45 protein-coding genes are annotated in these 57,671 nt (G+C 66.3%); 19 read left to right on the forward strand and 26 right to left on the reverse strand.

The window, feature by feature from the left end; all coding sequences use genetic code 11:
• Nucleotides 1-471: 471 nt before the first annotated feature.
• The gene (gene flbT, locus CO669_RS29320) at nt 472-912 is read left to right on the forward strand and encodes a flagellar biosynthesis repressor FlbT (RefSeq protein WP_097663427.1); all 441 of its coding nucleotides are present in this window, start codon (nt 472-474) and stop codon (nt 910-912) included.
• A gap of 100 nt (nt 913-1,012) precedes the next feature.
• On the opposite strand, the gene CO669_RS29325 is transcribed toward flbT, so the two are convergent.
• The 9 genes from CO669_RS29325 to CO669_RS29365 form a co-directional block, all read right to left on the reverse strand.
• Complete coding sequence (locus tag CO669_RS29325; RefSeq protein ID WP_097663428.1) at nt 1,013-2,512, reverse strand: pyridoxal phosphate-dependent decarboxylase family protein; 1,500 nt, start codon at nt 2,510-2,512, stop codon at nt 1,013-1,015.
• Nucleotides 2,509-3,762 carry an ATP-grasp domain-containing protein gene (locus CO669_RS29330; protein ID WP_097663429.1) on the reverse strand — a complete coding sequence of 418 codons (1,254 nt, stop codon included), beginning with the start codon at nt 3,760-3,762 and terminating at the stop codon, nt 2,509-2,511. The genes CO669_RS29325 and CO669_RS29330 overlap by 4 nt, the downstream gene beginning before the upstream one ends.
• Nucleotide 3,763: 1 nt before the next feature.
• On the reverse strand, nt 3,764-5,413 hold the full coding sequence (locus tag CO669_RS29335) for a hypothetical protein (protein WP_198964321.1): 1,650 nt from the start codon (nt 5,411-5,413) through the stop codon (nt 3,764-3,766).
• The gene (locus CO669_RS29340; protein ID WP_097663431.1) at nt 5,403-6,188 is read right to left on the reverse strand and encodes a hypothetical protein; all 786 of its coding nucleotides are present in this window, start codon (nt 6,186-6,188) and stop codon (nt 5,403-5,405) included. The genes CO669_RS29335 and CO669_RS29340 overlap by 11 nt, the downstream gene beginning before the upstream one ends.
• 71 nt (nt 6,189-6,259) lie before the next feature.
• Nucleotides 6,260-8,152, reverse strand: a complete 1,893-nt coding sequence (locus CO669_RS29345; RefSeq protein WP_097663432.1) for a flagellar protein — start codon at nt 8,150-8,152, stop codon at nt 6,260-6,262.
• 18 nt (nt 8,153-8,170) lie between these two features.
• Nucleotides 8,171-10,054, reverse strand: coding sequence for a flagellar hook-associated protein FlgK (gene flgK / locus CO669_RS29350; protein ID WP_097663433.1), 1,884 nt, complete (start codon nt 10,052-10,054; stop codon nt 8,171-8,173).
• A gap of 34 nt (nt 10,055-10,088) precedes the next feature.
• Nucleotides 10,089-12,365, reverse strand: a complete 2,277-nt coding sequence (locus CO669_RS29355; RefSeq protein WP_097663434.1) for a flagellar hook-basal body complex protein — start codon at nt 12,363-12,365, stop codon at nt 10,089-10,091.
• Nucleotides 12,366-12,633: 268 nt separating this feature from the next.
• On the reverse strand, nt 12,634-13,146 hold the full coding sequence (msrB, locus tag CO669_RS29360) for a peptide-methionine (R)-S-oxide reductase MsrB (RefSeq protein ID WP_097663435.1): 513 nt from the start codon (nt 13,144-13,146) through the stop codon (nt 12,634-12,636).
• A gap of 85 nt (nt 13,147-13,231) precedes the next feature.
• Nucleotides 13,232-14,701 (reverse strand): NAD(P)/FAD-dependent oxidoreductase, encoded by a 1,470-nt coding sequence (locus tag CO669_RS29365; RefSeq protein WP_097663436.1) that lies wholly within the window; start codon nt 14,699-14,701, stop codon nt 13,232-13,234.
• Nucleotides 14,702-14,926: 225 nt separating this feature from the next.
• Here CO669_RS29365 and CO669_RS29370 point away from each other — a divergent pair, with 225 nt between their 5' ends.
• The 3 genes from CO669_RS29370 (at nt 14,927) to CO669_RS36455 (ending at nt 16,426) form a co-directional block, all read left to right on the forward strand.
• Entirely contained in the window at nt 14,927-15,457 is a 531-nt protein-coding gene (locus tag CO669_RS29370; RefSeq protein WP_097663437.1) for a SixA phosphatase family protein, read from the forward strand.
• A gap of 87 nt (nt 15,458-15,544) precedes the next feature.
• Nucleotides 15,545-15,970, forward strand: a complete 426-nt coding sequence (locus CO669_RS29375) for a universal stress protein (protein WP_097663438.1) — start codon at nt 15,545-15,547, stop codon at nt 15,968-15,970.
• Nucleotides 15,971-16,063: 93 nt separating this feature from the next.
• Nucleotides 16,064-16,426, forward strand: coding sequence for a hypothetical protein (locus tag CO669_RS36455; RefSeq protein WP_245444563.1), 363 nt, complete (start codon nt 16,064-16,066; stop codon nt 16,424-16,426).
• A gap of 386 nt (nt 16,427-16,812) precedes the next feature.
• On the opposite strand, the gene CO669_RS29390 is transcribed toward CO669_RS36455, so the two are convergent.
• On the reverse strand, nt 16,813-17,049 hold the full coding sequence (locus tag CO669_RS29390; RefSeq protein WP_097663440.1) for a DUF1127 domain-containing protein: 237 nt from the start codon (nt 17,047-17,049) through the stop codon (nt 16,813-16,815).
• A 186-nt stretch (nt 17,050-17,235) separates the two neighbouring features.
• Here CO669_RS29390 and CO669_RS29395 point away from each other — a divergent pair, with 186 nt between their 5' ends.
• A complete protein-coding gene (locus CO669_RS29395) occupies nt 17,236-18,579 on the forward strand; it encodes an aminotransferase-like domain-containing protein (RefSeq protein WP_097663441.1) in 1,344 nt (447 codons plus the stop codon).
• A 10-nt stretch (nt 18,580-18,589) separates the two neighbouring features.
• Here CO669_RS29395 and CO669_RS29400 read toward each other — a convergent pair whose 3' ends face one another.
• Nucleotides 18,590-19,186, reverse strand: coding sequence for a YdcF family protein (locus CO669_RS29400; RefSeq protein ID WP_097663484.1), 597 nt, complete (start codon nt 19,184-19,186; stop codon nt 18,590-18,592).
• A gap of 64 nt (nt 19,187-19,250) precedes the next feature.
• Nucleotides 19,251-19,889 carry a hypothetical protein gene (locus CO669_RS29405; RefSeq protein WP_097663537.1) on the reverse strand — a complete coding sequence of 213 codons (639 nt, stop codon included), beginning with the start codon at nt 19,887-19,889 and terminating at the stop codon, nt 19,251-19,253.
• Nucleotides 19,890-19,903: 14 nt separating this feature from the next.
• Here CO669_RS29405 and CO669_RS29410 point away from each other — a divergent pair, with 14 nt between their 5' ends.
• A complete protein-coding gene (locus CO669_RS29410) occupies nt 19,904-20,338 on the forward strand; it encodes a hypothetical protein (RefSeq protein WP_097663596.1) in 435 nt (144 codons plus the stop codon).
• A 62-nt stretch (nt 20,339-20,400) separates the two neighbouring features.
• On the opposite strand, the gene CO669_RS29415 is transcribed toward CO669_RS29410, so the two are convergent.
• The 3 genes from CO669_RS29415 to CO669_RS29425 all read right to left on the reverse strand — a co-directional run bounded on the left by CO669_RS29415 (nt 20,401) and on the right by CO669_RS29425 (nt 24,967).
• Nucleotides 20,401-22,800: a bifunctional diguanylate cyclase/phosphodiesterase gene (locus CO669_RS29415; protein WP_097663611.1), complete on the reverse strand. Its 2,400-nt coding sequence runs from the start codon at nt 22,798-22,800 to the stop codon at nt 20,401-20,403.
• Nucleotides 22,801-22,913: 113 nt separating this feature from the next.
• A complete protein-coding gene (locus CO669_RS29420; protein ID WP_097664763.1) occupies nt 22,914-24,323 on the reverse strand; it encodes an MFS transporter in 1,410 nt (469 codons plus the stop codon).
• Between the two features lie 137 nt (nt 24,324-24,460).
• Complete coding sequence (locus tag CO669_RS29425; protein ID WP_097663649.1) at nt 24,461-24,967, reverse strand: YciE/YciF ferroxidase family protein; 507 nt, start codon at nt 24,965-24,967, stop codon at nt 24,461-24,463.
• 429 nt (nt 24,968-25,396) lie between these two features.
• Here CO669_RS29425 and CO669_RS29430 point away from each other — a divergent pair, with 429 nt between their 5' ends.
• The 8 genes from CO669_RS29430 to garD all read left to right on the forward strand — a co-directional run bounded on the left by CO669_RS29430 (nt 25,397) and on the right by garD (nt 36,918).
• Nucleotides 25,397-26,479: a lysylphosphatidylglycerol synthase transmembrane domain-containing protein gene (locus CO669_RS29430; RefSeq protein WP_097663685.1), complete on the forward strand. Its 1,083-nt coding sequence runs from the start codon at nt 25,397-25,399 to the stop codon at nt 26,477-26,479.
• 84 nt (nt 26,480-26,563) lie between these two features.
• Nucleotides 26,564-28,522, forward strand: a complete 1,959-nt coding sequence (locus tag CO669_RS29435; RefSeq protein WP_097663708.1) for an SGNH/GDSL hydrolase family protein — start codon at nt 26,564-26,566, stop codon at nt 28,520-28,522.
• A 439-nt stretch (nt 28,523-28,961) separates the two neighbouring features.
• Complete coding sequence (locus CO669_RS29440; RefSeq protein WP_198964322.1) at nt 28,962-30,314, forward strand: MFS transporter; 1,353 nt, start codon at nt 28,962-28,964, stop codon at nt 30,312-30,314.
• A gap of 123 nt (nt 30,315-30,437) precedes the next feature.
• Complete coding sequence (locus tag CO669_RS29445; RefSeq protein ID WP_097663818.1) at nt 30,438-31,343, forward strand: LysR family transcriptional regulator; 906 nt, start codon at nt 30,438-30,440, stop codon at nt 31,341-31,343.
• Nucleotides 31,344-31,475: 132 nt separating this feature from the next.
• Nucleotides 31,476-32,420 (forward strand): 5-dehydro-4-deoxyglucarate dehydratase, encoded by a 945-nt coding sequence (gene kdgD, locus CO669_RS29450; RefSeq protein ID WP_097663857.1) that lies wholly within the window; start codon nt 31,476-31,478, stop codon nt 32,418-32,420.
• A gap of 26 nt (nt 32,421-32,446) precedes the next feature.
• The gene (gene gudD, locus CO669_RS29455) at nt 32,447-33,790 is read left to right on the forward strand and encodes a glucarate dehydratase (RefSeq protein ID WP_097663909.1); all 1,344 of its coding nucleotides are present in this window, start codon (nt 32,447-32,449) and stop codon (nt 33,788-33,790) included.
• 22 nt (nt 33,791-33,812) lie between these two features.
• Nucleotides 33,813-35,261 (forward strand): aldehyde dehydrogenase family protein, encoded by a 1,449-nt coding sequence (locus CO669_RS29460; protein ID WP_097663949.1) that lies wholly within the window; start codon nt 33,813-33,815, stop codon nt 35,259-35,261.
• Between the two features lie 115 nt (nt 35,262-35,376).
• Nucleotides 35,377-36,918, forward strand: coding sequence for a galactarate dehydratase (gene garD / locus CO669_RS29465; RefSeq protein ID WP_097663963.1), 1,542 nt, complete (start codon nt 35,377-35,379; stop codon nt 36,916-36,918).
• 5 nt (nt 36,919-36,923) lie between these two features.
• Here garD and CO669_RS29470 read toward each other — a convergent pair whose 3' ends face one another.
• Together CO669_RS29470 and CO669_RS29475 are read right to left on the reverse strand one after the other, a co-directional pair.
• Nucleotides 36,924-37,664, reverse strand: coding sequence for a hypothetical protein (locus tag CO669_RS29470; protein WP_097664774.1), 741 nt, complete (start codon nt 37,662-37,664; stop codon nt 36,924-36,926).
• A 5-nt stretch (nt 37,665-37,669) separates the two neighbouring features.
• Nucleotides 37,670-38,572 (reverse strand): MipA/OmpV family protein, encoded by a 903-nt coding sequence (locus CO669_RS29475; RefSeq protein ID WP_198964323.1) that lies wholly within the window; start codon nt 38,570-38,572, stop codon nt 37,670-37,672.
• Nucleotides 38,573-38,913: 341 nt separating this feature from the next.
• Between CO669_RS29475 and CO669_RS29480 the strand changes: the two genes are divergently transcribed.
• The 3 genes from CO669_RS29480 to CO669_RS29490 all read left to right on the forward strand — a co-directional run bounded on the left by CO669_RS29480 (nt 38,914) and on the right by CO669_RS29490 (nt 41,421).
• Entirely contained in the window at nt 38,914-39,594 is a 681-nt protein-coding gene (locus CO669_RS29480) for a response regulator transcription factor (protein ID WP_097663982.1), read from the forward strand.
• A complete protein-coding gene (locus CO669_RS29485) occupies nt 39,591-40,955 on the forward strand; it encodes a sensor histidine kinase (RefSeq protein ID WP_097664013.1) in 1,365 nt (454 codons plus the stop codon). Before CO669_RS29480 ends, CO669_RS29485 begins: the two co-directional genes overlap by 4 nt.
• A 196-nt stretch (nt 40,956-41,151) precedes the next feature.
• Nucleotides 41,152-41,421, forward strand: coding sequence for a hypothetical protein (locus CO669_RS29490; protein ID WP_198964324.1), 270 nt, complete (start codon nt 41,152-41,154; stop codon nt 41,419-41,421).
• A 53-nt stretch (nt 41,422-41,474) separates the two neighbouring features.
• Here CO669_RS29490 and CO669_RS29495 read toward each other — a convergent pair whose 3' ends face one another.
• From CO669_RS29495 to CO669_RS29505, 3 genes are all read right to left on the reverse strand, one after another.
• Complete coding sequence (locus CO669_RS29495; protein ID WP_097664080.1) at nt 41,475-41,831, reverse strand: hypothetical protein; 357 nt, start codon at nt 41,829-41,831, stop codon at nt 41,475-41,477.
• Between the two features lie 254 nt (nt 41,832-42,085).
• On the reverse strand, nt 42,086-42,676 hold the full coding sequence (locus CO669_RS29500; RefSeq protein WP_097664150.1) for a DUF2147 domain-containing protein: 591 nt from the start codon (nt 42,674-42,676) through the stop codon (nt 42,086-42,088).
• A 106-nt stretch (nt 42,677-42,782) separates the two neighbouring features.
• On the reverse strand, nt 42,783-43,811 hold the full coding sequence (locus tag CO669_RS29505) for an NAD(P)/FAD-dependent oxidoreductase (protein ID WP_097664214.1): 1,029 nt from the start codon (nt 43,809-43,811) through the stop codon (nt 42,783-42,785).
• A gap of 182 nt (nt 43,812-43,993) precedes the next feature.
• Here CO669_RS29505 and CO669_RS29510 point away from each other — a divergent pair, with 182 nt between their 5' ends.
• Nucleotides 43,994-44,464, forward strand: a complete 471-nt coding sequence (locus CO669_RS29510) for an acyl-CoA thioesterase (protein WP_097664306.1) — start codon at nt 43,994-43,996, stop codon at nt 44,462-44,464.
• 27 nt (nt 44,465-44,491) lie between these two features.
• On the opposite strand, the gene CO669_RS29515 is transcribed toward CO669_RS29510, so the two are convergent.
• Nucleotides 44,492-44,812: a 2Fe-2S iron-sulfur cluster-binding protein gene (locus CO669_RS29515; protein WP_063203190.1), complete on the reverse strand. Its 321-nt coding sequence runs from the start codon at nt 44,810-44,812 to the stop codon at nt 44,492-44,494.
• Between the two features lie 164 nt (nt 44,813-44,976).
• Nucleotides 44,977-45,351 (reverse strand): Hpt domain-containing protein, encoded by a 375-nt coding sequence (locus CO669_RS29520; protein WP_097664783.1) that lies wholly within the window; start codon nt 45,349-45,351, stop codon nt 44,977-44,979.
• 397 nt (nt 45,352-45,748) lie between these two features.
• On the opposite strand from CO669_RS29520, the gene CO669_RS29525 reads away from it, so the two are divergent.
• The gene (locus CO669_RS29525; protein ID WP_097664332.1) at nt 45,749-51,460 is read left to right on the forward strand and encodes an apolipoprotein A-IV repeat region-like domain-containing protein; all 5,712 of its coding nucleotides are present in this window, start codon (nt 45,749-45,751) and stop codon (nt 51,458-51,460) included.
• 69 nt (nt 51,461-51,529) lie between these two features.
• Here CO669_RS29525 and CO669_RS29530 read toward each other — a convergent pair whose 3' ends face one another.
• The 4 genes from CO669_RS29530 to CO669_RS29545 form a co-directional block, all read right to left on the reverse strand.
• Complete coding sequence (locus tag CO669_RS29530) at nt 51,530-52,183, reverse strand: response regulator (RefSeq protein ID WP_097664350.1); 654 nt, start codon at nt 52,181-52,183, stop codon at nt 51,530-51,532.
• Nucleotides 52,180-55,725 carry a hybrid sensor histidine kinase/response regulator gene (locus tag CO669_RS29535; protein ID WP_198964325.1) on the reverse strand — a complete coding sequence of 1,182 codons (3,546 nt, stop codon included), beginning with the start codon at nt 55,723-55,725 and terminating at the stop codon, nt 52,180-52,182. The genes CO669_RS29530 and CO669_RS29535 overlap by 4 nt, the downstream gene beginning before the upstream one ends.
• Before the next feature lie 246 nt (nt 55,726-55,971).
• Nucleotides 55,972-57,465 carry a monocarboxylate uptake permease MctP gene (gene mctP, locus CO669_RS29540; protein ID WP_097664380.1) on the reverse strand — a complete coding sequence of 498 codons (1,494 nt, stop codon included), beginning with the start codon at nt 57,463-57,465 and terminating at the stop codon, nt 55,972-55,974.
• The gene (locus CO669_RS29545) at nt 57,455-57,631 is read right to left on the reverse strand and encodes a DUF3311 domain-containing protein (protein ID WP_097664409.1); all 177 of its coding nucleotides are present in this window, start codon (nt 57,629-57,631) and stop codon (nt 57,455-57,457) included. The genes mctP and CO669_RS29545 overlap by 11 nt, the downstream gene beginning before the upstream one ends.
• Nucleotides 57,632-57,671 lie beyond the last annotated feature (40 nt).

Below are 57,671 nucleotides of genomic sequence, written 5' to 3' on the forward strand. Positions count from 1 at the left end.
TGCGGTGAAGAAGTTGGTGGGATTGTCCAGGGCCGAGTTGACGCTCTTGCCGGTCGACAGACGGTTCTGCGTGGTGGCGAGAAGATCAGCGGTGGACTGGAGGGAGAGCAGGTTCTGACGAACCGATGCGGAGAGGACGATGCCTGACATAACTCTGTTACCTTTCTGGTAAACGACGCTACTGTTACACGTCTGCTTGGATCGAGATGGACCCAGCGACCGGCGGACCCTCGCGCCGAGACCTCTAACGAAACATGAAATGAAACCCGGGCTTTTGCCGCGTCACGCGTGATTCGGTCCCGGAAACCGCGCGTATCGCTGCGCCGCCGCACAAACGAACCCTTGAAATAGCTGGGCTTTTCAGCGCAAACGGCGCGAATTTACAACTCGTTAACTAGTTACGAGCGAGAATCACGTCCTGATAGGCCGCAACGAACGCTCGGTTACGAAAGCGTTGATGGAGAACAGGCAATGGCCCTCAAGGTCGAGCTCAGACCGCACGAACGTATCATCGTCGGCAACTGCGTGATTACCAACACGGACCAGCGCGCCCGCCTCCTGATCGACGGCGACAATGTTCCGATCCTGCGCGAACGCGACATCCTCACGCCGGAGACCGCCGACACGCCCGCCAAGCTCGTCTACCTGGCGGTCCAGCTGATGTACATCTCGCCGGATCCGCAGACCCAGCACGGCACCTACTTCAACCTGGTGCGCGACATCGTCACCGCGGTGCCGAGCGCCTGGCCGATCATCGAGGCCATCAACAACAACATCCTGAACGGCGATTTGTACCGGGCGCTGAAGGATGCCCGCAAGCTGATCGCCTATGAAGAGAAGCTGCGGAGCCAGTTCGAGGCCACCCATCCCAAGGCGGAAGCGGACAAGGACGACGTGAGCTCCGCCGCCTGATAGAGGTTCGCGTGCTGAAGTCACGCGAACGACCCAGCCGCAAATGACAACGGCCCCGGATCGTCTCCGGGGCCGTTGTCGTCTCGGGCATGCACCGGTGCTATTGCGCCGCGAGCGGCGGCGCCTCGACCTCGATTACACCGTCGCCGCAGCGCCGTCCGCCGAAGTCCAGCACCGCCGCGACCAGGGCATCGATGTCCGCCTCCTCGGTGCGGTGGTTGACGATCGCGGCGCGGATCGCGAACTTGCCGCTCAACGTCGTGCTCGACGGCGCCGCTATTCCGGACTCCTGGATGTCGGCGACGATCTCGCGGTTGACCGCGTCATCGGCCCGGTAGCGGAAGCAGACGATGTTGAGATTGACCGGCGCCAGCAATTCCAGCCGCGGCTCGGCCAGCACGCGCGTCTCCAGATATTTCGCCAGCGCGCAGCTTCGCGCGATCGTCGCCCCCAGCCGGTCGGTGCCGAACGTCTTCAGCGTGAACCACGTCTTCAGCGCGCGGAAGCCGCGCGACAGATCGGGGCCGAGATCGCAAGGCCATACCGTGCCCGCCGCAAGCCCCCTCGCCTCGCGGCTGAGATAAGCCGCGGGCTGCGCAAAAGCCTGCCGATGCTGCTCGCCGTCGCGCACCAGCAGGAAACCGGCATCGTAGGGTACCTGTCCCCATTTGTGGAAATCGAGCGCGATGGAATCGGCGAGCTCGATGCCGCCGAGCAGCGGCGCGAGCTCGGGCGAGAAGATCGCGAGCGCACCGAAGGCACCGTCGACGTGAAACCAGATGCCTTCCTCGCGGCACAGCTCCGCGATGGCCTTGAGATCGTCGATCGCACCGATGTCGACCGTGCCGGCAGAGGCGACCACGAGGAACGGCTTGAAGCCGACCTCGCGATCGACAGCGATCTGCGCGCGCAGCGCGGCAACGTCGATGCGATGGTCGGCATCGACGGCGATCTTGCGCAGCGCATCGGTGCCGAGCCCTGCGATGTCCATCGCCCTGGAGACGCAGCCATGCGCGGCCTGCGACGTGTAGGCCGTCAGCAGCGCGCCGTCATTGCCGATGCCGTACTGCCGCGCCAGTGTGCCGAGCGCAGCCGTGCGCGCCACCAGCACCGCCATCAGATTGGCCATCGACGTGCCCGTGACGAAGATGCCGCTCGCGCTGTCCGGGAACGCGAACAGACGCCGCATCCAGTCGACGATCTGGCGCTCGACCTCGATCGGCATGTGATCTCGTCCGCCGAGATTGGCGTTGAGGCCGGCCGCGAGCATTTCCGCGAGCATGCCGACCGCGGTGCCGCCGCCGTGCACCCAGCCCATGAAGCCGGGATGGACGTTGCCGGTCGCATACGGTGCGACGTGCTCGGCGAATTCGCGATAGACCTCGGCAAGCTCGCTCGCCGCGCGCGGAACGTCGGTCCTGAATGCCGCACGGACGTCGTCGGGAATCGGCTGCCAGACCGGGCGAGCCCGAACATCGGCGATGCCGTCGATCGCCTCGTCCAGCATGCGATGGGCGAGCGCGCGGAATGCGCTCCAATCCTGCGGATCGAGCGAGGTGTGCGCGACGGAGGCGTGCGCGTTGCGGATGATCTCGTTCATGCTGCACTCCCCTCGCCCGCGCCTGCATGCCGCGACAGCATCGCCGCGAACGCCGCAAAGATCTTGCGCATCTGCGGCGGCTTGTAGGGAAACACGACCGGCGAATCCATGTTGTGCACGACGGCGGTGTTGTCGGCCTCGAACACCAGGAGCTCACCGTCCTGGTTCTCGGCGCAGTCGACGATGAAATAGTCGAGGCCGACGCGCCTGCTCATCTCCTCGAGCGCGCTTCTGTGGCGCTCTGCAAAGGCGCGATCGAAGTCGAGCATGAAGGCGGCTTCCTCGGCCCGCTTCTCCTCGCTGAACGCCATATAGGCGTTGAGATACCAGATGTCCCAGCGGTCGGCGATCGCCATATGGCAGGCGTAAGGTTTGCCGTCGACCATCGCGAGACGGTACTTGCGGTAGAGCCCATCGGGATTCACATAGTCGACGAAGCGCGCGACGAAGAAATCCTGCTCGCCACGCTCCGCGAGATAGGCTGCGAGCGCTGCCTCGTCGTCGAGCTTGGCGAGTCCGACGCCGGCATGCGAGCCGCGCGGCCGCGCGATCATCGGAAAGCGCAACTCATCCGCGATGTCCTTGCAGGCGATCCGTCCTTTGGAGAGATCGGACAATTGCGCCCGCGTCGCGTGGATAGTGGCGGGAATGTCGAGCCCCGGCACGCCCGCGAGCAGCCGATGCAGCTTGTCGCGATCGAGATTGCCGATGCGGTCAGGACGATTGAGCAACGGCCGCGGCCAGCGCGGCGCAGTCTTCTCGATCAGGTTCAGCGCCTCGCGGCACTCCTCGGAATCGGAGGCCACCACGATGGCGACGTCATGCTCCGGCAAACTCTCCGGCAGACCGACGCCGCTGACCACGTAAAGTGTCAACAGCTCGACGTCGGAGCCTTCGAGCAGAAAATCGATCGGCGTGTTGCCGCCCATGTCGATGTCGGCTGCAAGCGCGAGCAGGCGCAAGCCAGGCTTGGGAGCTGTGCTCGGCGTGCGAAACAATTGATGGAAGGTGAGCACCTCCGACTGGATCGCGAGGCCCTGATCCTTGTCGCCCAGAAGCTGGGTGATCAACGACAGATCCAGCCCTTCGCCCGCGAGTGCCGTCCCCGCCGCGATCCGCGCCAGCAGCTGGTCGCGCAATGGATGCAGGTCGACACCTTCGAAGGCCTGGCGCGTCAGCTGCGCAAAGCCGATGCGATCGGCGCAGTTCGCCGCGGTCATGCCAAGCGGCGCGGAAACCGGATGCTGCATCTCACACCTCGAACGCGGAGTTTACAGGCACGGCCGCGACCGCGCCACGGTCGAGCAGCAGCTCGATCTTTACCAGGACATGAGCGATGCGGTCGAGCACGTGCTGCACGTTGCGCCGCGCCTCCGCCGCATCCGGCGACCAGGCCTCGGTCACGAGCCGCGCGCCGACGCAAAGGCGCAGCACGGCCTGCGGTGCCCCGTCCTGCCGCTCCAGACGGACCGGCTGGCCGATCAGGCAGCGTTGCGCGGCCACCTGCCGGTCCGCCGCGCTGCCGGCGATCGCCTCGTTCATGTCACGCGCCATCGCCCGGTGAACGGCGCAGGTCTCGGCCGTCGAAACCGGCTTGCCGTCGCGCAGCAGCATGAACGGAAAGATCGTGGTTTGTGCAAATTCCTCGTCATCCGCCCCGGCGGTCGTGGTCGCGGCCGGAACGGAGCGAAGCGACGGCGACAACGCGATCATGCTGTCGATGCCGGCGGCGAGTTCGGTGAGCACCTTGGCGCGGAACGCCCCGGGCACGGCGTAATAGCCGCCGATCTCGGCGAGCGCCGCCTCCCAGCGCAGCCATTGACCGAAGTTCGGCCGCCGGTCGAAGCGCGCGCGCAGCGCCGGCCAGGCCATCGGCCAATCGCAGCGACCCGCATAGTCGAGGATACCAGGCGCGATCCCCTCGATCCGGTCAAGCGATCGCGACAGGCCCTTCGGCACCAGCAGCGCACCGCTGAAGGCAGGCCCGCCGAAAAATTTGGAGCCTGTCATCAGCACCATGTAGCCGCGGTCAAGATACGAGCGCAGGCGGCGGCGGCCGAGCCGGGCCTGACAGGCGTCGACGACGATCTGGACCTTGCGCGGCCAGCGCCGCGCGATCTCATCGAGACAGGCTGCGCTCGGCGCGCGCCAGCCGAGCTTCGAGGAATCCATGATCTGAAGCAGCACCGGCGCGCCTTGCGCGATCGTGACCTCGACCGCATGCAGCACCGCGGCATCGGCGTCCGCGCGCATCGCAATGCCCGGCCCGATCTCGAGCAGCGGCAAGGCGAGGCTGGCGCCGGCGAGCCCCGCGACCGCGCCGTCCTTGCGGACCGCAGAGCCGCTCGCCGTGATGGAGCTGAAATGGTGCCCGCGAGCGGTATGGATCGTCCCGCTCCCGGTCTGGTCGGCGCCGATCACGATCGTCACCGGCGGCGCGCCGAGCACCGCGCGCGCCAGGAACAAGGCGTGGAGCTGGGAATCCGTGCCGGAGGGCGAGAACACGACATCGACGTGGGGCGGCAGCTGGAGATGCCCGCGCAGCTCGTGCCGCATATCCTCGCAGCGTGCGTCGAAGGCGACCTCGACCTCGTCGAACAGGCATTTGTGCATCAGCTCTTCGCGCGCCAGCGCGGCACGGTCATAGGCCGCTTGCGAGATCGTCGATGCGGTCGAGGAGGCGAAATTCCAGATCTCCGGCTCCGGCGAGGCCGCGCAGCCATAGCCATTGAGGCGGTCGCTCGGATCGATCGCCAACCGCGGATCTCCGCCGGAAACGAGCAGCGTGTCCAGTGGCGTGAAGAGATCGCGCAGGCGATAACGCGAGCCGCCGTCACTGGCGCGCTCCTCTCCTGACAGACGGGATGCGCCGGCGCTCATCCCGGAAGGCTCACGCCGCATCGGCCGCCGCCCCTTTGGGCGCCGGCGCAAATTGCGAGGCAATGTCGCCGTGGAAGACCGACGGCCCGACGTGATCGAGCGAGCTCTGGATGTCGGCCCAGATCTCGCCGCCGATGGCGGTCCAGCGCTTGCAGAAGGCGAAGTCCTCGGACAGATAGGTGCCGGTCGCCGGATCGATCATGCATTCGAACAGCGCGAACCGGTTCTGGCTCGCCGCAAGCGTGTCGTGCGAATGTTCGCGGAAGAATTGCAGGGACGCATAGTCCGGATGGCGGCACATCGCCTCCAGCACGTGGCGGCGGATCATCAGGAAGCCGGTGCCGGCATAGCGCACGCGGGTGAAGCCGTTGACGACGACGATGCGGTCGGGATCCTCGATCTCGAGCACGTAGTCGAGCGAGGCGGACGGCACGTCGGTGCGGCCCGACTGGATCGCCCGCGCGGCCTTCTCCCAGTTGACCCGCTTGATCGGATAGCAGCCGGCGACGACGTCCGCACCGCATTCGATCAGCCGGAACACCTGCTCCGGCTTGAAGCCTATGTCGGCGTCGATGAACAGGAAATGCGTCGCGTTGGGATCGTCCAGAAACATCGCGACCAGATTGGCCCGCGCGCGGGTGATCAGCGCGTCGCCGTCCCGCAGCAGCACCTTGAGCTCGAGATTGGACATGCCGTGCACGGCGCGCTGCAGCGCGAAGATCGAGCCGGCATAGATGCTCGATACCTGCCCGCCAAAGCATGGCGTTGCCACCACCAATTGCATCTTGTCCGACATCGGCAGCTCCGCCCCGCTCCAATCCTCACCAAGAGGTAAAGAGGCATGGTTAATGGCGTCTTAACGCGGCCTTACAGGAACTTGACGAGCGAGAGCTGCGCCAGGTTCGAGGTCACCTGATAGGACGCCTGCAGCGCGTTCTGGAGCGACAGGATCTCGCTCGCGACCTGGTCGGGCGAAGCCGATTCCGCCTGGTCGATGATGGTCTGGAGCTGCGCCTTGGCCTGGGTCTGGCGCGTGGAGGCGTCCTTCATCGTGTTCTGGGCCATCGCGATGTCGGTCTGGATGTCCTCGATGCGCTGCTGGCCGGGCTGCTGGGTCAGCGCCTGCGTCACCCGCAGGCTCAGCGCGGAGACCTGCCCGCCCGAATACTGCCCCGTCGGCGAGGTCGAGAAGGTGCCGAACACCGCGATCGCCTGCAGCTGCCGGCGGATGGCGTCCTCGTTGGCCTGGGCGCCATATTGCACGCTGACGGAATCGTCGACCCGCGCCATCGCGGTCGAGCGCGCCGAGCCGGGCCCGTCATTACCCAAGTACCATTTCACCGTGGTGGCCGAGCCGTTGACCAGTGTCGTCGCCGAGCTCGCGGGCGAGGAGCCGACCCGCAGCGGCGGCTGCGCGGCGGTGATGGGCGAGGAGCTGAAGCCGAGGGCGCCGAGCGCGGCCGTGGCGCCCGGGGTCGAGCCCGAAATGCTCAGGCTCGCCGCGTCGTCGGTGTTGATCGTGATCGAGCCGCCATGGACCGTCGATGGCTTCGACGTTCCCGTGATCGCGTCGATCTTGCTCAGCAGGGTCTGGATGCTGTCGGTGACGTTGAGCTGGTTGCCGGTCGCGCCCGAGGCAACGAAGCTGATGGTGGTGCCGTTGACGGTGATGGTGTCGCCGGCGGAGAAGCCGGGCGAGATCGAGTCCGAGGGCGCCGTGCCCGACAGCGCGGTGGTGCCGCTGATCGGTGCCGCCGGCGTCGCCTGGTTGTTTTTGGCAGCGCCGATCGCAGAGCTGGCGGTGTTGAAGAAATTGTCGCCGGCGACGACCGCGGATGCCGCCACCAGCGAGGTGTTGGCGAGCTTCGTGATGGCGGTGTTCAGCGCCGTGTTGAGGTTCGCCGCAGTGTTGTTCGGGTTGACGGGCGTGCTCGCATCGATCGCAAAGCTGCCGAGCGGCGTCGGCGTCGCCGTCGACGCGGTCAGATCGATCTGCTCGGTCGTGCCGTCCGGCAGGGTGAACTGGACGCTCAGCTTGTCGCCATTGTTCGGATTGACGCCGTTGAGATCGACCGAGAACGACACCGGCGAGCCGCTCGGGCCGGTGACGGTCGCGCCCGTCAGCGTCGAGGACACCGCCTTGATCTTGAGCCCGAACGGCGAGCCCGCGACGTCTTCCGAAACCTGGATCGAGCTCGGCGTCGGCTGCGTCTGCACCAGCCGGCCCTTGCCGTTGGCGCCGAGGTCGGCGGCCTGTCGCTCGGCCATCACGGTCTTGAATCCGGCCTGGGTGGTCGTGCCGTTGATGATGTCACCGGCATCCGCGACCGACTGTGTGTTGACCGCGGTGCCGGAGAACAGATAGCGGTTGCCCGTCTGGGTATTGAGCACGCCGACCATCGAGCCGAACTGGGCGGCAGCGGTGTTCTGCGCGATGGTCTGGCCGTTGACGTTGAGATCCTGCGCCGTGTTGGCGGAGCCCGTCTGCACCGTGCTGCGGATCTTGGTCAGCGACTGCAACGCGGTATTGGCGAGGTTGATGCTGACATTGACGTTGGTGATCGTGTCGGTATAGCCCGCGATATTGGAGAGCTGCGCGCGACCGGCGATGGCAAAGCCTTCGTTGGTGCCCATCCCGGAATAGTTCTGCGACAGCTTGCCGGTCGAAAGCTGCGTCGACAGATCGGTGAGCTGCTGATTGATGTTGCGGATCTGCGAGCCGAGAACCGACGAAGCGTAATTGATACTGCTGATCGACATGTTTCAGCCCCGTTACTTCTACACTTGAGCCTGGATCAACGTGTTCATCATGCTCTGCACCACCGACATGACGTGGGCGTTGGCGGCGTAGGCATTCTGCAGCTGGATCAGGTTCGACATCTCCGAGTCCAGATTGACCTTGGCGGTCGAGTCGAACTTGGACTGCAGCGTCGAGACCACGACGCTCTGCCCCTGCTGGAGCTGGGTGGCCTGGGTCGAGGCGTTGGCCTGCACGCTCAGGAACTGCTGCAGATAGTTCGAAACGCTGCCGGTGAAGGGCTGGTTGGCCGAGCCGAGGCCGCTCTGCGGTGAATAGGAGAACACCGCGCTGGTGAGCTGCGAGTAGAGATAGTCCGAGCGCGTGGTGTCACCCGCGGGCGTCACCGGCGAGGTGTTGTACACCGACATCCTGGTCGGGTCGGCGGCCAGCTGCGAGTTCACCTTGATGCGACCGGCAAAGCCGGTCAGCTGCGAGCCGGACGATGAGATCGCGCCGGTGTAGAGCGCCTGCCCGCCGTCGGTGAACACCGCCAGTTGCGGATTGCCCGAGGTCAGCGACGACATCGTCTTGCTCGTCGTGGCCGAATTCACCTTGGCGAGGCCGCTATTGTCGTCGGTGATCCGCAGCGTCGATGCGGTCGCCGGAGACGGCGCGGCCGAGAAGGACACGTGCGAGCCCGAGAGCGCGGTGTTGAGCACGGAGGCGATCGTGCTCGCACCGGCCGAGAAATTCACGCCGATCCGCATCGGGTTGGCGTTGGTTGCATTCTGCAGCGGCAGCGCCGCAGGATCGGTCACGTTGACGAGCGTGACCTGACGCTGCGTGTTGGTCGCGACATCCGTGTAGGTGAAGGTGGCGGTGTTGCCCGGCAAAGCACCGGCGAGGTCGACGTCGAAGCCTGCCGGCGGACCGGAGACGGTGCTGCCAGCCGCGGTCTTGTCGGAAAGCGCGCTCGACATCGTCGCGGCGAGCTGGTCGATCTGGTTCTGCGCCTGCACCAGCGTCTGGTCGCGCAGCTTCAGGTCGGCCGCGATCTGTCCCGACGAGACCACGTTGTTGGCGACGACGTCCACCTTCGAACCGTTCGGCAGCACGATGTTGAGCGCGCCGACGCCGGACTTGGCGGGATCGGTGTCGTAGAGCGACGTCGCCGAGAGTGCGCCGGCGGAAGCGAAGGTGAATTGCGAGGCGAGCCCGGCACCGACCAGCTGGATGCCTGTCGTGGTGTAGATGTTGGCCTGGTTCGAACCATCGGTGGTGACGCGGACGTCGACATATTTCGACAGCGCATTGATGGCCTGGTCGCGCTGGTCCATCAGTGTTGCGGCCGAGGGGTCGTTGGCCGACAGTCCCTGCAGCTTGGTGTTGATGGTGGCGACCTGCTGCATCGCAGCGTTGGCCGCCTGCGCCGAGGTGCCGAGATCCTGCTCGACATTGGAGCGCAGCGACTGGATGCCCTTGGTCGTGACGTTGAGCTGCGTGGCCAGCGCCTGCGCCGCACCGAGGGCAACGGTTTGCGCCGAGGACGCGCCGGAGCTGGTCGACAGCGCCTGCAGTGACGTGGTGAATTTGTTCAGCGCGTCTTCGAGCGTGCCGCTGTTGCCGGGCGTGCCATAGACATTCTGAAGCTGCTTCAGGATGTTGGCCATCTGGTCGGCGTAACCGCTGCCGCCGGTCTCGGTGCGCAGCTGGTTCTGCACGAAGGCGTCGAGCTCCCGGCTGACGCCGGTCGTCATCGCCGTCGAGCCGAAATCGCCGGTGGTGACCTCGATCTGGTTCGGGGTCTGGACGGTGTAACCCGGCGTCTGCGCATTCGCGACGTTCGAGGAGACGATCGACAGCGCGGCCTGGTTGGCACGCAGACCGCTCATCGCACTGGCGAGGGCTGAACTCAAACCCATGTTACTGGCCGCCTTTGGTTACGTTGCGCGCCGTTCAGCGCAACACGTTCAAGAGGTCCTGCACCATCGAATTCGCGGTCGTGATCACCTTGGTGTTGGCCGAATAGGCCTGCTGGGTCACGATCAGCTTGGTGAATTCGTCGGCGATGTCGGTGTTCGAGCCTTCCAGCGACGAGCCGCTGATGCTTCCCGATGCGCCGTCGATCGCAGGGCCCGACTGCTCGGTCGCGGCATAGGCGCCGCCGTCCATCGCCTTGAGGTAATTGGTGCCGTTGAAGTGCGACAGCGTCACCTGGGCAAGGTTGAGGTTCTGGCCATTGGAGAAGGTGCCGACCACGAGGCCGCTGTTGTTGACGGCGACGGAGCGGAGCTGACCGGCGGCGTAGCCGTTCTGCGTGATGGTGTTGATGGTCACCGCGCCGCTGGTGCTGGCATATTGCGTCAGCCCGCCCTGGGAGATGTTGAAAGCGAGCGAGCCGAGCGACTGGCCGCTGACGCTGACATTGTTGATGGTGATGCCCGAGGTGCTCGGCGAGGTCAGCGAGCCGTCGGCGGCGAAGGTGAAGGCCTGCCCGGTATTGACCCAGCCGACCGTCGTGCCGGTCGCGTTCGGATCGGTCTGGTAGAACAGGTTCCAGGTGTCGGAATGGCCCGTGCCCAGCGTAGCGCTGTCGGTCTTGGCCCAACGCAGCTGCAGGTTCACCGGCGTGCCCGCGGCGTTGTAGGCGGTCACCGCGCCGCCGCTGATCGATTCCTTGGTGAAGGTGGCGATGTCGTTGCCGATCACGCCGCCGGTGCCGGCCGTGCCGCCGCCGCCGCGGTTCTTGGAAATGGACGACGTGAAGCCGAGCGCGGCGAAGGCGGTGCTGTTGTTGCTCGTCACCGTCAGGGTCGGATTGGCGATACCGGTATTCAGCGTGATCACGCCGTTGCTGATCGACGAACCGCTCGCGCCGCTGAGCTGGTCGATCTGGGTGAGCAGGGTCGCGATGGAGTCGGTGACGTTGATCTGGTTCGGAGGGGTAGCGCCGGAGGCCACGAAGGTGATCGTATTCGCAGGTCCCGTGCCGTTGATTTGGATCGTGTTGCCGACCACGAAGGGCGTCGACAGGACTTCCGCCCCGCCGGGCTGCGCGGTGCCGCCGAGCTGTGTGCCACTCGTGATCGCAGGGGTGGACAGCACGTTGCCGCCGCGCGTCACGCTGCTGACGCCGAGCAAGCCTGCCGCTGTGCCGCCAATCGTGACGTCGGCCGTGGTGCTGGATGTGATCTGGATGTTACCGCTGGAGTTGATCGTCACGTTGGCGGCAGGAACGCCCGCTCCTGCAGCGATTTCGTTGAGGACGTCCTGCATCGTCGAGGTGGTCGGCGACTTCAGACCAATCGTGGTGACGACTGGGGGGCCTGCGGCCGTCGAAGTGTTCGAGACGGTGTTGTCGAAGTTGACGATCCGGCCGTTGACCGTCAATTGCTTGCCGGCGAGGTTGGTGAGCAGACTGGTGTTGAGATGCGTGCCCGAGCCGGAATCGAGTGACGTCGCGCCAGTTGCCACCGCCGAAGCGCTGTCCAGCAGCGCCACCGTGCCGGTCGCGGTCGTCGCCGTATAGGCCGAGCGCAGATTGCCGGTCGCCGCTGCACCGGAGACCGTCGCATTCGTATAGGGCGGCGGCGGCGTGCCGACGATCAGCGGGTTGGCAGCAAAATCGGACGGGTTGAGGCCGCCGGCCGCGAGCAGCGTGCCGCTCGCCGCGGTCGAGCTCGCCGCCGTGTTCGGCACGCTCGGCAGGTTCGCGGCATACTGGATCGAGGTTGTCGCCTGGGCCGGGATGAAGTTGTTCTGGAATTTGAGCACCGTCGACACGTTACCGGTCGGGTTGCCGGTCTTGGGATCGACCGTGGTGCCCATCAGGTAGTAGCCGGCGCCGTTGACCAAATTGCCGTTGGCATTGAGCTGGAAGTCGCCGCGCCTCGTGTAATAGGTGACGCCGCTGAACACCGGGACGTTGTCGACGACGCCGGTCGCCTTCTGGATCGAGAAGAAGCCGTCGCCGGTGATCGCCATGTTGGTGGCGACGGTCGAGCCCGAGATCGTGCCTTGCGTGGTGATGGTGGCCTTGGCGTTGGCCGTCACGCCGCCCGCGACCTGCTTGCTCGGAACCGAGGAGTCGGGAATGAGATCGACGAAGCTGGTGCCGATGCCCTTGTAACCGGTGGTGGATGAGTTCGCGATGTTGCCGGAAATGTTCTGCAGCGCGTAGGACTGCGCCTGCAGGCCACCCACCGAGGTGTTCATTGCATCGAAGATACCCATAACTTTGTCTCCAGATCCGATCTCGGCGGCCGGTCGACCATGGCCGCAGTCGGGTGAGACTGTCGCAAGGGCTATGCCAATGCGGGTATCCTCAGAAAATCAACGACTTAACGATAAAGCCCCGGTCCGATGACCGGGGCACAATTGCCGGGACCGGCAACTATTGCCGGGACACATCGTCGTTCCGGGGCGATGCGAAGCATCGAATCCGGAACCTCGAGATTCCGGGCTCGCCCTTCCGGCGCCCCGGAATGACGAGGGGTAAAACCTACGTCGCCGACGCTGCCGCCGGATGAAACACCAGCCCGAACCCGTCGATGCAGTAGCGCAATCCGGTCGGCTTCGGACCGTCGTCGAAGACGTGGCCGAGATGGCCGCCGCAGCGCCGGCAATGCACCTCGGTGCGCACCATGCCGTAAGCCCGGTCCTCGGTCTTGCCGACGTTACCCTCGATCGGCTGGTAGAAGCTCGGCCAGCCCGTGCCGCTCTCGAATTTGGTGTCGGAGGCAAACAGCGGCAGGTCGCAGCCGGCGCAGGCGAAGGTGCCCTTGCGATGCTCCTTCAGCAGCGGGCTGGAGCCGGGCCGCTCGGTGCCGTGGTTGCGCAGGATCTCATATTGCTGCGGCGTGAGCTGGGCGCGCCATTCAGCCTCCGTCTTCGTGATCTCGAACGTCTCCGCGGCTTTCTCGCCGGCCTCGGCGGGCGTTGCCCTCAGCCAGCGAAGGGCCCCAAGGCCGAACAGGCCGGCGGCGGTCGTCAACAGGATGCGGCGATCAAACATCTCATTCTCCGTGCGGGAGCTCCACGCCCTGAGATACGGGCTCTAACGGCCGACGTTACACGTCCAGGCGGAATTTTTCTTCAGTCTATCGCGCGCCATCGGCCTCCTGCGAGGCCGGTTCCGTGGTCCGTTCCTCCTCGTGAACGGCGGGTTTCGGCGGCGGGGCCGGCCGCGACCGGACGCCGGGCGGCGGGCGACGCGGGCCGGTGCCGGCGGCGCGGTTGGCCTCGGCGAGCCGGGCCTCGCGCTGGCGATCCTTGATCCGGGCCCGCTCGCGGTAGCGGGCGAGCGAGCCTGCGGCGGCGGAACTCGCCCTGCCCCAGATCCCGACCAGTTGGCCCGCCACCCGTCCGGTGGCGCCCCCCGCCCAGACCAGCTCGAACGGCGAGAACAGCTTCCAGCGCTCGTCGCCCCACAGGATGCTGCGGGCGATCATCTGCCCGGCCATCGCGGAGGTGTTCATGCCCTGGCGGCCGAACCCGCTCGCCACCCACAGGCCTTTGCGCAACTGGCCGATCTGCGGCATGCCGTGCACGGTCTGTCCGGTGGCGCCGCCGAACATGTCGGTGACCTCGACATGGCCGAGCTCGGGAAAGATCGTGCGGATCCGCCGCCTGACGGCGCCAGCAAAACGTTGCGGACGTGCCGCCCAGGTGGTCTCCGGGCTCTCCCACATCAGCCGGTCGCCCTCGACGATGCGGAAATGATCGACACCGTCGGAATCCATCACCGATCCCTTGAAGGCGATGATCTCGTGCACACGCTCGCCGAGCGGCGCGGTGATGCCGGCATAGCGCCAGACCGGCAGCAGCGTTTCCGACAGGCGCCGCAACGGCGCGCCGAGATGGATATTTCCCGCAAGGACAATATGCGTGGCGCGCAGCCGCGCCGAGGGCGTGACGATGCGCTTGCGGATGCCGGAATGATCGATGCTGACGACCGGCGTGTCCTCGAAGATGCGGGCGCCGGCGCGCCGCGCCAGCGCGGCGAGGCCATGCACATATTTGCGGCCGTCGACCTGGAACGCTTTGGGATAATACACGCCGTGGAAATAGCGATCGGTCCTGAGCACCTCGCGGACGCGATCGGCCTGCCAGCCCTCGACCTCGGTGTCGAAATCCTCGTTCAGCATCTGCAGCCGACTGATCAGCCGATCGCCGGCATCGACGTTGGAGACCTCCAGCACGCCGTCGGTTCTGGCGATCCCCGGCATGTTCTCGTCGGTGGCATTGGCCCGGACGAACTCGGCGCCCTCCTTCGACAGCGTCCACAATTCGCGTGCGTCCTCGAAGCCGATGCGCTCGATCAGATCGGCGAGCGGCAGCGCGAATCCCGGCATCACCGTGCCGAGCTGGTTGCCGGAGGCGTTCCAGCCGACATGACGGCCCTCGAGCACCGCGACGCTGGCCCCGAGCCGGGCCGCCTCCAGCGCGATGGTGAGCCCGGCCAGCCCCGCCCCGATGACGCAGATGTCGGCGTCAAGGTCGAACGACAGCCGCGTGCGGTCGCGAAAGCCGGCTTCTTCCTGGGACGCGCCTGTGAAAGTCTCGCTCATGTCGTTTTCTTAGAGCATGATCCGGAACAGTGTGCAGCGGTTTTCTACGGCGACACACCCGGAAATCGGGTTTGCGCCGGGATCATGCTCAAAAACAAAATTTAGAGCGCGATGAGGATTTGCCCTGGTCTGATTGCGCTTTAAAAAACCCGTGCGGGCGCTTGTCACCTTGTCCTCTCCCCGCGCCTGTAGATTATCCAAGCCGTATAACGATTCGAGAATGCCATGCGCCGTTTGATGTTGCTGCGTCACGCCAAGACCGAGACTGACGCGCCGAGCGGCCGTGACCAGGATCGCCGCCTCGACGACCGCGGCCACAAGGACGCCGCCCGCATGGGCGACTGGATTGCCGGCCATCCGCCCTTCCCCGATACCGTGCTGGTCTCGCACGCCGTCCGCGCCCGGCAGACCTGGGACACTGCCTGGCAGGCGATGAAGGACCGCGTCCCGGCGCCGCAGGTCGAGATCCTGCCGGAACTCTACGGCGCCGATCCCGCACAGATCCTGGATTCCATTCGCACTGCAACCGCCCCGGCCGATCCGAAGCAGCTGCTGCTGGTTGCCCATAATCCCGGCATGCACGAGGCCGCCCTCATGCTGATGGGCGGCGGCGATCCTGAAGGCGCCAAGGCGCTCGCCGACAATCTGCCCACTTCGGGGCTTGCGATCTTCGACTTTGACGTCAAGGATTGGGGTGACGTGGCCTACCGCCGCGGCAAGCTGGTGCTGTTCGTCAGTCCCAAGCTGCTTCGATAAGCTGCTTCGATCGGGATGAGACGTGCGAACCGCCGTCTCGACCGGTTGATCCAGTCCGATCAAGGGGCTGAAGATTTGGAGGCGCAGATGTTCAAGTCCATCCTCGTGCCCATCGACCTCGCCGACACCGATCTCGCCAAGCCGGCGATCGCGACCGCGGCCACGCTGTCGCAGACCTGGAACGGCCAGGTGCGGCTGCTCAACGTGCTGCCGATGACGCCGGTGATGCTGGCCGAATACGTGCCGGCCGATTTCGACGAGCAGCAGCGCCAGACCTCGGAAGAGGCGCTTGCCATCGTCGCGCGCGAGTCCGGCATCGAGCAAAGCCGCATCTCCAGCGTGGTGCGCCAGGGCGGCATCTATCACGAGATCCTGGAGGAGGCCGCGCACATGAAGGCCGACCTGATCGTGATGACCTCGCACCGCCCGGCGATGCGCACCTATTTCCTCGGCTCCAACGCCGGCCACGTCGTGCGCTACGCCAAGTGCTCGGTGCTGGTCGTCAGGCACTGAGGCCTACAGCGGGCCGGCAATCCGCAGCCCGGGAAAGCGAAGGGAGCCCCCGGGCTACAAGACCTTGCATTGTCGTCGGGCAAAACACCCAAGATGCCAGTCAATGCCGGCCGCCGAAAACATTCCGCTTTACCGAAATTCGGGAATGGCGTATCCCTTGCGGCATCCCGGCCCATCGAAGAGGGGCGTATCGCGATCGTCACGAACGCGGGCCGGGCGGCGGTGGACGTCAGTCACATCGGCGCGAAGGGTCTTGCAGGGCGGGTCACCGTGAGCAAAGCCATCGCGCACACGACCGGTGTGATCGGCGTACGGCAAAATCGTGTGGTCCTGGCGCCCGGGGTCTGTGCGCCAAGTCTTGCGGTGATGCGTGTCGTTCAACCGGACGCGCGCGTCAGCCATCCGAAAGGCGACGGGGGCAAGAGTGCAACGCTCCCCGGGGAGAGCACGACATAAGCCGTAAAGCCACTGCGCAGGGAAGGCCGGGATGTCCTGGCTACACCTGTATGCCGCTGTGCAGCTTCTTGTTACGCAGGATTCGCACAGTGGACCGCGGGTGCCAGCCGGCGCCCGGTCTTCCCTGCGCCCTCTCCATTCAAGAGGGCGAAGAGATCAAGCAAAACTCGGGCGCGATGCGCCGCGAGGATGATCAATCATGTGTTTGGTTGAACAAAGGTCTCTTGCCCCGGACGCGGCGCAGCGCCACTTCGGCGGTGCGCTGCAGAGCCGGGGCCCATGCCTCAGCGAGTCCCGTGGCCTGCTAGGTCGCGGCTCTGCGCAGCAACGCCAAGAGCGTTGCAGCGCGTCCGGGACACGGAAGGAACGAGCGCGGCAGAAGCGCCTTACAGATAGCGCGTCAGCTCGGCCTTGAACTGCCCGTAGACGGCGTCCTCGATCTGGCTGCGCGTGATCCCGATGTCACGCAGGGCGCGGTCGTCGAGCTCGTTCAGCGTCTTGACGGCGGTCCGGCGCTCGATGCGATCGAACAGCGCACAGGTGAGGTTGAAGAGCGATGCAAGAAAGCCGCTCGTGGAGGACGGGCGTAAACTCTGCCCGGCAGTTTGCGAAATGATGGTCACTTTTCTTCTCCGGCCTGATGGGCCGCGCGGCGAAGCAATTGCCGTCGGCGCAGGCGCACTCAGCGCTTGCACCCCATTTGCCGTCGGATTGCTCTCGCTTTCCTCGGCTCAATCGCGGACCTTGATGGAACTTAAATGCTCCAGTACACTTCTCGGAGCAAGTAAAACATTGCTCTCGGTGCAATAATGTCCAAGTTCGAGTACGTGAAGCTTGCCGATGCCATTGCCTCGGATATCTCTAACGGCACGTTAAGGCCCGGCGATCGGCTGCCGCCGCAGCGCAATTTTGCCTACGACCGTGGCATTGCAGTCTCGACTGCGAGCCGTGTTTATACGGAATTGCTTCGTCGCGGCCTCGTCGTCGGCGAAGTCGGACGCGGCACCTTCATCTCCGGCGACATCCGGCGCGAGGTCGAAGCGTTGAGCGAGCCGCGCGATGCGCGCATCGACTTCGAGGTCAATTACCCGTTGTTGCCGCAGCAATGGGCGATGATCGCCAAGAGCCTTGCGGGGCTCGAGCGCGTCGACGCGCTGGAATCCGCGCTGCGCGTCTCGACCAGCACCGGCACCAAAAGCGCGCGCAATGCCGCCGCCGCCTATCTCGCGCGCAAGGATTTCACGCCGCAGGCCGAGCAGATCGTGTTCACCGCCAACGGCAAGCAATCGCTCGCGGCGGCGCTCGCAGCACTGGTCCCGACCGGCGGCCGCTGCGGCGTCGAGGCGCTGACCTATCCTTACGTCAAGAGCATCGCGGCGCGGCTCGGCATCACGCTGGTCCCGATTCCGATGGACGAGTTCGGTGCGCGGCCCGATGCGATCCAGAAGGCGCATCGCGAGGCACATCTGTCGGCGCTGTATCTGCAGCCGATCATCCAGAACCCGCTCGGCGTCACCATGAACGCGACGCGGCGCGCCGACATCATGCGCGTCGCCGAGAAGCTCGACCTCACCATCATCGAGGACGCCGTCTACGGCTTCCTCGCCGACGACACGCCATTGGCCGCGCTCGGGCCGGACCGCTGCATCGTGATCGACAGCCTGTCCAAGAAGGTCGCGCCCGGCCTTGCGCTCGGCATCATGGTCGCGCCGCCGCGTTTGCGCGAAAGCGTGATGAGCGCGGTCCGCACCGGCGGCTGGATCGCTTCCGGCCACGCGCTCGCATCCGGCCAGCGGCTGATGGCCGACGGCACCGTCGCCGAACTGACGCGGCTCAAGCGCATCGACGCCGCGCGCCGCCAGCAGACCGCGGCACGGCTGCTCGCCGGCTACGAGATCGCCGCCGACACCCGCGCCTATCATCTGTGGTTGACGCTGCCGCCGCACTGGCGCTCGCAGACCTTCGTCGCCGCGGCGGCCCGGCGCGGCATCGCATTGACGCCGTCCTCCACCTTCGCGATCGCCCACGGCCATGCCCCGAACGCGGTGCGCCTCGCGATCGCCCCGCCCACCTTCGAGCAGCTCGATTCCGGCCTGCGCACCCTCGTGTCGCTGCTCGGCACCAAGGAAGAGGATTTCGACTCGACGGAGTAGCTCGCGCGGCTCACTCCGGCCATTCCGCGATGAAACCCCTCGCCTTGTAAGGCTCGATCTTGTCCCATTCGTGCAGCATGCGGCGGCGAAATTCGGCGTCCGTGTGCCACAGCGCGCGCGGCGTCGCGAAGCTGTCCACGGTGAGCAGCATCTTCGCAACCTCCGGCCAATGCCGGTGCAGCGTCATCGGATAGCGCCGCGCAGTCCAGGTGTTGCCGAGGCAGATCACGCTGCGGATGTTGGCAAGGCCGAGCGCGGCATCGATGATCGGCAGCGAGAACATCACGTTCTCGCCGGTGTTCATGGCGCGGTGCTCTTCGAGGACAAGTTCCGCCGGAATACCCGCGTCGACCATCGCGGCCTTGATCAGCGCGCACTCGGATTGCTCCGAGCCCGGCGTCACCCCGCCGCTGACAATCGCCCAGCGGAAATAGCCCCCGCGCCACAGGCGCGCCGCGGTCTCGGCGCGCAACATCTCGTCCTCCCTGGTGCCGAACACGAACAACAGATCGGCCGGCACCAGCGGCGTCTCGATCAGGTGCCTGCGATTGATCTCGGCGATCTCGTCCGCGGCAGGGAGGCGCGTGGTGGGAGGCTCGGGCGGCATGGCCGCACGATGCGACAGCTGCGCTGGCGCGCGAACTCACGTTTGATTGCGGCTGGTTGCAGAGCTACGGCAGCAGCGATTCCGGCAGATGCGCGAATGTGTAGGTGCGCGGCTGGTTGCGCCGCAGGAAGCCGCCGACCTGCCAGGCGAACAGCGCGGCAAATCCGAGGATGAACAGCACGCCGGCGAACTCGCCGATCGCGAGGGCGCGGATCAACAGGCCCGCCATCGCAACCGTCAGCACCGCGAGGAATGCCAACGCCGCCGCATAGGCGATGCGGCCAAGGCCGGCGGTGAGCACCGCGCGGCTGCCGGCCTTGGCCATCCGCACATGCAGTTCGACGATGAAGGCGCGAAAGCCGTTGTCCTGCGGCGCCATCAGCGCCGCGGTCTGCCAGCTCGTCGACAGGATCGAGATGCGGCGGCCGGAGGCGTGGGTGACATCGGCGCGAAAGCGGTGCTGCTGCATTGAGACCGGGCGGAACGACAGCCGGATCGCACTGATCTCGCCATAGGGCCACAGGCCCGAGCGGCCGGCGATGTGCCAGGACAGGCCCGCGTCCGTGAGGTCGAAACGATGCGCCGAGCCGATCAGCGACGCCTTGTAGGCGTAGCTCGCACCCGAGGCGCCTTGCGCGTCCGAAGCTTGCGTCGCCACAATCAATCCCCTCGGCGATCCGCTTGCGCGATCGCCCTCGCCCATCCTACAAGCGAGACATGGTTGAGACGACCTTTTTTCCGCGCCGCCTGATTCTCGGCGCCGCCATGATCTCCGGCGTGCTGCTGGCACTCGCGGTGCACATGCTGGGCGCGCGCTACGGGCTCGACCTCGGCGGGCTCTGGCGCTCCGACACCCACGAGTTCATCCCCGCAGGCGCGGCGGTCGCCTGGTGGCTGATCGCCACGGTCGGATTCTCCGGCGGCTATTTCACCGCGACGTTGATGCAGAGCGCCGCCGACGGCCAGATTCCGCAGCGGATGCGCCAGTTCCTGATCGCGGTCGGCGTGCTGCTGCTCGCGGGCGCAGGCCAGGCGGCCTCCGCGCCGAGCCCGATACCGACCGTCTCGGGCGTGCTGGCCGGGCTCGCCGCGCTGTGCCTCGGCGCGGTGATGGCATTTTGCGGCGCCCATTTCGCGCTGCGCCGCGGATAGAGCATGATCCGGAAGAGTGTGAAGCGGTTTTCCGGATAGATCATGGTCAAACAATAATCTCCTCACGCCGACGCCAGCAGGCGCGGGCGACCCAGCATGATCGTCACGTCGGAGGCGGGACGCGGCTTGCTGAACAGATAGCCCTGGGCCTGGTCGCAGCCCTCGCGCCTGAGCAGCTCGAGCTGGGCGTCGTTCTCGACGCCTTCCGCCGTGGTGACGATCCCGAGGCTGCGGCCAAGGCCGGTCACGGCACGGATGATCGCCATGGAATCGTCGCGCGTCGCCAGCTCCGACACGAAGCTGCGGTCGATCTTGATCTTGTCGAACGGAAAGCTGCGCAGATAGCTCAGCGAGGAATAGCCGGTGCCGAAATCGTCGAGCGAGATCCGCACCCCCATGCCGCGCAGCTCGTGCAGCGTCGCCAGCGTCGCCTCGCTGTTCTGCAGCAGCACCGATTCGGTGATCTCGAGCTCGAGGCGCCGCGCATCGAGTCCCGAGGCGGCCAATGCCTCGGTCACCGACGCGATCAGGTTCGGATTCTTGAACTGGACCGGCGACAGATTGACGGCGAGGTCGACGTCGTCAGGCCATGTGGCCGCGTCGGTACAGGCGGCGCGCAGCACGAATTCACCGAGCTGGACGATCAGTCCGGTCTCCTCGGCCAGCGGGATGAAGTCGACCGGGGAGATCAGGCCGCGCTGCGGATGATTCCAGCGCAGCAGCGCCTCGAAGGCGACGACGCGACCGCTGACGACGTCGCGGATCGGCTGGTAATACGCCTCGAACTCGCTGCGTTGCAGGGCTGCGCGCAGATCCATTTCCAGGAGGCGCCGCGCCTGCGCGCGGGCGTCCATGCCGGTTTCGAAGAAGCGATAGGTGCCGCGGCCGTCCGCCTTGGCGCGGTAGAGCGCAAGGTCGGCATTCTTCAGGAGTTCGTCCGGATGGCTGCCATCCTGCGGCGACAGCGAGATGCCGATCGAGACGCCGATCAGGATCTGATGACCGTCGATCTCGTAAGGCGCCGAGGTGACCTCGACCAGACGGCCGGCAAGGGATCGCGCAGCGGTCTCCTCGGACCGGCCGATCTGGACCACGGCAAACTCGTCGCCGCCAAGCCGGGCCACGGTGTCGCCGTCGCCGACCGTCTCCTTGAGCCTGCGGCCGACCTCCTTCAACAAGGCGTCGCCGATGGGATGGCCGAGCGAGTCGTTGATATCCTTGAAGTGATCGAGATCGAGACAGAGCACTGCGAGCTGATCGCCCGAGCCGGTCCGGCGCAGCCCCTGCTCGAGCTGCTCGTGGAACAGCACGCGGTTCGGCAGACCGGTCAGCGCGTCATGGCGCGCCATGTGCGAGATCTTGGCCTGCGCCTCCAGCCATTCGGTGATGTCCTCGAAGGTCGCGACCCAGCCGCCGCCCTGCATCGGCTGGTTGACCACCCGGATCGAGCGCCCGAACCGGCTGACGATGTCGGTCGTGGTGCGCCCCTCGCGCGCATCGGCGACGAGGCGGGCGAAGAACTCGTCCGCGTCGCCCTGCCACTGGCCCCTGGCCTGCTCGTCCCTGAGCACGTCGACCAACAGACGGCCGGTCAGCGCGACGTCGGTGCGGCGGAGCATCGCCGCGTAGCGCTCGTTGAAAAGAATGACCTTGCCGTCCGCGTCGAACATGCAGAGCCCCTGCGACATGTTCTCGAGCGCCGAGTCCAGCACCATTTGCTGGGCGCCGAGCTCGCTCCTGGCGCGGCGGTCGAGCAACGCGGCCACGAGCGCGATCGCGATGATCGCGACCGCAGCGCTGGCGGTGAGGAAGGACAGCGAGGCCGGCGGGATCGACAGGCCGCCGATCGCCAGCGTCGGATCCGGCGTCAGCAGCACCGCGCCCATGGCGGTGAAATGATGCGCGACGATGGCGACCGTCAGCAGGGCAGTCGCCGACAGCGCATGGAAGAGGTCGTCGCGTCGCGCGGCCACGAACAGTGCGAGCGCAGCGAAGAGAATTCCCGACAGCACCGAGATGGCGACCGTGCTTCCGATCCAGTCCACCCGCGCCGGTATCTCCAGCGCCGCCATGCCGGTGTAGTGCATCGCCGCGACACCGGCGCCGACGATGGCGCCGCCGAGGACGATCCACACCGTGCGCGAGGACGAGACGGCAATGCTCAGCCCCACGAAGGTCACGGAGATCGCGAAGACCAGCGACAGGATGGTCACCGGGATGTTGTAGGCGCCCGCGCCTCCCGGTCCGTAGGCGAGCATCGCGATGAAATGCGTCGCCCAGATGCCGCATCCGCTGACGGCGGCATCGAGGCCGAGCCAGACCAGACGCCCGAGGCCGCGCGTCGCGCGCGCCCGGTGGAACAGGCTGATCGCCGCCGCGCTGGCGAGCAGACAGACCGCGCCGCCAAGCGCGACGAGCCGTAAATCGTGCTCTTCGGTGAGACAGTAGAGAACTTGATGCATTGCGGGCCTCTGATGGACCCGCACTTGACCCGATCAATATGGACAGGTGGTAACCGGCTACGCGACTGTTGCTGCAATGGTGAACGGAAGATGTGCTCATTCCCTCAGATTGTTCATCCCCGCGACGACGCGCCGAGACCGATCACGATTGCCGCGAGCAGCAGGACCGACGCGGACACGATCAGCGACAGATGGAACCCGGTCATGAACGTCCCTTCCGCGGCCACGAGCGAGCCGAACAGCGCCACGCCGAGCACGCTGCCGGTCTGCCGCGTGGCGTTCAGGACGCCGGCTGCGATGCCGGAGCGCGCCTTGTCGACGCTGCCCAGCAGGGTCGAGGTCAGCGGCGGAACCAGCAGTCCCAATCCGCAGCTGATCGCGATCAGCTGCGCGCAGATCATCCAATAGCGCGTGTCTGGCGCGATCCACAGCAGGCCGAGACAGCCGAACGCCGAGATGCAGGCACCGGCCACGATGGTCGGGCACGGGCCGATGCGCTCGGCCAGGCGCGGCGCCAGCAGATTGACCGGCAACACTGCCCCCATCATCGGCACGAAAGCGAGCCCGGTCCACCACGCCGACAGTCCGTTGATCCGCTGGAAGTACAGGCTGAGCACGAAGATCAGGCCGTAGATCGCGATGTTGACGAGCAGGCCGACCAGCGAGGTCAATGCGAACAGCCGGTGGCCGAACAACGACAACGGCAGCATCGGTTGCGCCGCGCGCCGCTCGCGCCAGACAAAGAGCGCGCCAAGAACGCCGGCGCCGGCAAAGGCTGCGATCACGAAGGGATGGTCCCAGCCGAGCGCGCCGCCTTCGATGATCGCGCCGGCCAGCGCCCCCAGCGCGCCGATCGCGGCAAGCTGGCCGGGCAGATCGATCTCGCGCAAGCGCGCCCGCGTGGTCTCGCTGGCGTAGCGCCAGGTCAGCCACAGGCCGGCGAGCCCGATCGGCAGATTGACCAGGAAGATCGCGCGCCAGCCGACCAGCGTGATCAGCGCGCCGCCGACGAAGGGGCCGGCAGTGAGCGCAAGGCTCGCGCCGGCCGCCCAGACCGCGACAGCGCGGCCGCGCGCGCGGTCGTCCGGGTAGGCATGATTGAGCAGCGCGAGCGAGTTCGGCACCAGAATCGCCGCGGCCAGTCCCTGGACCAGCCGCGCGCCGATCAGCACGACCGCATTGGGCGACAGCGCGCAGGCGAGCGAAGCTGCGGTGAAGATGGCGAAGCCCGCCATGAAGACGCGCTTGGCGCCGATCCGGTCGCCGAGCGCACCGGCCGTGAGGATGAAGGCGGCAAAGGCGATGGTGTAGGCGCTGACCACCCATTGTAGCTCGGCAACGCCGCCGCCGAGCGTCTTGCCCATCGCATCGAGCGCGGTGTTGACGATGGTGACGTCGAGCTGCACAACGCCATAGCCGAGGCTCATCGCCGCGAGCGTGAGAGTGGTTGCAAGGCGCGAGCCGGCGCGCGGCGTGCCGGCCCTGCCGTCGAAGGTTTCATATTTGATGGTATTGGCTCGCATGCTGCGCCTCGATTGCAGCCCCATGCGACCTATACCCTCTCAGCTCGCCGTCATGCTTCGAGAATGATCGAATAATGATTTTGCGCGGAAAGCGCCGCGCGGGAGACCGCACGGCGCTTTCCTGGTTCAGTCTGAGCTTAGCTCGCCGCGCGCAAATTCACCTTGCTCTCGGCCAGCGCGGTGAGCTTTTTGTCGGTCGCCTTCTCCTCCTCCAGCGTCTTGGCGAGCACGGCGGCGCAGTCGCTGCGGCCGAGCTGCTTCGCCCAGGCGATCAGGCTGCCGTAGCGCACGATCTCGTAATGTTCGGCGGCCTGCGCCGCGTTGATCAGGGCGGCATCGAGCACAGCCTTGTCGGCGACCTCGCCCGCGGTCTCGTCGGCTTCCTCGATGATGCCGTCGATCGCGGGGCAGTCGACCGCCTTCACCGGGACGCCGTGCATCTTGAACACTTCCTCGAGCCGCGCGACGTGCTGCTTGGTTTCCTCGAGGTGCGTCAAAAAGCCCTGTTTCAGCTGCGGATCGGTGGCCTTGCTGGCCATTTTCGGCAGCGCCTTGGTGAGCTGCTGCTCGGCGTAATAGATGTCCTGAAGCTGATGCACGAACAGGTCGTTCATGGTTTTGATGTCTTTTGTGAAGAGTCCCATCGTTCCGATCCTCTATGGTTTCGGGAACACGCAGGCGCAGGCGTGCATGAAAAGCCGCTTATCCCTGCCATGTTCGATTGCTGATGGAGGCCTAACGAGCGCGCGGGACCGGCGTTCCAAAAATGCCGGCATCGCTTGCGCTGGAACAATGCCGGCGGTGCCAGGATCTGAAATGGTGCTGGCCGTATGGACGCGCGATCCGAGCCGGTATCTCGACTCATATGCTTAACGCGCCTCCGATGTGAACCGCGTATGACAGAGATGGCCGGTCCGACGCAGAACCTATTGTTGTCAAGGGCTGCACAAGCCGCTGTTTTTGCATTAAATGAGCTGGATCATGCCGAGCGATCGATGCCTGCCTTTGGCCATGATCGCACCCGACTGGCCAATGCCTGGCCCGGTCGGTCTTGCCCCCCGCCGGGAGGATGAATGCACGGACTGCTGCCCGCGCTGCAACGCGGCTTCAAGAGATGGATCGGCTGGCGACGGCTAGGAGTTGCCGCGAGCGTCTTCATCATTGCCTTCGCGATCACCTCGCTGGTGCGGACCCTCAAGGGCATCGATACCGGCGTCATCCTGACGGCGTTGACCGAGATTCCCCGCGGCAGCATCGGGCTGGCCGCGGTGTGCGTCTTTTTCGCGTTCTGCACCCTGACCTTTTACGACTTTTTCGCATTGCGAACGATCGGCAAGAAGCACGTGCCCTATCGCATCGCGGCGCTCTCCAGCTTCACGTCCTATTCGATCGGCCACAATATCGGCGCCACCGTCTTCACCGGCGGGGCGATCCGTTTCCGGATCTATTCGGATTACGGGCTGAACGCGATCGACGTCGCCAAGATCTGTTTCCTGTCGGGCCTGACCTTCTGGCTCGGTAACATCTTCGTGCTCTCGATCGGCATGGCGATCCACCCGGATGCGGCCTCCTCGATGGATCAGCTGCCGTCGTCGCTCAACCGGCTGATCGCGCTCGGCGGGCTCGCCTCGATCGGCGCCTATCTCGTTTGGCTCGTCATGGGCGAGAAGCGGCGCGAGCTCGGCCAGAAGGGCTGGAAGGTGGTGCTGCCCTCGGCGCCGCTGACGCTGGTCCAGATCCTGATCGGCGTGGTCGATCTCGGCTTCTGCGCCACGGCGATGTACCTCCTGATGCCGGCCAATCCGCCGATCGACTTCCTGTCGCTCGCGGTGGTGTTCATCCTGGCGACGCTGCTGGGCTTCGCCAGCCATGCGCCCGGCTCGATCGGCGTGTTCGATGCCGCCATGCTGCTGGCGCTGCCCGAGTTCGGCCGCGAGCAGCTTCTGGCGACGCTGCTGGTGTTCCGCATCCTCTATTTCGTGATCCCGTTCGGCCTTGCCATCTCCATCATGGGCACGCGCGAGCTCTGGATGAACGTGGTCGAACCCTGGCAGGAACGGCGGCGGCTGGCCGAGGCCTGCGCGCAGGCCAATTTGCCCAAGCAGGTGGCGGCCATGGAGCGCGAGCGGGCGCTGCGACAGGCCAACAAGCGGTAAGGGCTGGCATCTAGACAAAGGTTGCGGACGGACGCGCAATCCTCTCTTATTTCCGCCTCAACTTTGCCGTTGAAGACGCGGGCCATGATCCCTGTATTGCTTCGTAACCTTACCGCCGGCGCCCTGCTGCTGGCCGGGCTTTTGACCGCTTTGCCGACCGAGCGTGCCGCCGCTCAGGACGCCGGCCCCCTCCAGATCAGTTGGGAGGTGCGCAACCGCTTCCGCCTGTTCCGCGAGGAGCGCGATTTCCTGCTCCATGTCGAGAACGCGCGCAACCGCAGCATCCTCGCCGCCGAACAGTCGCTGGAGCTCCAGAGCGAGGGCCGCGGCTGGGCCCGCAACATGGTCAATCGCCTCTGCATCGACCTTCAGGGTCGCGTCAACCAGCCCTGCACCCGCGACAACACCAAGGAAAACTACCTCACCCCGATCGACCACCCCGTCACCGTGCGCCTCGTGGGCGCCGTGCCGGTCGGCGCCACCTGCGCCTGGTCGTTCGACGACGGCGACGGGCCGCAGCAATCGACCTTCGACTGCGCCGAGCCGATCAACCTACGCGTCCGCTACGGCAAGCAGACGGTCGCGACCGTCGACGTCTCCTCCGGAGCCGATCCCAGCCAGCGCGTCCAGACCGAGATTCAAGTCCGCGATATCTTCGTCGCCGGCCTCGGGGACAGCATCGCCTCGGGCGAAGGTAATCCGGACCGGCCGCTGGCGCTGTCCGACGAAGGCTTTTGCTTCCGCTCCTATCTCGGCACCGCCGCCGGCGGCCAATACTACCGGCCGAGCCGCCACGGCTACAAGGGCGGCCGCGCCTGCGAGGCGCCGGACACGCTCGCGAACTGGCAGCGCTACAGCGCGCTGTGGTTCAACTCGCCCTGCCACCGCTCGCTCTACAGCTACCAGACGCGTACCGCGCTCGCGCTTGCGGTGCGCTACACCCACATCGCCGTGACCTATCTGCCGCTCGCCTGCACCGGCGCCAGCATCGGCGACGGCCTGCTCGGCTCGCAGCGCGCCCGCGAATGCCCGCCCGGCAAGACCGGCGTCTGCAACACCAGCGTGAACGCGCAGGTCGCCGAGTTGCGCGAGGCGCTCACCGCGGCGAAGAAGCGACAACCCGATCGCACGCTCGATCTCGTGCTGCTGTCGGTCGGTGCCAACGACGTCTATTTCTCCGGCCTCGTCGCCGACGTCATCGTCGACACCGCGACCGAACGAGCGCTGTTCCGCCGCTCCGGCGTGATGGCAAGCGTCGATGATTCCCGCGACGCGCTGACGCGCGAGCTGCCGCAGAATTTCGTCAAGCTGCGCGAGGGGCTGAAGCCGCTGGTCGGCGGCGACCTCTCGCATGTCGTCTACGTCTCCTACGCCAATCCCGCGCTCGCCGATGGCGGCGTGCCCTGCCGCGGCGGCCGGGCCGGCTTCGACATCCATCCGTCCTTCAACGCCGATCCGCAGCGCCTTGCCCGCGTCTCGACCTTCGTCGACACCGAATTCCTGCCGCAGCTGAAGGGCCTTGCCACCTGCACGCGCGGCGCGCTGTGCCGCGATCCCGAGGCCGACCGCATGACCTTCGTCGATGCGCATCAGGCCGCATTCGGCGACCATGGCTTCTGCGCGCATTCCGGCAATGACCCCGAATTCGATCGCGCCTGCTTTGCCGAGAACGGCCAGAGCTTCAACCCTGACATCGTGAGCGCGGCGAGCCAGCCGATGCTGTGCGGCCGCGGCGCCTCGGAATATCGCGCCTATTTGCCCCGCGCACGCTGGATCCGCGACGCCAATGACAGCTATTTTGCCGCGATGACCTATCCGCAGGGATTGCCGGCAGCAAGCCAGCCCACCGACATCCACGACGCGACCTGGGGCGTGCTTTCCGCCGTCTATGGCGGCGCGGTGCATCCGAGCGCCGAAGGGCACGCGGCGATGGCGGATGCCGCCCTTCCGGCCGCGAGCGCGGTGCTCGGGCTTGATGCTGCGCCGCCCGGCGTGACGCGCGGACTGCTGGCGCCGCTGCTGGGCGGCGGCGCGCAGCAATAGGGCGGCACAGCTCCCACATTCTCGGTGTCATCGCCCGCCCAAAGCATGATCCGGAAAAGTGCGAAGCGGTTTTCCGGAAGGATCATGCGCAAACAACAACCTAAAGCGCGATGACGATTCATCCAAATCTCATCGCGCTTTAGTGCGCAATTGCGGACAAGGGCGGGCGATCCAGTACTCCGTGACAGCGGTGACTGAATCGAGAGGCTGCGGCGTACTGGATTCCCCCGCCTTCGCGGGGAATGACAGTGGTGGGCGGGCGAAAGCTCGCCCTCCTAACATCCCATGCGCATGCGCGTGACTGCACAATCGTTCCCTCTTCCGGCTCCTTCATCAATCCAAAAACGGCATCGATCGATACTCCCTTCAACTTGGACACTTCGCCGCGCGCGCCTCTAGGAGTCGCCTTGAGGAAATGTTCGACTGAAGGAGGCGCCTGATGAGCGCAGTGGTGTCCGCAGCGGACGCGAGGAGGTCTCGCGTCAGGCTGTTGATCGTGACCATGTTGTTCCTGGTCACGACCGTGAACTATGCCGACCGTGCCACGCTGTCGATCGCCGGCCCCGCGCTCTCCAAGGAGCTGCATCTCGATCCCGTCGCCATGGGCTGGATCTTCTCGGCGTTCGGCTGGTCCTATGTCGCGGCGCAGGTACCCGGCGGCTGGCTGCTCGACCGTTACGGCTCGCGCCTCGTCTATGCCTTCAGCATCATCATCTGGTCGCTGTTCACGCTGATGCAGGGCTGGGTCGGCTTCCTCAGCGCCGGCACGGCCGTCGTCGTGCTGTTCGCGCTTCGCCTGCTGGTCGGCGTTGCGGAAGCACCGTCCTTCCCGGCGAACGCCCGCATCGTCGCGGCCTGGTTTCCGGGCAACGAGCGCGGCACCGCGTCGGCCTTCTTCAATTCGGGACAGTATTTTGCCACCGTAATCTTCGCCCCGCTGATGGGTTGGATCGCGCACGCCTACGGCTGGCGCTTCGTGTTCTTCGTGATGGGCGCACTCGGCGTCGTCATGGGCCTGGTCTGGCTCAAGACCATCTACGGACCGAAGGAGCATCCTTCGATCAACGAGGCCGAGTTCGACTACATCAAGGACGGCGGCGCCCTGGTCGATCTCGACGCGCCCAAGGACGATCTGCCGCGCGCGCGTGCGGCCGAGGCCGGCTCCGGATGGGACCATATCCGCCAGTTGCTCTCCAACCGCATGATGCTCGGCGTCTATCTCGGCCAGTACTGCATCAACACGCTGACCTATTTCTTCCTGACCTGGTTCCCGGTCTACCTCGTCAAGGAGCGCGGCCTGTCGATCCTGCAGGCCGGCTTCGTCGCGACGCTGCCGGCGCTGTGCGGCTTCATCGGCGGCGTGCTCGGCGGCATCATCTCGGACGCGATCCTGCGCCGGACCGGATCGCTGACCATGGCGCGCAAGATCCCGATCGTCGGCGGCATGCTGCTGTCGATGTCGATCATCGCCTGCAACTATGTCGACGGACAGGCGCTGGTGGTCGGCTTCATGGCGCTCGCCTTCTTCGGCAAGGGCATCGGTGCGCTCGGCTGGGCGGTCGTCTCCGACACCTCGCCGAAGGAAGCCGGCGGCGTCTCCGGCGGCCTGTTCAACACCTTCGGCAACCTCTCCTCGATCACCACCCCGATCGTGATCGGCTACATCCTGGCCGCGACCGGCTCGTTCAACGGCGCGCTGGTGTTCGTCGGCCTCAACGCGCTGGTGGCGGCGTTCGCTTATCTCGTCATCGTCGGCAAGATCGAGCGGGTGACGCTCAAACGTTCCTCCTGAGGGCTCCCATGGGAGCTTGACCAGGCAACTCAACGGCGGCCCCAAAAGCCGCCGTCTTTGTTTTGGGGGTGATCGATGCTAGAAGTCCCGGGGAAGCGCCTTATCCATCTAAGGCATGTATCGATGTTTGACCTCAACCAGCTCCGCTGTTTCGTCACGGTGGCGGAGGAATTGCATTTCGGCCGCGCCGCCGCGCGGCTGAACATGACCCAGCCGCCGCTGTCCCGGCAGATCCAGGTGCTCGAGCACATCATCGACGCGCCGCTGCTGGAACGCACCAGCCGGTCGGTACGGCTGACGCCTGCGGGGCGCAGCTTCCTCCCCGAGGCGCGGCGCATCCTCAAGCTCGCGGAAAGCGCCTCGCAGGTCGCCCGCCGCATCGCGCTCGGCAAGACCGGCTCGCTGAAGATCGGTTTCACCGCCGCCGCCGCCTACGGCTTCTTGCCCGAGCTCGTCGCGGCGTGCCGAGCCAAGCTGCCCGAGGTGGATTTCTCGCTGAAGGAGATGGTGTCGGGCGACCAGTTCGAGGCGCTCACGTCGGGCCAGATCGACGCCGGCCTGCTCAGGCCGCCGATCGCGCGGCCCGAGCTGACCAGCCGCCGCGTCGTCGCCGAGCCGCTGCTCGCCGCCATCCCGAAGAAGCATCCGCTGGCGAACGCCGAGAGCATCACCATCAAGGATTTCGACGACCAGCCCTTCGTGATGTATTCGCCCTATGAGAGCCGCTACTTTCACGATCTCCTGGTGGCGCAGTTCACGCGCGCCGACGTGCTGCCGCGCTATGTCCAGCATCTCAGCCAGATCCACTCGATCCTCGCCATGGTGCGCGCCGGCCTCGGCCTTGCCATCGTGCCGGCTGCGGCCGCGGGCCTGAAGATCTCCGACGTCCGGCTGCGACCGCTGAAGCTGCGGGGCCGCGTGCCGGTCGAGCTGTTCATGGTCTGGCGCCGCGACGACGAGAATCCGCTGCTCTCGGCGCTGGTCAAGATCGCCGGTGAATTGGCCTCCGCGGAGGTGGCCGAGGATTGATGCTCAATCCGCATCGGTCGATATAGGCTTTGGCTTGGACCTGCATCGAACGGTCTCCTAAACCACGGCGCATGGACGCGCCGGCCCTCAAGGCCCGCGTCCTCCACAACACGCAATAAGGGAGCAGCGCCCGTGAGCAAGATGACCCCGCAGGAAATGGCCCAGAAGATCGGATCCGGCCTCCTGTCCTTTCCCGTCACGCCGTTCAGGGCGGACTATTCCTTCGACGAAGCGACCTACCGCGCCAACATGGACTGGCTGTGCGGCTATGACGTCGCAGGCCTGTTCGCCGCCGGCGGCACCGGCGAGTTCTTCTCGCTGACGCCGACCGAGGTTCCTGAGGTCGTCAAAGTCGCCGTCGACGAGACCAAGGGCCGCGTGCCCGTGCTCGCCGGCACCGGCTACGGCACCGCGATCGCCCGCGAGATCGCGATCGGTGCGGAAAAGGCCGGCGCCGACGGCCTCTTGCTGCTGCCGCCCTATCTCACCCATGCCGAGCAGGAGGGCCTTGCCGCTCATGTCGAGGCGGTCTGCGCCGCCGTCAAGATCGGCGTCATCGTCTACAACCGCGACAATGCGATCCTGCAGCCCGACACGCTGGCGCGCCTCGCCGAGCGCTGCCCGAACCTCGTCGGCTACAAGGACGGCATCGGCGACATCGAGCTGATGACCCGCGTCTACACCAAGCTCGGCGACCGCCTCACCTATGTCGGCGGCCTGCCGACCGCCGAGACCTTCGCCCTGCCCTATCTCGACATGGGCGTGACGACCTATTCCTCCGCCGTGTTCAACTTCGTGCCGGAATTCGCCACCAATTTCTACGCGGCAGTGCGCAAGCGCGACCACGCCACGATCCAGGCCGGGCTGAAGGATTTCATCCTGCCGCTGATCGCGATCCGCAACCGCAAGAAGGGCTACGCGGTCTCGATCATCAAGGCCGGCATGAAGGTGATCGGCCGCGATTCCGGCCCGGTCCGGCCGCCGCTGACCGATCTCACCGAGCAGGAGATCGCGGAGCTGACCGCGCTGGTGAAGAATCTGCCCGCCATCCGATCGACACAACAGGCGGCAGAATAACTGATAACAACAGCGAGGAGCGTAGGATGGCCCTGACCGAGATTTCTGGCGCACCGGTCGTGACAGCGATGCAGGTGATCCCGGTCGCGGGCCGCGACAGCATGCTCCTCAACCTCAGCGGCGCGCACGCGCCATTCTTCACCCGCAACATCGTCATCCTCACCGACAATGCCGGTCACACCGGCGTCGGCGAGGTGCCGGGCGGGCAGAAGATCTGGCAGACGCTGCAGGACGCGCGCGATCTCGTCATCGGCAAGACCGTCGGCGCGATGAACAACATCCTCGCCGACGTCCGTACAGCCTTCGCCGACCGTGACGCCGGCGGCCGCGGCAAGCAGACGTTCGATCTTCGCGTGATGATCCACGCGGTCACCGCGGTCGAGTCCGCGCTGCTCGACCTTCTGGGTCAGCATCTCGGCCTGCCGGTCGCAGCGCTGCTCGGCGAAGGCCAGCAGCGTAGCAGCGTCGAGACGCTCGGCTATCTGTTCTTCGTCGGAGACCGGCGCAAGTCGAAGCTGAACTATGTCCAGGGCGAGACCGGCAAGGCGGAATGGTTCAACCTCCGCCATCAGGAGGCGATGACGCCCGAGACCGTGGTGCGGCTCGCGGAGGCCACCCACGACCATTACGGCTTCGCCGATTTCAAGCTCAAGGGCGGCGTGCTCAGCGGCGAGCAGGAGATCGAGGCCGTCACCGCGATCGCAAAGCGCTTCCCCAACGCCCGCGTGACGCTGGACCCCAACGGCGCCTGGTCGCTCGACGAGGCGGTCCGGCTCTGCAAGGGCATGCACGGCATCCTCGCTTATGCCGAGGATCCCTGCGGCGCCGAGGCCGGCTTCTCCGGCCGCGAGATCATGGCCGAGTTCCGCCGCGCCACGGGGCTGCCGACGGCGACCAACATGATCGCGACCGATTGGCGCCAGCTCTCCCATGCGCTGCGCCTTGGCGCGCTGGACATTCCGCTGGCCGACCCCCATTTCTGGACCCTGCAGGGCTCGGTGCGCGTCGCCCAGACCTGCCGCGACAACGGCCTGACCTGGGGCTCGCACTCCAACAACCACTTTGACATTTCGCTGGCCATGTTCACCCATGTCGGCGCCGCCGCCCCCGGCAAGGTCACGGCGATCGACACCCACTGGATCTGGCAGGACGGCCAGGCCCTGACCCGGCAGCCGCTTCAGATCAAAGGCGGCAAGATCGCAGTCCCGGACCGGCCGGGCCTGGGTATCGAAATCGACAGGGCCGCCATCGACGCGGCGCATGACCTCTACAAGCAGCATGGACTTGGCGCCCGCGATGACGCTATTGCCATGCAGGACCTGATCCCAGGCTGGACCTTCGACGACAAGCGTCCCTGCCTCGTGCGTTAGAAACATTCCCTGGAGGAACGAGATGACTGCGATCCTGAAGAACTTCATCGGCGGCGAGTGGGTCGACGGTTCCGGCGTCACCAGGAACATCAACCCCTCCAACACCAACGACCTCGTCGGCGAATACGCCAAGGCCGACAAGGCGCAGACCGAGAAGGCGATCGCCGCCGCCAAGGCCGCCTTCCCCGCCTGGTCGCAGTCGACGCCGCAGGCGCGCTTCGATGCGCTGAACAAGATTTCGCTTGAGATCCTCGCCCGCAAGGAAGAGCTCGGCCGCCTGCTCGCCCGCGAGGAAGGCAAGACCCTGCCGGAGGGCATCGGCGAGGTCGCCCGCGCCGGCCAGATCTTCGCGTTCTTCGCCGGTGAAGCGCTGCGCCTGATCGGCGAAAAGGGCGCCTCCGTGCGGCCCGGCCTCGACGTCGAGCTCACCCGCGAGCCGGTGGGCGTCGTCGGCATGATTACGCCCTGGAATTTCCCGATCGCGATCCCGGCCTGGAAGATCGCCCCGGCGCTCTGCTACGGCAACACCGTGGTGTTCAAGCCGGCTGAGCTCGTGCCGGGCTCGGGTCACGCGCTGGCCGAGATCATCACCCGCTCCGGCATTCCCGCCGGCGTCTTCAACCTCGTGGTCGGCTCGGGCTCGGTGGTCGGCCAGACCCTGCTCGACCATCCGGATGTCGCCGCGATCTCCTTCACGGGCTCGGTGCAGACCGGCCGCAAGATCGCGCAGGCCTGCGTGCTGTCGAATCCGATGAAGAAATTCCAGCTCGAGATGGGCGGCAAGAATCCGCTGGTCGTGCTCGACGACGCCGACCTCAAGACCGCCGTCGAGGTCGCCGTCAACGGCGCCTATTTCTCGACCGGCCAGCGCTGCACCGCCTCCTCCCGCCTGATCGTCACCGAAGGCATCCACGACCGCTTCGTCGCGGCGGTGGCCGAGCGGCTGGCGGGCCTGTCGGTGGACGACGCGCTCAAGGCCGGCGTGCATATCGGCCCCGTGGTCGACCAGAGCCAGCTCGACCAGGATCTGCGCTACATCAAGATCGGCCAGGACGAAGGCGCCAAGCTCGCCTTCGGCGGCGAGCTGCTCAAGCGCGAGACCCCCGGCCACTACCTCGCGCCCGCGCTGTTCACCGAAGCCAACAACAACATGCGCATCGCGCGTGAGGAGATCTTCGGACCGGTCGCCGCCGTGATCCGCGCGAAGAACTACGAAGAAGCGCTCGCCATCTCCAACGACACCGAGTTCGGCCTTGCGTCGGGCATCTGCACATCGAGCCTGAAATACGCCTCGCACTACAAGCGCAACAGCGAGTCCGGCATGGTGATGGTCAATCTGCCGACCGCAGGCGTCGACTATCACGTGCCGTTCGGCGGCCGGAAGGGCTCGAGCTACGGCGCCCGCGAGCAGGGCTCCTACGCGCGCGAGTTCTACACCACGGTGAAGACGGCTTACACGTTCCCGGGGTGACAGCCTGACATCGTAGGGTGGGTTAGCGCAGCGTAACCCACCTCTTCTGCTTCCGCGGACACAGACAGTGGTGGGTTACGCTGCGCTAACCCACCCTACAAATCCGGAGTCCTCCATGGACCAGGACGTCGCAGCGAAAGAGCAGCCCCGCTACATCAAGCTCAACGAGCGCGACAATGTCGCGATCGTGGTCAATGATTTCGGGCTTCCCGCCGGCTCCCGCTTTGCCAGCGGCCTGACGCTGCGCGCCTTCGTGCCGCAGGGGCACAAGACGGCGCTGGTCGACATCGCGGAAGGCGCACCGATCGTCCGCTATGGCGAGATCATCGGCTACGCGCTGTCGCCGATCCTGGCCGGCGAATGGGTGGACGAGGCCCGCATCCGCATGCCCGAGGCCCCCGACCTCGACAAGCTCGAAATCTCCACCGCCGTGCCCGCACCGCTGCCGCCGCTCGAAGGTTTCACCTTCGAAGGCTACCGCAATCCGGACGGCTCGGTGGGCACGAAGAACATTCTGGGCATCTCCTCCTCCGTGCAATGCGTCAAGGGCACGATGGAATATGCGGTGAAGCGCATCCGCGCCGAGCTCCTGCCGAAATACCCTGAGGTCGACGACGTCGTGCCGCTGACGCATGCCTATGGCTGCGGGGTCGCCATCACCGCGCCCGATGCGGTGGTGCCGATCCGCACGCTGCAGAACCTCGCGCTCAACCCGAATTTCGGCGGCGAGATCTTGGTGGTCGGCCTCGGCTGCGAGAAGCTTGCGCCCGAGCGGCTGGTGCCGGAAGGCGTCAGCGACGCCATCGTGCGCATGCAGGACGAGGCGTTCGACGGCTTTGGCGCGATCGTGGATGCCATCATGACCCAGGCCGAGGCACGGCTGAAGGTGCTCAACGCCCGCAAGCGCGAGACCTGCCCGGCCGCCGACCTCGTCATCGGCCTGCAATGCGGCGGCAGCGACGCCTTCTCCGGCGTCACCGCGAATCCCGCCGTCGGCTTTGCCGCGGACCTGCTGGTGCGCGCCGGCGCCACCGTGATGTTCTCCGAAGTCACCGAAGTGCGTGACGCCATCCAGCTGCTCACCCGGCGCGCCATCAACGAGGACGTCGGCCGCGCGCTGGTGCGCGAGATGGCCTGGTACGATTCCTACCTCGCGCGCGGCGGCGCCGACCGCAGTGCCAACACCACGCCCGGCAACAAGAAGGGCGGCCTTGCCAACATCGTCGAGAAGTCGCTGGGCTCGATCGTCAAGTCCGGCTCGAGCGCAATCACCGGCGTGCTCTCGCCCGGCGAGAAGGCGACGCAGAAGGGCATGCTGTTCGCGGCAACGCCGGCAAGCGACTTCATCTGCGGTACGCTCCAGCTCGCTTCCGGCATGACGCTGCAGGTGTTCACCACCGGCCGCGGCACGCCTTACGGCCTTGCGGCCGCGCCCGTGATCAAGGTCGCGACCCGCAGCGAGCTGGCGCGGCGCTGGAAGGACCTGATCGATTTCGATTCGGGCAGCATCGCCACCGGCGAGAAGACCATCGAGGAATGCGGCTGGGACCTGTTCCGCCTGATCCTCGACGTCGCGAGCGGCCGGACCAAGCCGTGGTCGGACCGCTGGGGCATTCACAACGACCTCACTTTGTTCAATCCGGCGCCGGTGACCTGAAGGGGCTACTGGCCGTCGATTAGGTGCATGTCGCCCAGCGTCACGGGCAGGCTGCGCGCGATGAGATCGATGACCGCCGCGCGCAGCCGCTCGCTCGACGCTGCTCCCCCAAGCGTCTCGTCGACCGGCCCGCTCGGGCCGGCAATCCGCACGGTCCCGGTGTTGTCGAGCGGCGCCGCCGCACGCTTCTCGATCACGTCGAACGCCTTGCCGTCGATGATCCGGACTTCGTACAGCGCATGGATCAGGCCGTAATCCGCCAGCAGCGTCCGGTATTCGGCGAGCCCGACGCCCTCGACGTTGCGGCCGTTGCCGAGCTTCGATCTTGCCCGGGTGATGACGACGTAGGCATCGAGCCCCTGAGGCGTGACATCGCTGCGAACCAGCTCCTTGAACGGATCGCTGCGCAGAAGATTGACGGGCGCAACCGCCGAATCCCTGACGGCGGCGAACGCGGCGCGCCTGTAGCTCACCGGTTGAACGCGAAAGCGTCCGCTCAAGAGCTTCGTCGCCTGCTGAACGATCAACTCGTCCAGTCCCCAGGCGCTGATCGAGAGGCTTTGCGCGGTGTTGCCGAGCCCGGTCAGCCCGGCTTGCGTCAGGCTCATCTCCTCGCCGATGGCCGAGACGATGCCGAGGGTCTTGATCGCCTGGAGTTTCGTCGTGCGCGTCTCGAACGCCGCGGCGGCACCGAGGACGGCGGACGCGATCGCGAGGCCCATCCCGAGAAGAGCAATACGGCGCATGGCGATCATCGAATCCTGAAGTCGAACGAATAGGACGCACCGATGCCGACGGTGGTCTGGTTCGACGACCCCCGCAGCTTCACCAGCGGGCTATCCGAGGCATCGCCGAGCAGCTTCTCGTATTCGACATAGGCATGGACCTCCCACTGCGGATTGATGCGATAGGAGATTTGGCTGCCGAAGCCGACCGAATGCGCGCCGCCTTTGGCATCGTAAGTCGGCAACCCAGACGCCAGCGCCTGCGCGGCGTCGACGCCGAAATAGGGAGCGGTCGCCTTGGTGCTCTTCCAGGTAAAGCGCGGGCCGGCCGAGATCGTGAGCCTCTGGATCAGCGGCACGATGACGTCGGCGGAGACGTCGGCCACCGTCCCGGTATGGCCGCCCATGCCCTGGCGCAATTCGCTGCGCAGGCGCAGCCAGTCGACCGGATAATATTCGACGAAGCCGCCGAGTTCATAGGCTGCCTTGACGTCGCCGAGGCCGGTCAGCTCGGCATATTTGTCGGCCTTGCGCGAGGCGACGTATTTGAACGCGGGCCCCGCGCGGAAATTGCCGACGTCGAGCAGCGCGATGCTGGCGCTGTCGCGCGGACCACGAAACTGGTCGATCGACCCGGCGCGGCGGATCGTGAAGATCGGGATCGGGACAAGCTTCCCGTTCTTCGCCCCGACGAAATCAGGCGTGTACTCTCCGCCGATGCCGACCATGACGGTCCAGTTGCCGGAGGGCGACGGCAGCAGCGGCAGGTCGAACGGCGGCGCCGGCAGCGTGACCGCGGTCTGCGCGGATGCAGATTGCGCCGAGGCGGATTGCGCGCTCGCCATGATGATGCCAAGTGCGGCGAGACAAGTGGTCGTCCGCCGCGCATTCGCCGGATGGCAAAGAGCGGCTTCGTCAAAATGCTTCATTACGGGGCCCCATCGGCCTTGCTGGCCGAGTCGACTGGTGTGGTCAGGAGCCCTGCATGTGACCCGGCAAAATTGCCCCAAGATTGCAACGGGCAACCGCGCCTGCGACATTGCGCGCACCGGCTGGTGTCGGCAGATCAACATTGCCCGAACATTGCAGGAGGCCGTGCGCGCGCCAAAACTTCGGCCGCCGGCATCAGGCAAGACACCGATCCCTGCCTTTTATTCGCCTCGCTCGCTGCCTTAAAGGGAACTCGCGCACGAACCGAAACGCCGGACTTCGGCCAGGAAGCGTCAGGTCGGGGTTCTATTGCCCCTCAAAGAGTTCAAGGACGACCCGCGTGCGCTCGCTCGTGATCGAAGACGAACCGCAGATCGGCGCCTATGTCAGCCGCCTGCTCGGGCAATTGCATGGCGTCGTCGATCTCGTCGGCTCGATCGCCGATGCCCGTCAGGCGCTGGACAATTTCAAATACGACCTCGCGATCATCGACCGCATGCTGCCCGACGGCGATGCGCTCCAGGTGGTCACGGCGCTCAGCCGATCGCCCGAGCGCCCCGCGATCATCATGCTGACGTCGAAGGACGCCAAGGAGGACGTCGTCGAGGGCCTCAACGGCGGCGCCGACGACTATCTCGGCAAGCCGTTCGAGCCGCAGGAATTGATCGCGCGGGTGCGCGCGGTGCTGCGGCGGCCACGGTTGCTCGCGCCTTCCGTGCTGTCGCTCGGCAATGTCGAGCTGCATCTCGGCAGCAACGAGGCGGTGGTCGCCGACACCAGAATCCTGCTGCGGCGGCGCGAGGCGCTGATCCTGGGCGCGCTGCTGATGCGCCGCGACCGCGTCATCACCCGCGCCGCACTGATCGAAGAGATCTACGGTTTTGACGACGAGATCGAATCCAACACGCTGGAGGCGCAGGTCTCCCGATTGAGGAAGAAGCTCGCCGAGCTCGGCGGCGACGTCGAGATCCGCAGCATGCGAGGCATCGGCTACATCCTGCGGCTGGCAACACCGCGATGACGTCGATCGCCCGGACCTTCGCGATCTCGCTCGGCATCGCCGCCACGACGATCTTCCTGATCATGCTCGGCCTCTTCATGTGGCGCTACCCGATGGAGGAGCGCGAGTTCAGGGCTTGCCGGGTCGTGGTTGCGGTCCTCGACCGCGCCACCGAGATCGATGGGCAAAAGCTGACGGTGCGTTCCAACCGCGCCCTCGATGAGCTGAAGGCGGACAGCCCGAACCTCTGGTACGTCGTGTCCGCAGGCGACATGGTCAGCGAGTACGGCAGCGAACGCCGCCCTGCCCTCCCCTTCGCATTTCCCTATCACGGGCCGATCGGTTCCTCCGTCTTCAACACGCTCGACCAGAAGAGCACCTTCTGCCTCGCCGTTATGCAACGAGGCGCGTTGCAGCTCACGATGATGGTGGGCGAGCCTCAGGTCCGGTTCAGCCGGATTGCGCGAAACTTTCTCATCCGCAGCGTCTTTTCGATCATGCTGCTCGCGCTGGCCTTTGCCGCGACCGTTGCCGTCGGCGCGGCGCTTGCTGCGCGTTTCGTCTCGCGCGGCATCGAACGGGTGGCGCTTCGTGCGCTCGCGATCGACCCGTCGGCACCGCAGGGTCTGATCTCCCTGTCCGAGGTCCCTCGCGAATTGAAGCCGCTGGTCGAGGCGCTGAACCGCGCGTTCGGCGAGATCGACGCCTATATCAGGATGCAGCGCCGCTTTCTCGGCAATGCCGCCCATCAGCTTCGCACGCCGCTGACGCTGCTGCGCGCCAAGGTCGAGGACGTGCCCGAGCCGGCCTTGAGAGCCGAATTGGTGCGCGACATCAGGCGGCTGACGTCGCTGGTGTCAGCCATGCTCGACCTGGCCCGGCTGCAAAATCATACGATCGAGAAACGGCCGATCGATCTCGCGCAGATCATGCTGGACGTGCTGGCCGATTTCGGCCCCTCGGCTGTGGACGCCGGCATCGAGCTCGCACTGGACCAGACCGAGAAGGGTCCTATCCTGGTGGAGGGCGTGGACGCAGCGATCCGCAGCGCGCTTGCCAATCTCGTCGGCAATGCGCTGATCCACGCCCGCGGCGCCCGCCGCATCGTCGCCACGCTGGGCCGCGACGGCGTCTCGATCGACGACGACGGCGCAGGCCTGCCCGATGGCGCGGAACACAAATTGCTCGAGCCGTTTCAGACCGGCAATACCGCCGGCGACGGGGCCGGGCTCGGTCTGTCGATCGTCCGCGAGATCATGGCGGCCCACGGCGGCGAGTTGATCATCTCGTCCACACCCGGCCGCGGCACGACCATGAGCCTGCGCTTTCCGGTGACCGTCACGCCGACCAGACCTGCGCAGCTGGAGTTGCAGACAAGCTAGCTGCGAGCTGCGCCGACCGATGCCGCGAAACCGTCCGGAAACATTGACGCCGAAAGCTTCGTCATCGTTTCGTCCTGTCGTATCACGCAATCAAATAGGTTCGTCCACGGACACACGAATGTTCGCACGCGAGCGAACCTCCTTGTGCATCGCCGCGACCAAACCTCCGATTGACATATTCAACGGAGATTTTCCAATGCGTGTTCTCACAATGATTGCCGTCGCCGGCGCCGTGATTGCAAGCTCCACCGGTGCCTTCGCGGGTGAGCTGCCCTCTTACGAAGTGAAGTCGTTGCCGATCTCCACGATGCAGGTGCAGGTGCTCGGCAGCGCCGGCGTCGAGGAGCAGTCGGCTGCGCCCGCGATGACCGTCGCCGGCATGCCCGCCTCGCCCGCGCAGGTTTCAGTGTTGTCCCCGCGCGTAAAGCGGCTCGCCAGCGCGGGTTCGGGAAGCGAGGCGCGCTGAGCCTTTCGCGTCGCTTGCGGCGCCTGCATCCGATGCGGGCGCCGTCAGCGTTTTCAGGTCATGCTGCCGGGCATGAAACAGCGCACGCGCGGATGACCGTCGATGTAGTGCTTCCACACCATGGTGCGACCGATCTTGTTCGGCACGGTGATCACCGCGCCGTCGGGCACCACCACCCATTCGTCGTCGATGCGGACGCGAAAGCGGCCGTGATCGGATTCCCAATCGACGTCGGCAATGACGTAGCCGTCAGCGTCGGTGCAGCACTGACCGAATTCGCTGTGCAGGCTTTCGAACCAGGGTTTTAGCGGCGAGTTGGCGTAGCGTCCGTCGTCGCGCGCCTGTGCCGGGATGGCCATCAGCGCCGTCACGCCCAGCAGCGTCGCCGCGCATAATCTTGAAGATTTCATCTCGTCGTCCCGCGATCAAAATCATTCGTGCGGGAGACAGACAATGTCGTCCGTTGTCCGTGCCTCGACTCGAGGCACGTCGCCGGCGACTCGTTCCTCCAGCACCCTGGCGATAGCTATGCAAATCCGCTGCCAGCGCGCATTCCGGGGAACTACTGTCGCAGGGCGCAACGGCATGCGCCTTTCGACGAATGCGGCGTAGGATCAAAATCCGACGCCGACGGGACGACTCTCGGAAATGGGAAACGAGGCTATTACTTCGCCGGGGCCATCATCATGCCGCCGCCCTTCTTCGCCGCGGGGGCCGGCGGCTTGGTGGCCGGCGCCTGCGCGGGCAGATATTTGGCGACGATGGCGGGGTCGACCTGGGCAATGTTGGCGTCGGGCAGGCGCATCCAGGTCTCGTCCTTGCCAAGCAGCGAGATGCCGAGATAGCCGCGCAGGGTCAGGGTCTGTCCGTCGGGACTGACCTTCATGTTGGCCTTCCAGATCTGGCCGTCGCGCGGATTGAGCACGTTACCGCCTTCGTACTTCAATCCTTCGCGCTTCATGTTGCGGACGAAGGAGATGCCGAGCACCGGCGCGTTCTTGCGATCGTCGGTGCACTTGCTGCAGACCTCGTTCGGATCGTCGCCGGGGCGCGGGAAGGTCTTTGCGATCACGCCTTCGAAGATGCCGTTACGGTCGACGAAGAGAAACCATCCGACCGTCTTGCCGTCTTCGACCTTCTGCCACAGGCCAGCCGCCGTGGGCTCGGCGGTCTGCGCCGCGGACGGCGTCACCGTCGCGAGCGACATTGCGAGCGCGAGGAAGGGGAGCAGCCGAAGGCTGGAGAATTTCCGCATTAGATCACCTTGTTATTCCACGACCGGAATGGCCGCAGACTACGGCGATTTCGCGAACGGTTCCAGCACCAGAAACATGGGGCATCCCCTGCATGCGCCGCTGCCGTCAGTTGACACCGAGCTTCTTTTGCAGGCTGGAGGACGAGGTCGTGTACTGGAACACGAGCCGCTTCTCCGGATAGACATAGCGATGGGCTTTTTGCGACATCAGCGCGCCCTCGTGGAAGCCGCACAGGATCAGCTTGATCTTGCCGGGATAGGTGTTGATGTCGCCGATCGCGAAGATGCCGGGAACATTGGTCTCGAATGCACTCGTCTCGACCGGCACCAGATTGTTCTCGAGCGCAATGCCCCAGTTCGCGACGGGACCGAGCTTCATGGTCAGCCCGAAGAACGGCAGCATGGTATCGCAGGCGATCTCGGCGATGCTGTTGTCGTTGCCCTTGACGGTTGCACCGGAGAGCTTGCCCTCGGTACCGGACAGCGCCGTGACCTGGCCGAGCCGGAGATCCATCTTGCCGCCGGCAACCAGCGCCCGCATCTGCTCGACGCTGTGGGGCGCGGCGCGAAACTCGTCGCGCCGGTGCAATAGCGTGATGCGCTTCGCGATCGGATGCAGATTGAGCGTCCAGTCGAGCGCGGAATCGCCGCCGCCGACGATCAGCACGTTCTTGTCGCGGAACGTCTCCATCTTGCGCACGGCGTAATGCACCGACGTGCCTTCATAGGCTTCGATGCCCGGCACCGGCGGACGCTTGGGCTGGAACGAGCCGCCGCCGGCTGCGATCACCAGCACTTTGCACTCGAACACCTTGCCGGCGTCCGTGGTGCAGCGAAATGCGGGATCACCGATCTTCTCCACGGTCTCGATCATCTCGCCGAGATGGAAGGTCGGATGGAACGGCTTGATCTGCTCCATCAGCGCGTCGGTGAGGCCCTGCCCCGAAACCTGGGGAATGCCGGGAATGTCGTAGATCGGCTTTTCCGGATAGAGCTCGGCGCACTGGCCGCCGACCTTGTCGAGGATGTCGACGAAATGCGTCTTCATGTCGAGAAGGCCAAGCTCGAAGGCGGCGAACAGACCGCAGGGGCCGGCGCCAATAATCAGCACATCGGTTTTGATCACGTCGCTCATGTCGTCTCTTTATCGATCGTTATCGGTTGGACGGCGCCCGGCGGGCAGAGGTGACCCTGCCTGTCTAGCCAACGGGGATGGATCAGGGAAGGCATAAAAGCGGGAGCGCCCCGCAGCCGCGCCCACTTGCCGGGTCAGGATAACTGGGTTGTAACGAGGATGGATATGACGGAGATCAATCGGTGAACGCACCAAGCCGCCTCGACACGACGCCGCGTCTGGAGGACTTCCCCTTCCGCCTCAGCGACAATGTCCGCTTTGGCGATCTCGACCCCAACCAGCACGTCAACAACGCGGTCTACGCCACCTATTTCGAGACCGGCCGCGTCACGCTGATGAAACTGCCCCAGTACGGCCTGACCCCGCCGGGCCTGGCCTGGATCATGGTGCGGCTCGACATGCATTTCCGTGCCGAACTGCACTGGCCCAACACGATCGAACTCGGCCTCGGCGTGGTGAAGCTGGGACGGACGTCCGTCACCTTCGAGCAGGTCGTGTTTTCGGAGGGGAAATGCATCGCCTCGGCGATTTCGGTCGGCGTCTTGCTCGACGAGGCGACGCGCCGGCCGGCCCCGCTGACCCCTGAGGTGATCGAGAAATTCAGACCCTGGCACAAGCGCGGCATCGACGTCGCGCCGCCGAGTGCATCGTAAATTTTCGGACGGCGCAGGCTTGAAGGATCAGGCCTGACGTTCCGGCGTCGTCACGACGAGACCGTCGAGCTCGTCGGAGACCTTGATCTGGCAGGACAGGCGCGAATTGGGGCGCACGTCGAAGCCGAAATCGAGCATGTCCTCTTCCATCGGCGTCGGGCTGCCGACCTTCTCGCGCCAGGCTTCGTCGACATAGACATGGCAGGTCGCGCAGGCGCAGGCGCCGCCGCATTCGGCCTCGACGCCGGGAATGCTGTTGCGGATCGCGGCTTCCATCACGGTTGCGCCGTTCTCGATTTCCACCGTGCGGGTTTCGCCCTTGTGGTCGACAAAGTGAATCTTGGCCATGTGTGCTCGTACTGCCGCGGTGCTGGGAATGAAGGAGGGTCCGGGCTGTCCTATAACGGGTCGATCAGCCCGGCGCCATAGGGTTTTGCTGCGAAGTGAATCCCGCTTTGCGGCAAGAAAATGCGTCAAAACAAGAGACTAGAATCCGGCTCGGCCGCTCGGCCTCAAGGCTTCAGGATCGCCTCGATGGCGGCGCGGGCCTCGGTCACCGCCTCCTTCAGCGCGGCGAGGGCGTGGCGCTGGTTCTGGCCGGCCCGGATCGCGGTCTCCAGGCTCTCGGCGGCATCTGCCACCGCAAAGGCGCCGATCCCGCGGGCCGATCCCTTGAGCTTGTGGGCGAGCGCGCCGGCCTCGGCCGGCAGGGCCGCCATCGCCGCCATCAGGCGGACTGCCTGCTCGGCGAACATGGCCAGCACTTCCTGCTCCAGATCCGCGTTGCCAAGCGTCATCCGGGAGAGATGGTCGAGGTCGAGCGGGCTGTCGATGGGTGCAAGCGGGGGCGAGGGCATCCAGTCCATCCGTTGCAGTTCAGGCGTCATGGCGCAGGCCCCGGCATCGCGCGACGGTTCCGCCGGTCCGGCGGTGAATTCGACCCACCCAAGCATGGAAATGGTTAACGAAATGTTTGGGGTCTGAGACGCAGTTCTGCCGGTTTCTTGACGAAAAGTTGCCGCAATCTGGCGAGTTCGGTGGAGAATTGCATTTATTGCTAAGGCGTTACGCCGCGATCCTGTTAACGATGATTAAGAATGTCTTAATCGCGGGCATTTCATTCGCATCGCTCTGCCAATAGGATGTTGCAGAAATTGGCGGACAAGCCGTCCGGGTGGGGATGGCTCGGAGATCCGCGCAAGCGGCATGATCCGGTCTGTGGGCTTGCGCAGCGCGCAGGGCTCGCGGGGGGACGCGTACAAGTAACGAGGGCTCGGACTGAACATGGCGAACACTCCGAAAAAGGTCAAAGACCCCACAGAAGTTGCGCTTTCTGCGATCCAGGAAGCCCTGAACATCAGCGACACGGCAGCGGACACCAGTCGCAGCGCCGCCATGCGCAACGAGACCGCGCCCCCGGTGGCCCCGCCGGCTCCCCCGGCCTTCGACGAGCCCAGCTTCGAGCCGCGCCCCGCCGCCAACGAGCGGGGCAATGTGTTCGACCCGATCGAGGAGCCGCGCAGCCAGCGCCGCGCCGCCAATGACGACCGCGAGACCATCGGCCAGCTGCTCCAGGCGCTTCAGAAGGGCCGCCCTGCCCGCAGCGTCTACACCTTCGCCACCATCTTCGCCGGCGTCTGGCTCGCCGCCTGCGCCGCGCTGACCGTCGGCTTCCTGCCCTCGATCCAGGCCGCCATGGGCCAGAGCGGCGGCGTGCTCGTCATCGCCGGCCTGGTCGCGATGTTCTTCGCGCCGATCATGCTGTTCTACTTCCTCGCCAGCCTGGTCTGGCGCGGCCAGGAAATGCGCATGATCGCGCAGGCGATGGCGCAGGTCGCGATCCGCTTCTCCGAGCCCGAGGGCTCGGCCTCCGATTCCATGGTCACCGTCGGCCAGGCCATCCGCCGCGAGGTCGCGGCGATGGGCGACGGCATCGAGCGTGCGATCGCGCGCGCCGGCGAGCTGGAGACGCTGGTCGCCAACGAGGTCGCCGCTCTCGAACGCGCCTATTCCGACAACGAAGTGCGCATCCGCGCCCTGCTCCAGGACATCGCCCATCAACGCGACAATCTGGTCGGCCAGGCCGAGCAGGTCCGCAGCGCCATCTCCGGCGTGCAGATCGATCTGCGCCACGACATCGCGCTGATCTCGGATGCGATCGCCTCGCGCGTCGACGAGGTCGCCAAGTCCATCACCGGTGCGCTCGAAGAGCGCGGCGCCCACATCACCAGCGCGCTGAGCAATGCCGGCGACAACATGATCCTGGCGCTCGGCGAGCGCGGCGGCGACCTGCTCGACCGCCTCGAGGAGGCCAGCAACGAGACCACGCGCGCCGTGCTCGACGCCAGCGAGCGGCTGACCACCAGCCTCAACTTCAAGACCGGCCACGTCCACGACGAGTTCGTCGACCTCGCCGACCGCGTCCACGAGATGCTCAACGAGCGCATCGACCGCATCACCGGCGAGTTCGAGCAGCGCTCCGCCGCGATCGTCGATGGCATCTCCGAGCGCACCGAGCAGGTGCACGACAGCCTGAAGAACTCCTCGGACTCGCTGCTGCTCGAGCTCGAGCTGCGCTCCAACGACATCTCGGCCAAGATCGACGACGCCGGCAACCGCCTCGCCGGCCAGATCATGACGAGCGGCGACAAGGCGAGCGAGGCGCTCGACGCCACCGTCAACACCCTCGTCGCCAAGGTCGTCAGCCAGACCGAGACCGCGCACGACTCGCTGTCGCTGCAGATGAGCGCGTTCGACGAGCTGGTCAGGAACCAGGGCACCGAGCTGGTCGAGAAGTTCGCCCGCGACTCCGGCACGCTGGGCGCCCTGATCACGCGCCACATCTCCGAGTTCGACCGCACCGTGAAGACCTTCGGCGGCGAGATCGTCGAGCGCATGGGCCAGCGCACGCAGGACATCCATGAGTCGCTGAAGACCTATGTCGAGAATTTCGACACCCGCTTCAGCTCCAACGGCGGCGCGATCACGGCCGTGCTCGACCAGCGCCTGCTGCAGTTCGAAACCACGGTCGGCGAACGCGTCAGCAATCTCGACGCTTCGCTGAACGGCAAGATCGCGAGCCTCGACGGCACCATCGAAGGTCACATCAAGACCTTCGACGAGCAGCTCGTCGGCCGCGTCGCCGCGCTCGAGCAGTCGTTCGACAGCCGCGCGAAGTCGATGACCGACACCATCGACGGGCGCATCGAGACGCTGGCGACCTCGCTGACGGACGGCGCGGCGCAGGCGATCCAGTCGATCGACAGCCGCCTCACCCACCTGACGACGTCGCTGACCGGCGGTGCATCGCAGGCCATCGAAACCATCGACGCGCGCCTCAGCCACCTCACCAGCACGCTGACCGATGGCGCCTCGCAGACCATCCAGTCGATCGACACCCGCCTGACCCATCTGACGACGACGCTCACCGGCGGCGCGACGCAGGCGCTCGAGTCCATCGACTCCCGCCTCACCTACCTGACCACCGCGGTCACGAACGGCGCCTCGCAGGCCGTGCAGTCGATCGATACGCGCCTGACCCTGCTGACCTCGACGCTCACCGACGGCACCGCGCAGGCGATCGACGCGGTCGACCGCCGCATCACCGGCGTCACCGAGATCATCGACGGCCGCTCGACGCACCTGACAGACACCGTCACGGCGCGCTTCCAGGAGATCCATCAGGCCATCGAGACCAAGGTCGGCTCGGTCGCGAGCGACATCGACGTGCGCGTGGCGCAGTTCGAGGACCTGCTCGGCTCGCGCGTCGAGGCGGTCGCCGGCCGCATCGAAAGCAGCGGCCGCCAGGCCAGCGAGGACATGATGTCCCGCGCCGAGATGATCTCGACCGCGATCCGCTCGCATGTCGAGGACGCCGAGCGCTCGCTCACCAACCTCGTCGTCAACACCAGCGAGACGATCCAGACCGGTGCGCGCACCGCCCAGCAGTCGCTGATGACGGTCTCCTCCGACGTCAACGCCCAGCTCAAGATGACCTCCGCCGAGGTCGAGCGTGCGCTGACCGCGGTCGGCACCGGTTCCGCGAACGCGATCCTGAACAGCGCCCGCGAAGCGCAGTCGACGCTGGTCGCAGCGTCGGGCGACGCCTCCAACCAGATCAAGGGGCTCGCGGCCGACGTCGAGCGCACGCTGTCGGCGGCGGGTTCCGCCACCGCGGCCTCGATCCTGGCCGGCGCCCGCGAGGTGCAGACCACCCTCGTCACCGCGTCCTCGGATGCGGCCAACCACGTCAAGACGCTGACCGCCGACGTGCAGCGCTCGCTGTCGCTGGCCGGCACGACCACGGCAGAATCGATCACCGCCGGCGCCCGCGACGCACAGAGCGCGCTGATCGCGGCCTCGACCGAGACCGCCAACCAGATCAAGGCGCTGTCCTCGGACGTGCAGCGCTCGCTGACGATGGCCGGCACCTCGACCGCCGAGACCATCGTGACCGGCGCCCGCGAGGCCCAGAGCACGCTGGTGACGGCGTCCTCGGACGCGGCGAGCCAGGTCAAGTCGCTCGCGGCCGAAGTGCATCGCTCGCTCTCGCAGGTCGGCCAGTCGACCGCCGAGACGATCACCACCAGCGCCCGCGACGCCCAGAGCACCCTGCTTGCCGTCTCCGCGGAACAGACCAGCCAGGTCCGTTCGCTCGCGGCCGAGATGCAGCGCGCGCTGGCAACCGCCGGCGGCGCCACCATCGAGGCGCTCACCAGCGGCGTACGCGAGGCCCAGGGCTCGCTGATCACCGCCTCGACCGACGCGGCGACGCAGATCAAGTCGCTGACCACGGACATCGAGCGCACGCTGACCGCGGTCGGCGCCGACACCGCCTCGACCATCCTCAACAGCGCGCGTGAGGCCCAGACCTCGCTGACCTCGACCTCGGCGGACGCCGCGAGCCAGATCCGCACGATCTCGACCGAGATCGAGCGCACGCTGAGCGCGGCCACCGCCAACGCGACCAACGACATCCAGACCAGCGCGCTCAACGCCCAGAACGCGCTGATCACGGCCTCCAACGAGGCGAGCTCGCGGGTCAAGTCGAGCTCGGCCGACGTCGAGCGCTCGGTGCTCGCCGCCAGCTCGAGCTTCGGCCAGGCCATGACCGGCAAGACCGACGAGATCGTCACCTACGTGCAGCAGCAGGCCGACCGCCTGTCGAACATGATCGACGCCAAGCGCGGCGCCCTGGTCGACGCGATCGGCTCGAAGACCAGCCAGCTCACGCTCGACATCGACCGCGTCACCTCGGACGCGCTGAAGTCGATCGAGACGCGCGGCCAGGCCTTCTCGCAGACCATGATGGGCAACGGCTCGGAAGTCGCCCGCACCATCAACGCGGCGAGCGAGATCGCCACCAGCGCGGTCGGCAAGTCGCTCAAGGACCTCGAGCAGGCCTCGCGTTCGGCGATCGACCAGTCGCGCCAGGTCTCGATCGCGGCCGTCACCGAGATGCAGGAGACCAGCAAGATCCTGCGCACCGACACCGTGGCGCTGTTCGAGCGTCTGCGCGAAGGCAACATCCTGCTCCAGGAGGTGCTGACCGGTGCGCACGACAACCTCAACTCGCTCGAGCGGGCGCTGGTGACGCGTGTCGCCGACTTCGTCTCGGCGATGAACGACGTCACCTCGCGCAACGGCGCGGCGACGCAGAACCTGGAAGACCAGCTCAACGTCTTCAACAGCAAGACCACGAAGGCGCTGCAGGACCTCGGCGAGCTGTCGACCCAGTTCGACAAGCACGGCCAGGCGCTGGTCGAGGCCGCTCAGGTCGTCGAGCAGAGCAACAAGAACACCACCGCCTCGCTCGCCGAGCGCAAGCAGGCGCTGGAATCGCTGGTCACCACAATCGACCTGCGGACGGCCGATCTCGACCAGCGGCTGTCGCGCTTCACCGGCCTGCTCGATGAATCGCTGGCCGCGGCCGAAGAGCGTGCCCGCGACATCGCCCGCGTCGTCGCCGAGACCGCCGGCGCAGGATCGGCCGCGATCACCCGCCAGTTCGAGGCGGTGCGCTCGGCCTCCGAGGAAGAGCACCGCCAGACCATCGAGGCGATGCACGACATCTACCGCCAGACCACCGACGAGGCGGATGCGATGTTCAAGCAGTCGACGGAGAAGTTCACCAACCTCGTCTCCAGCATGAAGCAGATGGCCTTCGAGATGCACAACGAGCTCGAAGCCACCCGCAACGAGCTGCGCCGCGGCGTGCTCGAGATGCCGCAGGAGGCCGCCGAGAGCACTGCGCAGATGCGCAAGGTGATCGTCGACCAGATCGAGGCGCTCGCCGAGCTCAACCGCATCGTGGCCCAGCACGGCCGCGGCCTCGACGTCACCAGCGCGGGCCGCGCGTCTGTCGCCGTCCAGCGCCAGGAAGAGCCGGTGATGGCCATTGCCGGCGGTCGTGGCACCGAGACCCGCATGCGCGACACCGGCAGCGCATCCACGCTGCCGCCGCCGGACCTCGGCATGCCCGCGCCCTCGCGCCGCACCGAAGCGCCGCCGGTCGCGCCCTCCAGCAACGACCAGGGCCGTGACGGCTGGCTGTCGGACCTGCTCAACCGCACGGACGCCAATCAGGGCGCCCCGACCGGTCAGGCTCCTCGTGGCCGCGCCGCCCCCGCGCCGCAACCGCAGGCCCCGCAGGCCAGCAGCAATCCGCTGGAATCGCTGTCGCTCGACATCGGCCGGCTGATGGACCGCAACCTCGCGGCCGAGATGTGGGACCGCTACCAGCGCGGCGAGAACAAGGCCTTCACCAAGCGCCTCTACACGCCCGCCGGCCAGAAGGCCTTTGACGAGGTCGCCCGCAAGTACCGCGCCGACCGCAACTTCAAGGGCACGGTCGACCGCTACGTCGCCGAGTTCGAGCGCCTGCTCGACGAAGTCGCCCGCGACGGCCGCGGCCCGCAGGAGCTGCGCGGCCACCTGACCTCGGAGACGGGGCTGGTGTACACGCTGCTCGCGCATGCGGCGGGACGGCTGGGGTAAGCGGCAAGTCCATCGCGAATGACAAAACGGAGGCCTCGCGGCCTCCGTTTTCGTTTGGATGCGGAAAGCTCAATTGCCGCCGGGCTGGCCGAATGACAGCCGCTCGGCGAGCACCGCGGCCTGCGTGCGCGAGCCGACGCCGAGCTTGCGCAGGATGGTCGAGACGTGGCCCTTCACGGTCTGCTCGGCGATGTCGAGCTCGCCAGCGATCTGCTTGTTGAGCTTGCCTTCCACGATCATCGCGAGAATGCGCAGCTGCTGCGCCGAGAGGGTGGCCATGCGCGCGGCGAGCTCGATGTCGTCGCTCTGGATCGAGCCGCGGCCGCCGACATTGGGCGGCATCCAGATCTCGCCGGCCAGGATCTTGGTGATCGCCTCGGCCATCTCGGGCAGGCCGAGCGATTTCGGAATGTAACCGGATGCGCCATAGGCGATGGCGCGGCGGATGGTGGCGGCGTCCTGCCGCGCCGAGATGATCGCCACCGGTACCGTCGGGAACTGCGCCGACAGGATGAACAAAGCGGCAAAGCCCTGGATGCCCGGCATGGTCAGATCCCACAGGATCAGGTCGATCTCGCCCGACTGCGCCGTCAGGATGCCGATCGCCTCGTCCAGCGACTGGCAGGCGACGATGTCGAGATCCGGCAGCACGGTCGACAGCGCGCTGCGGAGCGCAGCCTGCACCAGCGGATGGTCGTCGCCGATCAGGATGCGCATCGTCAGGGAGTCTCCGGTTTCGTACCCAACTGCCGGTTCAAGGCTTCGCCGCCGAGGAAGCGCCGCAGCGCCGCCGGCTTGACCGGCTTCGACAGGATCTCGCAGCCGCGCGCCCTCGCCTCCTTGCGGACCGCTTCGCTGCGATCACCGGTGATGACCAGCGCGCGAACCTCGCGGCCCGCCTTCTGCCTGAGATCGTCGAGAAAGTCCAAGCCGCTGCGGCCACCATCGAGATGGTAATCGAGCAGCACGACGTCCGGCTCCACGGTCGCGGCCGCTTCCATCGCCCCGGCGGCGTCTGCTGCGACCAGCACGCGATGTCCCCAGCCGCCGAGCAGCGCCGAAAGGCCGTCGAGGATGGCCGCGTCATTGTCCAGGCAGAGGATCGTCAGAGGCCGCTCCGCCGCCATCGGCGCGGCAATTGCCGGACCGCGCTGAAGCGGCTGGCCCGGTCCGTGCGCAAGCGGCACCGTGACGGCAAAGCAGGAACCATGTCCCGGACGGGAACGGACATCGACCGCATGGCCCAGCAGCCGCGACACGCGATCGACGATGGCAAGCCCCAACCCCAGTCCCTTCTCCGATCCGGGTGCGAGGCGTTGGAACTCCTCGAAGATGCGCTTCTGGTCCGCCGCCGCGATTCCGACGCCGGTGTCCCAGACCTCGATGCGCAGCGCGCCGCCGCGCCTGCGGCAGCCGAGCAGGATGCGCCCCCTCGGCGTGTAGCGAAGTGCATTGGACAGCAGGTTCTGCAGGATCCGGCGCAGCAGATGCGGATCGCTGCGCACGGCGAGGCCGCAATCGACGACGCCGAAGGCCAGCCCGCGCTCGCGCGCCATCGCCGAAAACTCGACGTTCAACTGCACGAAGAGGTCGGCGATCGGGAAGTCGAAGACCTCGGCGCGCACGGCGCCGGCATCGTAGGAGGAGATGTCGAGCAACCTGTCGAGCACGTGCTCGGTGGAGCGCAGCGCCGTGACTGCGCTGCTCGCCAGAGTACGTTCCTTGTCGGCGTCGCCAGTGCGCGACGGAGCGCTCAGACTTTCGTCGAGCGCAGACAGAAACAGACGCGCCGCGTTCAGCGGCTGCAGCAGGTCGTGGCTGGCCGCGGCCAGGAAGCGGGTCTTGCCGAGATTGGCCTGCTCGGCCTCCGCCTTGGCCTGCTCGAGCGCCTCGGTCCGCTCGCGAACACGCAGCTCGAGCCCCTCATTGGCGCGTCGCAGGGCTTCGGCGGCACGGTGGCGTTCGGTGACGTCGGTATAGGTCGAGACGTAGCCGCCCTCGGCGGTGCGGTCATAGACGATCTCGAGCACCGTGCCGTCCGGCCGCTTGCGCTCGTAGAGATAGGGCCAGCTCTGCGTGGCGACGTCGCGGTTGACCAGGAGCGCGGCGAATTCGGACGCCGCATATTCGCCGCGCTCGACATTGAACGCGATGAGGTCCGCCAGCGGAAGTCCGACGCGCACGAAGTCCGGCGGCAGATCGAGCAGCGCAATGAAGCGGCCATTCCAGGCGGTGATGTTGAAATCGGCGTCGAAGGCGCAGATGCCCTGCGGCACGCTTTCCAGCGTCGACTGCAACAGGCTGCGGTTGAAGCGCAACGCCTCCGAGGCTTCGTCGAGCATCGCCATCGCCGCCCGCCGCGACAGCGAATGCCCTTCCAGCGAGGCCGCGATCACCACGCGCGCCGATGCCGCACCGATCGCCCCGGCGAGCAGGTTTTCGGTGAAGCGGATCGAGTCCAGATCGACCAGCCCGGAGGGATCGAGGCGCGGCCCGGTGCCGGCGATGCGGGCGGCAAGATAGCCGTCGAAGGATGCCGCACCGCGCTCGGCACCGACAAAACGCAGCGCCAGTGCCCGAAGATCGTCGAGACGGACCAGCACGCGTGAGGACAGCTTTGGAATCGTCTCGCGAACGACGCCGTCGGCGAACGCGGCAGCCTGGTTACGCTCGACGGTCGACTGCCGTCCGAGCGCCGAGACCACCAGGAAGCAGACCAGATTGGCGCCGAGGCTCCAGAGCGTGGCGTGCGAGATCGGATCGATACCCTCGAGACCGAACAGCGCGTTCGGCCTGAGCCAGGCGAGTTGCCAGGGGCCGTTGCGAACGATCTCCGCGATCCCGGGCCAGAGCGGCGCGGCCGAGGGCAGCAGCAGCGTATAAGCCCAGATGAAGAAACCGGCCGCGATCCCGAGCGAGGCGCCGGCCTTGTTGGCCCGCGGCCAGAACAGCCCTCCGACGAACGCCGGACCGAATTGCGCGACCGCGACGAACGACAACAGGCCGATCACGGTGAGCGGATAGGACTGGTTCACCAGACGATGCATCAGATAGGCGAGCAGGAGGATACCAAGGATCGAGAGCCTGCGGACCGCCACCAGTACCGAAGTCATCGGCCGGCTCTGCGCGCGCAGGCCGAACACGCGCGAGCGGAGCAGCAGCGGCATGATGACGTCGTTGCAGAGCATGGTGCTGAGTGCGACCGACGTCATGATCACCATGCCGGTTGCGGCCGACAAGCCGCCGAGGAACGCGATCAGGCTGATGGTGCCCGCATCCGCTGCGATCGGCAGCGAGATGACGTAGGTGTCGGGATCCATCATGCCGCCGAAGCGGGCGAGCCCGGCCGCGGCGATCGGCAGGATCAGCAGGCTGAACAGCGCGAGATAGGCCGGGTAGAGCCAGGCTGCGGTGCGCGTGTGGTTCGGGCTCTCGTTCTCGACGACGGCGACATGGAAGGCCTGCGGCAGGCACAGGAAAGCGATCGCGGAGATGACGATCGTCGCAGGCCACACCGGCTGCGTCGGATCGAAGCTCAGGATGCCGGCCAGTTGCTGATCCGACTGGAACTGCGACAGCAGAGTGGCCGGTCCGCCGGAGAGTCCGAACAGCACGAACAGCGCGACGATCAGGAAGGCGAGCAGCTTGACGACGCTCTCGAAGGCGATCGCGAGCATCAGGCCGCGATGATGCTCGCTGGCATGGACGTGCCGGACGCCGAACACGATCGCGAACAGCGCCATCGACGCGGCGACGCCGAACGCCGAGTCCTGCCAGAACCGCAGCGCCTCGCCGCCGGCGCGCTCGGGCTGGAGGATCAGATAATCGAAACTCTTGCCGACGGCCTTGAGCTGAAGCGCGATATAGGGAAGCACGCCGAGCAGCGATGCGAGCGTCACGAAGGCCGCGAGCACCTGGCTCTTGCCGTAACGCGCGGCGATGAAGTCCGCGATCGAGGTGACGTTCTGCGCCTTGGCGATCGCGATCACCTTGGACAGCAGCCGCTGGCCGAACAGCAGAACCAGGGTCGGGCCGATATAGATCGTGGCGAAGTCCAGCCCGCTGGTGGCGGCCCGCCCGACCGAGCCGTAAAAGCTCCACGAGGTGTTGTAGACTGCAAGCGTCAGGCAATAGCTGATCGCGGCCGCCCAGGATTTCGGCGACACCAGCGGCCCGCCGGCACTCCGCCGATCGCCCCACCAGGCCACCAGGAACAGCGTGGTCACATAGCCGGCAGCGACCGCGAGAACGAACCACGCCTGCAAGACATCCTCACCCGAAACAGTCTGATGCGCTCGCGACGCGCGGCCGGGCGCGGGGCGGATATTAGAGCGTTTTCCAGCGAAGTGGACACCGGTTCGCGTAAAGAAAACGCGTCAAAACAAGAATCCAGAGATTCCCGTTCCGATGCATCGGAACGGAAAGCTCCGGAGCGTCTTCAATCGCATGGAAGGCCGTTTCAGTCCGGAGACGAGCGGCGGCCGAAGGACTCTTCCGGCCGCCGCCCGCAATCACTCGGCCGCCTCGCTGGACAACCGTTGCTGCGGCATGCGCTTGAGCGCGAGGTTGACCACGACCGCCACCACGATGTTGAGCGCGAGCGCGAGCAGGCCGGTGTAGATCGCAACCTTGCCGGCGCCGAAGTCGATGCTGTGCAGCGGCTTCAATCCATCCGACCAGGCGAGCCACGATCCGCCTGCCAGGCCGACGGCCCAGCCGGCCAGCAGTGCCGGGCTCGAGAACCAGTTCAGATAAAGACCGAACACCAGCGCCGGCAGCGTCTGCAGGATCCAGAGGCCCCCGAGCAGCTGCAGGTCGAGCGCAAACTGCGTCGGCATCAGGAGGATCGCAAGCAGGGCGCCGACCTTCACCAGCATGGAGGTGATCTTGGCGACCTTCGCCTCGCCCGCCGGCGTCACCTTCGGATCGACCCACACCTTCCAGAAGTTGCGGGTGAACAGATTGGCGGCACCGATGCTCATGACGGCGGCCGGCACCAGCGCCCCGATCGCGATCGCGGCGAAGGCAAAACCGGCGAACCAGCTCGGGAACAGCAGCTTGAACAGCTCGGGCACGACGTCGTTGTTGCTGGCGAGCTTCAGCCCCGCCGCATGCCCCATGTAGCCGAGCAGCGCGAGCAGGCCGAGCAGCAGCGTGTAGGCCGGCAGCAGCATCGCATTCTTGCGGATGGTGTTGCCGCCCGAGGACGCGAAGATGCCGGTGAGCGTGTGCGGGTACATGAAGGCGGCGAGCGCCGAGCCGAGCGCCAGCGAGGCGTAAGGCACGATCTGCGCCGGCGACAGCAGGATGCCGCCCGACCCTTTCGCCGCGAACGCCGCGTCCGCCGCGGTGAAGATCGCGCCGTAGCCGCCGAGCTTGGACGGCACGATCGCGATCGCCGCGATCACCACGATGTAGATCATGATGTCCTTGACGAAGGCGATCAGCGCCGGCGCGCGCAGGCCCGACGAATAGGTGTAGAGCGCCAGCACCAGGAAGGCGACCACCAGCGGGATCTCGCCATGCAGGCCGAGCGCCTTGATCGCGACCTCCATGCCGATGAGCTGGAGCGCGATGTAGGGCATCGTCGCCAGCACGCCGGTGGCGGCGACCGCGAGCTCGAGCCCGCGCGAGCCATAGGCGCCGCGCACCACGTCGCCGGCGGTGACATAGCCGCGCTCCTTGGCGACCTTCCACAGCACCGGCATCACCGCGAACACGAAGGGATAGACGATGATGGTGTAGGGCAGCGCGAAGAAGCCGTAGGCGCCGACCGCATAAACCAGTGCGGGAACGGCGATCACCGTGTAGGCGGTGTAGAAATCGCCGCCGACCAGGAACCAGGTGATCCAGGTCCCGAACTTGCGGCCGCCGAGGCCCCACTCGTCGAGATGGGCGAGCGTCTCGGGCTTGCGCCAGCGCGAGGCGACGAAGCCCATGCCGGTGACGAGAACGAACAGTGCGAGGAATACGGCGAACGCCGCGCTATCGACATTAGTCAGCACGGCGCGCGCTCCTGTAGACGATGTAGGTGAGAAGCGAGGTCAGCGGCACCCAGGCGAGCTGATACCAGTAGAAGAAGGGAAAGCCGAACAGATGCGGCTCCCGGATATTGTAGAACGGCACGATCATCAGGCCGATGAACGGCAACAACAGCAACAGGCGTACCACGCGCTCTCTCCTCCCCTGTGAGTGAAGTCGACGCGCCTTG

It is taken from the genome of Bradyrhizobium sp. Y36, assembly GCF_002531575.1.
Classification (GTDB): domain Bacteria; phylum Pseudomonadota; class Alphaproteobacteria; order Rhizobiales; family Xanthobacteraceae; genus Bradyrhizobium.

Excerpts from the sequence above, each read along its gene's own strand:
- flbT (WP_097663427.1), top strand. The coding sequence starts at position 472 with ATGGCCCTCAAGGTCGAGCTCAGACCGCACGAACGTATCATCGTCGGC.
- CO669_RS29325 (WP_097663428.1), bottom strand. The coding sequence starts at position 2,512 with ATGAACGAGATCATCCGCAACGCGCACGCCTCCGTCGCGCACACCTCG.
- CO669_RS29330 (WP_097663429.1), bottom strand. The coding sequence starts at position 3,762 with ATGCAGCATCCGGTTTCCGCGCCGCTTGGCATGACCGCGGCGAACTGC.
- CO669_RS29335 (WP_198964321.1), bottom strand. The coding sequence starts at position 5,413 with ATGCGGCGTGAGCCTTCCGGGATGAGCGCCGGCGCATCCCGTCTGTCA.
- CO669_RS29340 (WP_097663431.1), bottom strand. The coding sequence starts at position 6,188 with ATGTCGGACAAGATGCAATTGGTGGTGGCAACGCCATGCTTTGGCGGG.
- CO669_RS29345 (WP_097663432.1), bottom strand. The coding sequence starts at position 8,152 with ATGTCGATCAGCAGTATCAATTACGCTTCGTCGGTTCTCGGCTCGCAG.
- flgK (WP_097663433.1), bottom strand. The coding sequence starts at position 10,054 with ATGGGTTTGAGTTCAGCCCTCGCCAGTGCGATGAGCGGTCTGCGTGCC.
- CO669_RS29355 (WP_097663434.1), bottom strand. The coding sequence starts at position 12,365 with ATGGGTATCTTCGATGCAATGAACACCTCGGTGGGTGGCCTGCAGGCG.
- msrB (WP_097663435.1), bottom strand. The coding sequence starts at position 13,146 with ATGTTTGATCGCCGCATCCTGTTGACGACCGCCGCCGGCCTGTTCGGC.
- CO669_RS29365 (WP_097663436.1), bottom strand. The coding sequence starts at position 14,701 with ATGAGCGAGACTTTCACAGGCGCGTCCCAGGAAGAAGCCGGCTTTCGC.
- CO669_RS29370 (WP_097663437.1), top strand. The coding sequence starts at position 14,927 with ATGCGCCGTTTGATGTTGCTGCGTCACGCCAAGACCGAGACTGACGCG.
- CO669_RS29375 (WP_097663438.1), top strand. The coding sequence starts at position 15,545 with ATGTTCAAGTCCATCCTCGTGCCCATCGACCTCGCCGACACCGATCTC.
- CO669_RS36455 (WP_245444563.1), top strand. The coding sequence starts at position 16,064 with ATGCCAGTCAATGCCGGCCGCCGAAAACATTCCGCTTTACCGAAATTC.
- CO669_RS29395 (WP_097663441.1), top strand. The coding sequence starts at position 17,236 with ATGTCCAAGTTCGAGTACGTGAAGCTTGCCGATGCCATTGCCTCGGAT.
- CO669_RS29400 (WP_097663484.1), bottom strand. The coding sequence starts at position 19,186 with ATGCCGCCCGAGCCTCCCACCACGCGCCTCCCTGCCGCGGACGAGATC.
- CO669_RS29405 (WP_097663537.1), bottom strand. The coding sequence starts at position 19,889 with ATGGGCGAGGGCGATCGCGCAAGCGGATCGCCGAGGGGATTGATTGTG.
- CO669_RS29410 (WP_097663596.1), top strand. The coding sequence starts at position 19,904 with ATGGTTGAGACGACCTTTTTTCCGCGCCGCCTGATTCTCGGCGCCGCC.
- CO669_RS29415 (WP_097663611.1), bottom strand. The coding sequence starts at position 22,800 with ATGCATCAAGTTCTCTACTGTCTCACCGAAGAGCACGATTTACGGCTC.
- CO669_RS29420 (WP_097664763.1), bottom strand. The coding sequence starts at position 24,323 with ATGCGAGCCAATACCATCAAATATGAAACCTTCGACGGCAGGGCCGGC.
- CO669_RS29425 (WP_097663649.1), bottom strand. The coding sequence starts at position 24,967 with ATGGGACTCTTCACAAAAGACATCAAAACCATGAACGACCTGTTCGTG.
- CO669_RS29430 (WP_097663685.1), top strand. The coding sequence starts at position 25,397 with ATGCACGGACTGCTGCCCGCGCTGCAACGCGGCTTCAAGAGATGGATC.
- CO669_RS29435 (WP_097663708.1), top strand. The coding sequence starts at position 26,564 with ATGATCCCTGTATTGCTTCGTAACCTTACCGCCGGCGCCCTGCTGCTG.
- CO669_RS29440 (WP_198964322.1), top strand. The coding sequence starts at position 28,962 with ATGAGCGCAGTGGTGTCCGCAGCGGACGCGAGGAGGTCTCGCGTCAGG.
- CO669_RS29445 (WP_097663818.1), top strand. The coding sequence starts at position 30,438 with ATGTTTGACCTCAACCAGCTCCGCTGTTTCGTCACGGTGGCGGAGGAA.
- gudD (WP_097663909.1), top strand. The coding sequence starts at position 32,447 with ATGGCCCTGACCGAGATTTCTGGCGCACCGGTCGTGACAGCGATGCAG.
- CO669_RS29460 (WP_097663949.1), top strand. The coding sequence starts at position 33,813 with ATGACTGCGATCCTGAAGAACTTCATCGGCGGCGAGTGGGTCGACGGT.
- garD (WP_097663963.1), top strand. The coding sequence starts at position 35,377 with ATGGACCAGGACGTCGCAGCGAAAGAGCAGCCCCGCTACATCAAGCTC.
- CO669_RS29470 (WP_097664774.1), bottom strand. The coding sequence starts at position 37,664 with ATGCGCCGTATTGCTCTTCTCGGGATGGGCCTCGCGATCGCGTCCGCC.
- CO669_RS29475 (WP_198964323.1), bottom strand. The coding sequence starts at position 38,572 with ATGAAGCATTTTGACGAAGCCGCTCTTTGCCATCCGGCGAATGCGCGG.
- CO669_RS29485 (WP_097664013.1), top strand. The coding sequence starts at position 39,591 with ATGACGTCGATCGCCCGGACCTTCGCGATCTCGCTCGGCATCGCCGCC.
- CO669_RS29490 (WP_198964324.1), top strand. The coding sequence starts at position 41,152 with ATGCGTGTTCTCACAATGATTGCCGTCGCCGGCGCCGTGATTGCAAGC.
- CO669_RS29495 (WP_097664080.1), bottom strand. The coding sequence starts at position 41,831 with ATGAAATCTTCAAGATTATGCGCGGCGACGCTGCTGGGCGTGACGGCG.
- CO669_RS29500 (WP_097664150.1), bottom strand. The coding sequence starts at position 42,676 with ATGCGGAAATTCTCCAGCCTTCGGCTGCTCCCCTTCCTCGCGCTCGCA.
- CO669_RS29505 (WP_097664214.1), bottom strand. The coding sequence starts at position 43,811 with ATGAGCGACGTGATCAAAACCGATGTGCTGATTATTGGCGCCGGCCCC.
- CO669_RS29515 (WP_063203190.1), bottom strand. The coding sequence starts at position 44,812 with ATGGCCAAGATTCACTTTGTCGACCACAAGGGCGAAACCCGCACGGTG.
- CO669_RS29520 (WP_097664783.1), bottom strand. The coding sequence starts at position 45,351 with ATGACGCCTGAACTGCAACGGATGGACTGGATGCCCTCGCCCCCGCTT.
- CO669_RS29525 (WP_097664332.1), top strand. The coding sequence starts at position 45,749 with ATGGCGAACACTCCGAAAAAGGTCAAAGACCCCACAGAAGTTGCGCTT.